42 protein-coding genes, 1 tRNA gene and 3 pseudogenes are annotated in these 40,744 nt (G+C 35.6%); 21 read left to right on the top strand and 25 right to left on the bottom strand.

Translation table 11 applies throughout. From position 1 onward, the window contains the following. Positions 1 to 74: 74 nt before the first annotated feature. The 13 genes from FD33_RS04165 to FD33_RS04105 form a co-directional block, all read right to left on the bottom strand. Positions 75 to 503: a F0F1 ATP synthase subunit epsilon gene (locus tag FD33_RS04165; RefSeq protein WP_025084784.1), complete on the bottom strand. Its 429-nt coding sequence runs from the start codon at positions 501 to 503 to the stop codon at positions 75 to 77. A gap of 17 nt (positions 504 to 520) precedes the next feature. Continuing rightward, positions 521 to 1,978 (bottom strand): F0F1 ATP synthase subunit beta, encoded by a 1,458-nt coding sequence (gene atpD, locus FD33_RS04160; RefSeq protein WP_025084785.1) that lies wholly within the window; start codon positions 1,976 to 1,978, stop codon positions 521 to 523. Between the two features lie 20 nt (positions 1,979 to 1,998). Beyond that, on the bottom strand, positions 1,999 to 2,916 hold the full coding sequence (locus FD33_RS04155; protein ID WP_025084786.1) for a F0F1 ATP synthase subunit gamma: 918 nt from the start codon (positions 2,914 to 2,916) through the stop codon (positions 1,999 to 2,001). A gap of 17 nt (positions 2,917 to 2,933) precedes the next feature. Further along, positions 2,934 to 4,469 carry a F0F1 ATP synthase subunit alpha gene (gene atpA, locus FD33_RS04150; RefSeq protein ID WP_025084787.1) on the bottom strand — a complete coding sequence of 512 codons (1,536 nt, stop codon included), beginning with the start codon at positions 4,467 to 4,469 and terminating at the stop codon, positions 2,934 to 2,936. Between the two features lie 15 nt (positions 4,470 to 4,484). Then, on the bottom strand, positions 4,485 to 5,033 hold the full coding sequence (gene atpH / locus FD33_RS04145; protein WP_056955781.1) for an ATP synthase F1 subunit delta: 549 nt from the start codon (positions 5,031 to 5,033) through the stop codon (positions 4,485 to 4,487). Continuing rightward, positions 5,020 to 5,541 carry a F0F1 ATP synthase subunit B gene (gene atpF / locus FD33_RS04140; RefSeq protein WP_025084788.1) on the bottom strand — a complete coding sequence of 174 codons (522 nt, stop codon included), beginning with the start codon at positions 5,539 to 5,541 and terminating at the stop codon, positions 5,020 to 5,022. The genes atpH and atpF overlap by 14 nt, the downstream gene beginning before the upstream one ends. Before the next feature lie 76 nt (positions 5,542 to 5,617). Continuing rightward, positions 5,618 to 5,830, bottom strand: coding sequence for a F0F1 ATP synthase subunit C (atpE, locus tag FD33_RS04135; protein WP_010020175.1), 213 nt, complete (start codon positions 5,828 to 5,830; stop codon positions 5,618 to 5,620). A gap of 24 nt (positions 5,831 to 5,854) precedes the next feature. After that, positions 5,855 to 6,565 (bottom strand): F0F1 ATP synthase subunit A, encoded by a 711-nt coding sequence (gene atpB, locus FD33_RS04130; protein WP_056955780.1) that lies wholly within the window; start codon positions 6,563 to 6,565, stop codon positions 5,855 to 5,857. An 87-nt stretch (positions 6,566 to 6,652) separates the two neighbouring features. Continuing rightward, positions 6,653 to 7,282 (bottom strand): uracil phosphoribosyltransferase, encoded by a 630-nt coding sequence (gene upp, locus FD33_RS04125; RefSeq protein WP_025084789.1) that lies wholly within the window; start codon positions 7,280 to 7,282, stop codon positions 6,653 to 6,655. 11 nt (positions 7,283 to 7,293) lie between these two features. Then, positions 7,294 to 8,304 carry an L-threonylcarbamoyladenylate synthase gene (locus FD33_RS04120; protein ID WP_056955779.1) on the bottom strand — a complete coding sequence of 337 codons (1,011 nt, stop codon included), beginning with the start codon at positions 8,302 to 8,304 and terminating at the stop codon, positions 7,294 to 7,296. 2 nt (positions 8,305 to 8,306) lie between these two features. Then, entirely contained in the window at positions 8,307 to 9,155 is an 849-nt protein-coding gene (gene prmC / locus FD33_RS04115) for a peptide chain release factor N(5)-glutamine methyltransferase (protein ID WP_025084790.1), read from the bottom strand. After that, positions 9,133 to 10,230 carry a peptide chain release factor 1 gene (gene prfA / locus FD33_RS04110; protein ID WP_025084791.1) on the bottom strand — a complete coding sequence of 366 codons (1,098 nt, stop codon included), beginning with the start codon at positions 10,228 to 10,230 and terminating at the stop codon, positions 9,133 to 9,135. The genes prmC and prfA overlap by 23 nt, the downstream gene beginning before the upstream one ends. 17 nt (positions 10,231 to 10,247) lie before the next feature. Further along, positions 10,248 to 10,829 (bottom strand): thymidine kinase, encoded by a 582-nt coding sequence (locus tag FD33_RS04105; RefSeq protein ID WP_025084792.1) that lies wholly within the window; start codon positions 10,827 to 10,829, stop codon positions 10,248 to 10,250. Positions 10,830 to 10,981: 152 nt separating this feature from the next. Between FD33_RS04105 and FD33_RS04100 the strand changes: the two genes are divergently transcribed. Next, positions 10,982 to 12,325, top strand: a complete 1,344-nt coding sequence (locus FD33_RS04100; protein WP_025084793.1) for a Mur ligase family protein — start codon at positions 10,982 to 10,984, stop codon at positions 12,323 to 12,325. Between the two features lie 58 nt (positions 12,326 to 12,383). Here FD33_RS04100 and FD33_RS04095 read toward each other — a convergent pair whose 3' ends face one another. The 6 genes and pseudogenes from FD33_RS04095 to FD33_RS04070 form a co-directional block, all read right to left on the bottom strand. After that, positions 12,384 to 13,319: a metal ABC transporter solute-binding protein, Zn/Mn family gene (locus FD33_RS04095; protein ID WP_025084794.1), complete on the bottom strand. Its 936-nt coding sequence runs from the start codon at positions 13,317 to 13,319 to the stop codon at positions 12,384 to 12,386. Beyond that, complete coding sequence (locus FD33_RS04090; protein WP_025084795.1) at positions 13,316 to 14,167, bottom strand: metal ABC transporter permease; 852 nt, start codon at positions 14,165 to 14,167, stop codon at positions 13,316 to 13,318. Before FD33_RS04090 ends, FD33_RS04095 begins: the two co-directional genes overlap by 4 nt. Beyond that, a pseudogene (locus FD33_RS04085) lies at positions 14,167 to 14,907 on the bottom strand (metal ABC transporter ATP-binding protein). Before FD33_RS04085 ends, FD33_RS04090 begins: the two are co-directional and overlap by 1 nt. Positions 14,908 to 15,141: 234 nt before the next feature. Beyond that, a complete protein-coding gene (locus FD33_RS04080) occupies positions 15,142 to 16,110 on the bottom strand; it encodes a serine hydrolase domain-containing protein (RefSeq protein ID WP_025084796.1) in 969 nt (322 codons plus the stop codon). Between the two features lie 77 nt (positions 16,111 to 16,187). Continuing rightward, positions 16,188 to 18,056 (bottom strand): annotated as a pseudogene (locus FD33_RS04075) (ABC transporter ATP-binding protein). Further along, the gene (locus FD33_RS04070) at positions 18,056 to 19,777 is read right to left on the bottom strand and encodes an ABC transporter ATP-binding protein (RefSeq protein ID WP_025084797.1); all 1,722 of its coding nucleotides are present in this window, start codon (positions 19,775 to 19,777) and stop codon (positions 18,056 to 18,058) included. The pseudogene FD33_RS04075 and the gene FD33_RS04070 overlap by 1 nt, the downstream one beginning before the upstream one ends. A 97-nt stretch (positions 19,778 to 19,874) precedes the next feature. Here FD33_RS04070 and FD33_RS04065 point away from each other — a divergent pair, with 97 nt between their 5' ends. From FD33_RS04065 to nfsA, 8 genes are all read left to right on the top strand, one after another. Further along, positions 19,875 to 20,573 carry a CPBP family intramembrane glutamic endopeptidase gene (locus FD33_RS04065; protein ID WP_025084798.1) on the top strand — a complete coding sequence of 233 codons (699 nt, stop codon included), beginning with the start codon at positions 19,875 to 19,877 and terminating at the stop codon, positions 20,571 to 20,573. Beyond that, positions 20,570 to 20,788 carry a hypothetical protein gene (locus tag FD33_RS04060; protein ID WP_025084799.1) on the top strand — a complete coding sequence of 73 codons (219 nt, stop codon included), beginning with the start codon at positions 20,570 to 20,572 and terminating at the stop codon, positions 20,786 to 20,788. Before FD33_RS04065 ends, FD33_RS04060 begins: the two co-directional genes overlap by 4 nt. Before the next feature lie 56 nt (positions 20,789 to 20,844). Further along, positions 20,845 to 20,917: transfer RNA gene (locus FD33_RS04055), tRNA-Glu, on the top strand. A gap of 280 nt (positions 20,918 to 21,197) precedes the next feature. Next, positions 21,198 to 22,484, top strand: coding sequence for a replication-associated recombination protein A (locus FD33_RS04050; protein ID WP_025084800.1), 1,287 nt, complete (start codon positions 21,198 to 21,200; stop codon positions 22,482 to 22,484). Further along, positions 22,484 to 22,840 carry an MmcQ/YjbR family DNA-binding protein gene (locus FD33_RS04045; RefSeq protein WP_025084801.1) on the top strand — a complete coding sequence of 119 codons (357 nt, stop codon included), beginning with the start codon at positions 22,484 to 22,486 and terminating at the stop codon, positions 22,838 to 22,840. The genes FD33_RS04050 and FD33_RS04045 overlap by 1 nt, the downstream gene beginning before the upstream one ends. Positions 22,841 to 23,045: 205 nt before the next feature. After that, the gene (locus FD33_RS04040) at positions 23,046 to 24,494 is read left to right on the top strand and encodes a catalase (RefSeq protein WP_056955778.1); all 1,449 of its coding nucleotides are present in this window, start codon (positions 23,046 to 23,048) and stop codon (positions 24,492 to 24,494) included. Between the two features lie 175 nt (positions 24,495 to 24,669). Further along, positions 24,670 to 25,062 (top strand): nuclear transport factor 2 family protein, encoded by a 393-nt coding sequence (locus tag FD33_RS04035; RefSeq protein ID WP_025084802.1) that lies wholly within the window; start codon positions 24,670 to 24,672, stop codon positions 25,060 to 25,062. Next, positions 25,046 to 25,783, top strand: coding sequence for an oxygen-insensitive NADPH nitroreductase (nfsA, locus tag FD33_RS04030; RefSeq protein ID WP_025084803.1), 738 nt, complete (start codon positions 25,046 to 25,048; stop codon positions 25,781 to 25,783). The genes FD33_RS04035 and nfsA overlap by 17 nt, the downstream gene beginning before the upstream one ends. On the opposite strand, the pseudogene FD33_RS04025 reads toward nfsA, so the two are convergent. Continuing rightward, positions 25,780 to 26,410, bottom strand: a pseudogene (locus FD33_RS04025) (SAP domain-containing protein). The gene nfsA and the pseudogene FD33_RS04025 overlap by 4 nt on opposite strands. Before the next feature lie 41 nt (positions 26,411 to 26,451). Continuing rightward, entirely contained in the window at positions 26,452 to 26,847 is a 396-nt protein-coding gene (locus FD33_RS04020) for a MerR family transcriptional regulator (protein WP_025084804.1), read from the bottom strand. Positions 26,848 to 26,935: 88 nt separating this feature from the next. Between FD33_RS04020 and FD33_RS13150 the strand changes: the two genes are divergently transcribed. The 5 genes from FD33_RS13150 (at position 26,936) to FD33_RS04010 (ending at position 29,474) form a co-directional block, all read left to right on the top strand. Next, positions 26,936 to 27,283 carry a DUF2568 domain-containing protein gene (locus tag FD33_RS13150; protein WP_081784492.1) on the top strand — a complete coding sequence of 116 codons (348 nt, stop codon included), beginning with the start codon at positions 26,936 to 26,938 and terminating at the stop codon, positions 27,281 to 27,283. Further along, entirely contained in the window at positions 27,265 to 27,600 is a 336-nt protein-coding gene (locus FD33_RS13145; protein WP_081784493.1) for a DUF4260 family protein, read from the top strand. Before FD33_RS13150 ends, FD33_RS13145 begins: the two co-directional genes overlap by 19 nt. 82 nt (positions 27,601 to 27,682) lie before the next feature. After that, positions 27,683 to 27,859 (top strand): hypothetical protein, encoded by a 177-nt coding sequence (locus FD33_RS12620; RefSeq protein ID WP_156407822.1) that lies wholly within the window; start codon positions 27,683 to 27,685, stop codon positions 27,857 to 27,859. Between the two features lie 109 nt (positions 27,860 to 27,968). Then, on the top strand, positions 27,969 to 28,796 hold the full coding sequence (locus FD33_RS04015; protein WP_025084805.1) for a helix-turn-helix domain-containing protein: 828 nt from the start codon (positions 27,969 to 27,971) through the stop codon (positions 28,794 to 28,796). 48 nt (positions 28,797 to 28,844) lie between these two features. Beyond that, a complete protein-coding gene (locus tag FD33_RS04010; protein WP_025084806.1) occupies positions 28,845 to 29,474 on the top strand; it encodes an NUDIX hydrolase N-terminal domain-containing protein in 630 nt (209 codons plus the stop codon). Positions 29,475 to 29,521: 47 nt separating this feature from the next. Here the strand turns inward: FD33_RS04010 and FD33_RS04005 are convergent, their stop codons facing one another. From FD33_RS04005 to FD33_RS03995, 3 genes are all read right to left on the bottom strand, one after another. Then, positions 29,522 to 31,294: an oleate hydratase gene (locus FD33_RS04005; RefSeq protein WP_025084807.1), complete on the bottom strand. Its 1,773-nt coding sequence runs from the start codon at positions 31,292 to 31,294 to the stop codon at positions 29,522 to 29,524. 188 nt (positions 31,295 to 31,482) lie between these two features. After that, entirely contained in the window at positions 31,483 to 32,313 is an 831-nt protein-coding gene (locus FD33_RS04000; RefSeq protein WP_025084808.1) for an aldo/keto reductase, read from the bottom strand. A gap of 200 nt (positions 32,314 to 32,513) precedes the next feature. Beyond that, positions 32,514 to 33,590, bottom strand: a complete 1,077-nt coding sequence (locus FD33_RS03995; RefSeq protein WP_025084809.1) for a serine hydrolase domain-containing protein — start codon at positions 33,588 to 33,590, stop codon at positions 32,514 to 32,516. A 160-nt stretch (positions 33,591 to 33,750) separates the two neighbouring features. On the opposite strand from FD33_RS03995, the gene FD33_RS03990 reads away from it, so the two are divergent. Together FD33_RS03990 and htpX are read left to right on the top strand one after the other, a co-directional pair. Next, positions 33,751 to 34,299: a LemA family protein gene (locus FD33_RS03990; protein ID WP_025084810.1), complete on the top strand. Its 549-nt coding sequence runs from the start codon at positions 33,751 to 33,753 to the stop codon at positions 34,297 to 34,299. A gap of 12 nt (positions 34,300 to 34,311) precedes the next feature. Then, positions 34,312 to 35,220 carry a zinc metalloprotease HtpX gene (gene htpX / locus FD33_RS03985; RefSeq protein ID WP_025084811.1) on the top strand — a complete coding sequence of 303 codons (909 nt, stop codon included), beginning with the start codon at positions 34,312 to 34,314 and terminating at the stop codon, positions 35,218 to 35,220. A gap of 47 nt (positions 35,221 to 35,267) precedes the next feature. Here htpX and FD33_RS03980 read toward each other — a convergent pair whose 3' ends face one another. Next, positions 35,268 to 35,864, bottom strand: coding sequence for a sugar O-acetyltransferase (locus tag FD33_RS03980; protein ID WP_025084812.1), 597 nt, complete (start codon positions 35,862 to 35,864; stop codon positions 35,268 to 35,270). Positions 35,865 to 36,059: 195 nt separating this feature from the next. Between FD33_RS03980 and FD33_RS03975 the strand changes: the two genes are divergently transcribed. The 5 genes from FD33_RS03975 (at position 36,060) to FD33_RS03955 (ending at position 40,484) form a co-directional block, all read left to right on the top strand. Continuing rightward, on the top strand, positions 36,060 to 36,872 hold the full coding sequence (locus FD33_RS03975; protein ID WP_025084813.1) for a DNA/RNA non-specific endonuclease: 813 nt from the start codon (positions 36,060 to 36,062) through the stop codon (positions 36,870 to 36,872). A gap of 4 nt (positions 36,873 to 36,876) precedes the next feature. Continuing rightward, positions 36,877 to 38,115, top strand: a complete 1,239-nt coding sequence (gene glyA / locus FD33_RS03970) for a serine hydroxymethyltransferase (RefSeq protein ID WP_034543912.1) — start codon at positions 36,877 to 36,879, stop codon at positions 38,113 to 38,115. Between the two features lie 106 nt (positions 38,116 to 38,221). After that, positions 38,222 to 38,530 carry an ArsR/SmtB family transcription factor gene (locus tag FD33_RS03965; RefSeq protein WP_025084815.1) on the top strand — a complete coding sequence of 103 codons (309 nt, stop codon included), beginning with the start codon at positions 38,222 to 38,224 and terminating at the stop codon, positions 38,528 to 38,530. A 61-nt stretch (positions 38,531 to 38,591) separates the two neighbouring features. After that, a complete protein-coding gene (locus FD33_RS03960; RefSeq protein ID WP_025084816.1) occupies positions 38,592 to 39,806 on the top strand; it encodes an NADH:flavin oxidoreductase/NADH oxidase family protein in 1,215 nt (404 codons plus the stop codon). Positions 39,807 to 39,809: 3 nt separating this feature from the next. After that, complete coding sequence (locus FD33_RS03955) at positions 39,810 to 40,484, top strand: type 1 glutamine amidotransferase domain-containing protein (RefSeq protein WP_056955777.1); 675 nt, start codon at positions 39,810 to 39,812, stop codon at positions 40,482 to 40,484. Positions 40,485 to 40,744 lie beyond the last annotated feature (260 nt).

The raw sequence follows: 40,744 nt of genomic DNA, 5'->3' as shown, positions 1-40,744 counted from the left end.
CATGAGGTTGCCTTCTATACAAAAACTATTCATCAATACGATTTGACAAAGAGCCAGTCTTTATTAATTACATATTAATTACGATGTGAACTTACGTTAATTCTATTAATAGCCTTACGTAAGGATACTTGTGCACGAGCCAACTCATCAATATTGTGTTTTTCTTCAGCAACTTTGATAGTACTTTCAGCTCTTTGCTTAGCATATTTGGCACGTCTTAAATCAATATCTCTAGCTCTTTCGGCACTATTAGCCACGATCGATACTAGATCATTACTAAACTCCAAGAACCCGCCATTTACAGCAATTGAGTCTTCATGGTGAGGCTTGTCGACACGACGGACACGAACTTCATCAATGACCAATGGGGCAATAATTGGGGCATGGTGTGCCATGACACCAATTTCACCATCAATGGTACTCAAGACAACGAGTTTTGCATGATGGTCGTAAACAACACCATCAGGAGTAACAATATTGACCTTCATAATATTACCAGCCATATCATTTCCTCCTTCTGTTAATTGGCAACTGCTTCAGTAGAGTTGTCATCGTTGTTTTCTTCATCAGCTGGTGTCCAGCCCATCTTCTTAGCCTTAGCAAGAACATCATCAATTCCACCAACACCATTGAAGGCATCTTCAGGAACATCGTCATACTTACCATCTAAGATAGCACGGAAATCTTTAACAGTTTCTTCAACAGGAACATAAGATCCGGGTACACCAGTAAATTGTTCAGCAACACTGAAGTTTTGTGACAAGAAGAATTGAATACGTCTTGCACGAGCAACAACAGTCTTTTCTTCATCAGATAATTCATCCATACCCAAGATAGAAATAATATCTTGTAGTTCATGATATCTTTGAAGAACTTCTTGAACCTCAGTAGCAACATCATAATGTTCTTGTCCAACAACATCGGGGTCAAGAGCAGATGATGATGATGCCAAAGGATCAACGGCTGGGTAAATACCCTGTTGTGTCAATCTACGTTCCAAGTTGGTTGTAGCATCCAAATGGGCGAAGGTTGTAGCAGGAGCAGGGTCAGTATAATCATCGGCAGGAACATAAACGGCTTGAATTGAAGTAATTGAACCCTTCTTTGTAGAAGTGATTCTTTCTTGCAATTGACCCATTTCTGTAGCCAATGTTGGTTGATAACCAACGGCTGAAGGCATACGACCAAGCAAGGCAGAAACTTCTGAACCAGCTTGTGTAAATCTAAAGATGTTATCGATAAACAATAGAACATCTTGTCCTTCAACATCACGGAAGTACTCAGCAATTGTTAAGCCTGTTAGGGCTACACGCATACGAGCACCAGGTGATTCGTTCATTTGACCGTAAACCATGGCTGTTTTAGCAAGAACACCGGATTCCTTCATTTCATAATAAAGGTCATTACCTTCACGTGTTCTTTCACCAACACCAGTAAATACTGAAATACCACCATGCTCTTCGGCAATATTATGGATTAACTCTTGAATTAGAACGGTTTTACCAACACCGGCACCACCGAACAAACCAACTTTACCACCACGAACGTAAGGTTCAAGTAGATCGATAACTTTGATACCTGTTTCAAGAATTTCAGTTGATGTATTTAATTGATCATAAGCAGGTGCTGAACGGTGAATACTGTTTCTTGGGAAGTCAGCAGGAAATGCTTTACCTCCATCGATTGATTCACCTAAGACATTAAACACACGACCCAATGTTTCTTTACCAACTGGTACAGAAATAGGACCGGCAGTGTTAACAACTTCAGCACCTCTTTGAAGTCCGTCAGTAGAACTCATGGAAATAGCACGTAAGGCGCCATCACCTAGTTCTAGAGCAACTTCAAGGGTAATCTCTGATCTGTCGCTTTTCTTAACTTTCAAAGCGTCGTTGATTTCTGGCAAGTCTCCATCAATAGGAAACTCAACATCGACAACCGGACCGATTACCTGAATAACTTTACCTTTGCTACTCATTAATTTGGCTCCTTTCTAAACTATTCAAGTGCAGCAGCACCACCGATAATTTCAGTGATCTCTGTAGTAATTTGAGCCTGACGAGCACGGTTATAATGTAGTGACAAACCTGCAATAAGGTCATCAGCATTATCACTAGCACTCTTCATAGCTGTTACAGAAGCAGCATGCTCTGCTGTTTTTGCATCCATCATTGCTCCTAAAACTAAACACTCAATATATTGAGGCACAATTGCAGATAGAACTGCTTTAGGGTTTGGTTCTGTGATGTATTCACTAGCAACTTGTTGTTCTTCAGCAGTAACATCATCAGGTTCTGTTAATGGTAAAAGTTTCTGAGTTGTAAACTTCGAAACTAATGAATTAACGTGATGATTATGACAAATGTCAATTTCATCAAACAATTCAGCTTGATACATTTGCAAAATTGTTTTCATGATTGGTGTAATGTCTTCAACAGTTGGAATATCAGGTAATCCTGTATATTCATAGGCAACGTCAAAGCCACGTGCTTTGAAAAATTCAGTACCAGTTGCACCTAGGGAAATGATAGTAAATTTACTTTTATCACCATGATATTTCTTTTGGAAAAGATCCATCATCGCTTTTAAAATATTACTATTGTATCCACCAACAAGACCACGGTCACTTGTAATGACAACATATGCAGTCTTCTTGACTTCACGAACTTTTAGAAGACTGTTTAAACTCAACGGATCAGTGGAATCATCTGCAACAGATAATTCTTTAAACACATCAGCAGCTGTTAAATGTCTAACAATGTCTTCAACCTTTTTTTCATACAATTGATAAGCAATAGATTTCTTTTCAATACGAGAGAGTTTAGCACCAGAGACCATTTGCATGGCCTTTGTTATTTGACCGGTTTTCTTAGTAGAAGAAATTCTTCTTTTAATATCCATAAGGGACTCAGCCATTATTTAAACCTCCTGTATTATTTTTCTTGCTTACTATCTGAATCTGACTTAGAAGCCAAGAAGTTTTCTGTAAATTCACTTACAGCTGACTTGAAGGTATCTTCATCAGGTAATGTACCTTTTTCTTTGATTGTTTGTAAAAGATCTGAATGGTTTGCATCGAAATATTCAGAAAGCGAAGCTTCATATTCTTTGATATCGTCAACAGCGATTTTATCTAAGAATCCTCTTGTCAAAGCAAACAAAATCAAAACTTGTTTTTGAACAGCAACTGGAGAGTGTACAGGTTGTTTTAGAACTTCTTCTGTACGACGTCCACGGTCTAGTTTTGCCTTTGTAGCTTCATCAAGATCTGAACCGAATTGAGCGAATGATTCCAATTCATGATATGAAGAAAGATCTAGACGTAAAGTACCAGCAACCTTCTTCATAGCCTTAATTTGGGCATCTCCACCAACACGAGAAACAGATGTACCAGCATCGATAGCTGGACGTGTACCTGAGTGGAACATATCACTACTCAAGAAAATCTGTCCATCAGTGATAGAAATAACGTTAGTTGGAATATAGGCTGACACATCACCGGCTTGTGTTTCAACGATAGGCAAAGCGGTCATTGAACCACCACCTAAATCGTCACTCAACTTAGCAGCACGTTCTAGCAAACGTGAATGCAAGTAGAAAACATCACCAGGATATGCTTCACGCCCAGGTGGTCTACGAAGCAATAGCGAAATTTCACGGTAGGCATTAGCTTGCTTGCTTAAATCATCATAGACAATCAAAACATGCTTGCCATTGTACATGAAATATTCACCCATTGCAGCACCAGAATATGGTGCAAAGTAAAGCATAGGTGCTGGTTGACTAGGACCAGCTTCAACAACGATTGTGTAATCCATTGCCCCATGCTTTCTTAAGGTTTCAACTTGGGCTCTAATTGTTGATTCCTTTTGACCAATTGCGACATAGATACAAATCATATCTTGATCTTTTTGATTAAGAATAGTATCGATAGCAATTGATGTTTTACCAGTTTTACGGTCACCAATGATCAACTCACGTTGACCACGACCAATAGGAACAAGTGAGTCAACGGCCTTCAAACCTGTTTGAAGAGGTTCGAAAACTGACTTACGTTGCATAACACCGGGTGCAGGTGACTCAATAGGTCTAGTTTTGTCAGTCTTGATTTCTCCAAGACCATCAACAGGTTGACCCAAAGAATTAACGACACGTCCAACCATCGCATCACCGACGGGAACTTCCATGATACGACCTGTTCTCTTAACAGTATCGCCTTCACGGATTTTATCGTAATTACCTAAAATAATGATACCAACATCATCACTTTCAAGGTTTTGAGCCACACCAAAAGTACCGTCTTGGAATTCAAGTAATTCACTAGCCATAGCATTTTCAAGGCCATTAGCACGAGCAATACCATCACCGACGTATGTAACTGTACCTACTTCATCAACTGAGAGTTCATTTTTATAGTTCTTTAACTGTTCTTTGATCAGCGAACTAATCTCTTCAGTTTTGATGCTCATTCTTTTCACCTCGAATTAATTATTAACTAATAGCATGTTCTTAATGTCATTAAATCTCTTAACAACACTACCATCGACAACTTGGTCTCCAACACGGATTATAACGCCACCAATGATATTTGAATCAACTATTTTCGTTAAATTTACTTCATTTACTGAAAATCTCTTTTTAATCACGGATTCAAGATTCTCGGTTTGTGCTTGATCCAATTCAATTGCTGTTGTAACTGTTGCTTCAACAATTCCATTAACTTCATCGTACTTTTCGATGAAAGCATCAGCAATATCAATAACACAATCCATACGATTGTTATCAAACACTAAACCTAAGAAATCCTGCATTAAAGAACCAAATTGACTCTTTAATGTATCCAAGATCTTAAGCTTTTCAGTGCGAGAAATAGAACGGCCTGCTAGAGCAAAACCTAAACCAGGATTTTCCTCATAAACTTGCTTCAAAGCTTTTAAATCTTCGAGCATTTCTTCTACAGACTTTTGTTCTTCGGCAACTTCGAAAAGTGCCTTAGTATAGCGTTTTCCCACTTGCTTATTACTTAGTTTCATTAACCGTCAACTCCTTAATATAAGAGTCGATTAGTGACTTTTGATCGTCAGCATTAAGCTCTTTAGAAATAACTTTAGAAGCAATTTCCAAAGATAAGTTTGCTATGTCTTTTTGTGCTCCAGCCATAGCATCTTGTTTAGCTTTATCAGCATCAGATTTAGCTCTTTGTCTCACTTCTTCAGCTTCGCCGTGGGCTTCAGTTAAGATAGACTTCTTTTGAGTCTCTCCACTTTCCTTAGCCTTATTAACGATTCCAACTGCTTCAGCACGTGAATTTTTAAGTGCATCTTCACGTTCCTGAGCCAACTTTTTAGCACGAGCACGTTCTTGATCCGCATAATCAAGGTCACCAGTGATTTTTTCAGATCTGGCGTCCATCATTTTTGTGATTGGACCCCAAGCAAAATGCTTAACCGCAAGTGCCAAAATGATGAAAGAAACAAGAACGAAAAGCATGTCTCCCAAAGCTACTTGATTGGCTCCGAGAACTAATAAACCTGCCAATATTCTTCACTCCTTCCTATCAAATAAATACACACATAAAAAAGGCGATTTTTTATTGATCGCCAACTCATCATATGTATTAGACAAAAAGAATAACGAACGCAATAGCAATAGCAATGATAGGAACAGCTTCGATAAGACCAACACCAATGAACATTGTTCCTCTTAGTTTATCAGCTACTTCTGGTTGACGGGCCATACCTTCAAGAGTTTTTGAAATAACAAGTCCGTTACCGATTGATGCTCCAAGAGCAGCGATACCAGCTGCAAGAGCTGCCGCAATATCTTTCATAATTAAAAATTCCTCCAATAAAAGTTATTCTTGTTCCAGTTTACGTGAAATATAGACCATAGACAATGTGGTAAATACATACGCTTGGATGGCTCCAATAAATACAGAAAAGCCTTGCCATACCATGGCTAATGGTATTGCTGCGACGAATGTAACAGCGCCAACGCTTTTTGCAACAGTTCCAATAAGTGCAAGAAGTACTTCACCGGCAAATATATTACCGTAAAGACGTAGTGACAATGTTAGGAAGTTTGTAAACTCTTCCAGAAGGTTAATTGGTAGTAAGAACTTTACCGGTCTCGCATAATTGGATAAGTAACCACCAAATCCAAATTTCTTCACAGCATAGTAATGTGAAAGCAACAATGAAATCGTAGCGAGTCCCATTGTAATTAGTGGATTGGTTGTTGGTGACTTAACGTATGTGAAACCTCCAACCTTTACTTGAATAATTAATCCTAATTGGTTTGAAACAAAGATAAATAGGAATAATACAAACGCATAAAGGTTAAAGCGTCTACCAGACCCATCAGGCATTGCCGATTTTACAATACTATTAGTAAAATCAATCATCCATTCAAGTACATTCTGTGCCTTACCTGGCCTCATTGTGATCTTACGAGATAATGCAAAGACCAAAATGAAAACAAGGATCGCAGAGATAAGAACTGATAAGTCATTTGCAACATTGAATCTTAACCCTAAGAAATCAATAAACTTATACTTATCATCCAATAATAACCCTCCTTTCTTCGCTTATTGAAAACAATTGATACCACAAAATAATAACACTAAATTTTATATATTCAAACAATGAAATTGTTATTTTGTCCCAAATAATCTGTCACCAGCATCGCCTAATCCAGGGAAAATATAACCACTGTCTGTAATTTTTTCATCTAGTGAAGCTGCATAGATATCAACGTCCGGATGTGCCTCTTGAACAGCTTTAACACCTTCAGGAGCAGCAACTAAAACAACTAAACGCATATGTTTAGCACCACGCTTCTTCAATGCATCGATAGCCATGTTAGCAGAACCACCTGTAGCAAGCATTGGATCAACAATGAATAATTCACGTTGATCAATATCACTAGGAAGTTTTACAAAGTATTCATGTGGTTTCAAAGTTTCTTCATCACGATACATACCGATATGACCAACTTTAGCAGCTGGGATCAATTCAAGAACACCATCAACCATACCTAAACCAGCACGCAAAATAGGAATAACGGCAAGTTTCTTACCTGCAAGAACTTTTTGTGTTGATTTGCCCATTGGTGTTTCAACAACAACATCTTTTAAAGGTAAGTCTCTTGTAATTTCATAAACCATCAATTCACCAATTTCATTAGCAACTTCACGGAATACTTTTGTACCAGTATTCTTATTTCTGATAATTGTTAATTTGTGTTGAATTAAAGGGTGGTTCAATACTGTAAATTTAGACATTTTCTGTCTCCTTAGTTTTTATAATGTGCGTTACCCGCTGATTTATTCAAACGATTGCTGTAAGCCTCACCGTGATCTGCATCGGGAAATCCTTGAGCAAGAATGAATTTTACATGATCAGCATCTAATTGGCGTAAGCCAGCAAATAGATCCCTGGAAGCACTAATGACATCATTTCCTAGTGAAAAGGTCTTGATTCCAGCTGGTACTTCTTGCAAAATTTCATCCACTGCCATGACACCCATTGGAACATTTTTGGCCTGGTATTGTGCGATTGCTTGTTTAAAGTCACTCTTATTATCAACAATAATAACTTGAGCACTTGGTGCATAATGCTTATATTTCATCCCTGGTGCCTTTGGAACCTCGCCGGCTTTGACCTTATGGTGATCACTATTAACGTTGTCAATGACCTTCAAAAGGTCCTTATCCGTTATCATCCCTGGTCTCAAAATAGTTGGTACATCAACAGACAAATCAATTACTGTTGACTCAACACCGATCTTGGTTGGTCCATCATCCAAAACAGCTGCAATCTTACCATGTAAATCATGATAAACATGTTTAGCCAAAGTTGGACTTGGTTTACCACTGGTATTAGCAGAAGGACCAACAATTGGTTTGCCAAAAGTCTTGATAAGGTTCAATGTTGCTGCATTATTAGGCATACGAAAGGCAGCAGTTGTTAAACCACCTGTGACAGTTTTTGAAAGTTTACCCGGTTGAATTGGCATAATAATTGTCAAAGGACCTGGCCAGAATGCTTTCATTAGTTTTTCCGCCAATGGTTTGTAACTGTTGTCTGCATATTCCCAAACCATCTCTGGTCCAGAAACATGAACTATCAAAGGATTATCACTTGGACGTCCTTTAGCAGCATAAACCTCTTTGACTACATCAGGTCTTGTTGCGTCAGCTCCTAAGCCGTAAACAGTTTCCGTGGGAAAAGCCACTAACTGTCCATCGGTTAAGAAATCTGCAGCTTCTTGAATCTGTGTACTCTCGAGTATCTCAGTTTCCAATACTACATCTCCTTTTTAGCTTTTAGATATCGATAATTACCACTCATATCTTTATGAAATTCTACAACATAATTGGGTAGATTATCACAAAAAATTTGATTTATTGCATTTTTTTGTTTAAATCCAAATTCCATATAGAGAGTTCCCTGATCCGAAAGATAATTATCGACTACCTTTACAATGTTCTCATAGAATTCTAAACCATTATCTCTTCCATATAAAGCTAAATCAGGTTCATATTTAATAACACTTGGATCCATGTCTTTTTTTTCGTCTTCAGCAATATATGGTGGATTGGAAACAATCACGTCAAATTGTTGTGATTTGATTTCTTTGAATAGGTCACTCTGTTGAAAATAAACATTATTAGCTTGATAGTTGTCAGCATTCAATTGAGCCACTTTAAGTGCTTCTGCCGATATATCTGTCGCTAAAATATCATCATCAGGAAAAGCTATTCCCAAACTGATAGCAATTATCCCTGACCCTGTTCCAATATCACAAATAGATTCATTCTTAGCACTATGATCATCGATAATCTTTTGAACCATTTCCTCAGTATCTTGTCTCGGTATCAAAACATTCTCATTAACAGTGAAATTGCGGTTCAAGAAATATGCGTATCCTAAAATATATTGAACTGGTACGTCCATCCCTAACTTCACAACACCATCACGAAATTTATGCATAATATCATTGGGCACGATCTCATTACGATGTAATTGCAATTGCGTATAGTTAAAGCCACTCAACTCTTCCATTAAGTACTGCGCATCTTCTGGGAATTTATTTTGCTCTTTTAACAATAAAAAAGCCCTTTTCAGGGCGTTAGAATAACTTAGCTTCTCCACTTTGAATTTGCTCCAACTTCTTGGTTTGATCGTCAACAATCAAGGCATCGATAATTTCTTCAAGATCGCCATTCATGATTCTATCTAATTTGTTCAAAGATAAACCAATACGATGATCAGTCACACGGTTTTGAGGATAATTGTAAGTTCTGATACGTTCAGAACGATCACCTGTACCAACAGCCGACTTACGTTTTTCATCATATTCACTTTGATTTTGTGATTCATAGTAATCATAAACACGAGACTTCAAAATTTGCATAGCCTTTTGACGGTTTTGTTGTTGTGAACGTTGATCTTGCATAGCAACAACAATACCTGTTGGTAAATGGGTCATACGAACAGCTGATGAAGTCTTGTTAATATGCTGACCACCGGCACCAGATGAACGATAAACATCGGTACGAATGTCTTTAGGATCAATATCAATATCAACTTCATCATATTCAGGCATAACTGCAACAGTAGCAGTTGAAGTATGAACACGTCCTTGTGACTCTGTAGAAGGAATTCTTTGAACACGGTGAGCACCGTTCTCATACTTCAATTTCGAATAAACACTGTCACCCGTGATCATGACAGCAACATCTTTATAACCGCCAACCTCAGTATCAGTTTCATCGATGATATCAAAATTCCAGCCTTGTTTTTCAGCATATTTACTATACATACTCAATAAATCAGCTGCAAACAAACTAGCTTCATCACCACCGGCGGCACCACGAATTTCCATGATAATATTCTTATCATCATTAGGATCCTTAGGAAGCATCAATAGAGTAATGTTGTGTTCAACCTCATCTAGTTCCTTCTTAGAAGAATCCATTTCTTCTTTAGCCATTGCAGTCATTTCTGGGTCATCAGTTTCACGTAAAATTTCATCGCTATCACTGATACTCTTCTTTAATTCTTTGTAACGCTTGAAAGCAGCAACAACATCACGCATATCAGCTTCTTCTTTTGAGTAAGCCATATAGCGCTTAGTATCGTTGATAACTTCAGGGTCACTCATTAGTTCTTGGAGCTCCTGATATCTTTCAAGCAACGTTTCTAGTTGTTCAAATATTTTATCCAACTTAACAATCCTTTCTCTTATTTATTATCTAGCATTGGAGGATGGTTGTAATGACGACGACAAACTGGATAGTACATTTCATTGCCACCAATTGAAACTTGTTCTCCCTCAAAAACCGGCTTGCCATTTGACATACGCATATTCATTGTAGCTTTTTTTGTACAGAACCAACAGATAGTCTTCATTTCTTCCAATTTATCCGCATAAAGCAATAAATATTTTGTACCTTCGAATAATTCATTACGAAAATCATTTTTCAAACCAAAAGCCATAACAGGAATTCCTAGATCATCAACGACTCTCGTTGCCTGTAAAACCTGATCCTTTGTCATAAATTCGCATTCATCAATCAATATACAAGATGCATCAGGATTTTTTTCCTTTACGATCTCAAAAACGTCAGAATCTTTCTTGAGAGCAATAGCTGGACGAGTTAATCCCATACGACTCTGTATCTTTCCAGCACCTGAACGAGTATCCATAATACTTGTCATCAAAATAACTGACTTACCCTGTTCTTCATAATTATGCGCCACTTTTAAAATCTCAATCGATTTTCCACTATTCATAGCACCGTATTTAAAAAATAATTGAGCCAATTTTACGCCTCCAAAATAATATCCTTCAAAATTATAACGAAAAAACTGCCGCTTGAACACATTAAACATTTTTCAATTTCAAACAAAATCGCATAAAATACTTGTGAGGTATGATAATATTGTTTTAATTAATTCAATTTGGGGTTTTCATAATGACATTTAAATCAGGTATTGCAACATTAACGGGAAAAACATCTTATTTTATTTTAAACAAATTTTTCAATGGCGGTTCCTCATATCCTGGAAAAATTGCTTACAAGATTGATCCTGACATTTTAAAGAGTCTTGGTAAAGATTACGAATTGATTGTCGTGACCGGTACCAATGGTAAAACTTTGACAACATCATTGATCAATAAGATGTTGATTCAAAAATACGATGATGTTTTAACAAATCCAACTGGTTCTAACATGATCCAAGGTATTGTAACTAGTTTTGTTACTCATCATAAAAAGAGCAAGAAACCTTTGGCTGTTTTAGAGGTTGATGAGGCCAATGTTCCTATCATTTGTAAATATATTAAACCTAAGTACTTTGTTTTAACTAATATTTTCCGTGATCAAATGGATCGTTACGGTGAAATTTACACTACTTATCAAAAAATTCTTGATGGTATTAAATTAGCACCAGATGCCACAATCATTGCCAATGGTGACGCTGCTATCTTTGCATCCAAAGAATTGCCTAACAAAGTTATCAACTATGGTTTTTCTGACAAAGGACATGAAAATGAAGATTTCAAGGCACCTACTAATACTGATGGTGTTCTCTGCCCTAGATGTAATCATATCATGCACTATCATATGATATCTTACGCTAACTTGGGTAGTTACTTCTGTCCTAACTGTAATTTCAAACGTGGACAATTAAAGTATCAAGTAACCGGTATTTCAACATTACTTCCTAACAAAACTGAATTTGAAATTGATGGCAACAAATTTACCATGAATATTGGTGGTAAATATAATGTCTATAACGCGCTAGCTGCTTATGCCATTGCTTCAGAAATGGGCATCGGCGTTGAACAGATCCGTAAAGCCTTTGCTTATGATGAGAAAGTCTTTGGTCGTCAAGAAACTATTACCGTTGATGACAAAGATGTTAATATCATTCTAGTTAAGAACCCAGTCGGCTTGAATCAAGTTATCGAAACTGTTTTGAGTGATGAAGAGCCTTACTCATTAGCCTTTCTATTGAATGCTAATTATGCTGATGGTATTGATACTAGTTGGATCTGGGACGCTAACTTTGAAGACTTTGACTATGACAAATTACCATTAGTTATCACTGGTGGTAAACGTGTCAAAGATGTAACTTATCGCTTTAAAATTGCCGGTCTCAACATGAACAAGAATATTGAAACAGTTGAAATCGAAGATTTTGTTAAACAAATCCCTAAGATTCCAACTAAAAAAATCTACGTCCTCGCAACTTATACAGCTATGTTAGGACTACGCAAAGTTCTCAGCGATCAAGGATATATCAAACAAAAATAATTTAGAAATAAAAAGGATCCAGTGCAGTAACCATCAATGGTTGCTACACTGGATCTTTTTATTTCAATCCTGTATAAATCTGATCAATGTTCCATTTCATCATTGAGTAATATGTATCCCCAGTGGTTCCCTTTTTGGCTAAGGAATCCGTAAATATTTTAGAATGGATCTTCAGACCAGATTCACTGGCTACCTTATCCATCGATTTGGGTGATACGGATGATTCGACAAATAAACTTTTTACTTCTGATTTATTTATTTGCTTTAAAATTCGCTCCATCTGTTCTGGAGTACCCTGTGATTCAGTATTGATTTCCCAAATATAAGCTGGTGTGACATGATAGGCAGCACCAAAATATTTGAAGGCTCCTTCAGATGTCACTAATAAACGCTGCTGTTCAGGAATTTGCAAATATTTCGACTGTACTGTTTGGTGCAATCGTTCTAATTTAGCAATATATTCATCAGCATTATCCTGATAAAAACTAGCATTACGTGGATCCTTTTCTTTCAAAACATTGGTTATCGTTCTAACGTACTTAATTCCATTTGCCCAGTCCAACCAGGCATGAGGATCGACTTCACTTTTGTTAGTAGTCAAATGTCTAGGTTCAATATCTTCACTCGTGGCAAAGACTTCTTTATTAAAATCTTTGTGAGTTGTTTCAATTAATTTATTAAACCAACCATTGCCACCCGTCTCTAAATTCAAGCCATTGTGAAAAATAACATCTGCATCATTAGCTTTCGAAATATCACTCGGTTGTGGTTCATACTCATGAGGATCGACTCCGCGTTTGACAATACTGTAGAGTTCAATTCGATCACGACCAACATTCTTAACCATATCTTCTAAAATAGAATTAGTTGTCACAACATGCAATTTCTCATTGTTTGGTAAATTAGAGTTACTGTGAGCTCGATGCTGTAAGAACCAGTAGACACCACTAACCATCGTTACTACTGAAAGAAACGTAATAATTATTTTTTTCATTGTACAACACTCCTTTTCAGTTTAAAGAAGTTTTGTTTCGGTGAAAAAATAAACGATAGTGTAAACAACATTGCGGCTACGATTACAATTGCCGGCCCTGACGCCCAATTGAAGGTATAGCTGAAGTAAAGACCTACGGTTGATGAAATCACTCCCAAAATGGCCGATAAAATTAACATCCAATTTAATTTATCGGTCCATAAAAAGGCTGTTGCAGCTGGTGTGATCAACATTGCTACCACTAGAATAATTCCAACCGTTTGTAGAGCAGAAACTGTTACTAAAGTTAAAACTAGCATCAAGGCATAATGAATAATCTGAACCTTTAAACCATAAGTTTTAGCATAGGTTTCATCAAATGAAGTTACCAGCAACTCTTTATAAAAAGCAACCACGAATAGAATCACGACTCCCAAAACAATTGCTGTAGTCATAATATCGTTATCACTCACTGCCAGAATATTTTCAAACAAGATGTGATGTAAGTTGGTTGAACTTTCTGCCATTGAAATTAGGATGAAGCCCAAAGCATAAAAAGCACTAAAGATAACTCCGATGGAAGTATCAGTTTTAATTTTGCTCCGAGATGCCACAAAGCCAATCAATACTGCAGCCAAAATACCAAAAAGTGAGGCTCCAATCAAAATATTGAATCCAAACATATAAGCCACTGCCACTCCTGGTAAAACAGCATGTGAAATGGCATCTCCCATTAACGACATTCCACGTAAAATAATAAAACTGCCCACAATCCCTGACATGATACCAACCATAATCGCGGTTAGTAATGCACTTTGTAGGAAATCATACTTTCCTAAGGCATTTATAAAATCTATAACTGATGTCATCACTGCACACCTTCCTTCCCTTGAAACAGCACTGAAGAAAGATCTGCACTAAAGGCACTTTCCATATTAATGGAATTATAAACTTCTCGAGTTGGTCCAAAATCGACTATTCCGTGATTTAAAATAACCAAATCATCAAAATATTTTGTTACTTTATTCAAATCGTGATGAATAACGATAATTGTTTTACCCTGATTTTGCCATTGTTTGAGAATCTCCATAATGGCAGTTTCACTCTGTAAATCAATTCCTACAAACGGTTCATCTAAAACAATAACTTCTGCTTCTTGAACAATTGCTCGAGCTATAAAAACTCGCTGCAGTTGACCACCGGATAAGTTACCAATCTGACGTTTAGCAAATTCTTCCAGAGAAACTTTTTTTAAAGCATCATAGCTAATCTGTTTTTCTTATTTACCAGGACTTTTAAACAATCCCAATTGACCATAAGTTCCAGTCACAACTAGATCAAAGACACTGATGGGAAAAGTTAGATCCAAATCTTTTCTTTGTTCAACGTAAGCAATTCGTTTGCGAATCCTTTCGATCGATTGACCGTCATAGTCAATAGTACCCTTTTGAGGTTTTATCAAATTCAAAATAGCTTTGACTAAGGTCGATTTACCTGCACCATTCGGTCCAATGATTCCAGTGATTTTTCCTGCGTTGAAATTAACGGCAACATCAGAAAATACTGGTGTGTCATCGTAAGCGACAGTGAGGTTCTTAACATTAAGCATAATGAGCCTCCTTATATTAGCGATTAAATCCGCTCTAAATTCAGAATATCATATACTTCATGGTGTTTCAATAATTTTATTAGGCTGGCTTAACTTTATTTTTAAATATAGATTAATCATTCTCAAAAAATAGAAATCAAAAACAGCATCTATCTAGAAACGTATAAACGTTTATCCTAAATAGATGCTGCTTCTTTTAATTAAACCTAATAGAATCTTAAATAGATTGCCATTTTATTTACTCTTATTCAAAAATGACTCCAAGATTGTCTCACGACGTCTCAAGAAGATTTGGTTATATTGATTAGGATGAACTCGATTAGTCATTACAACCATTGCATTCTGATGTTGATAATCAACCGCTAAAAATTCACCCGTATAACCTGTGTGGAAAAGAACATGTCCTGAACCATCTGGTTTCACATCCCAACCTAGCGAACGTCCAGGATTCAATTCAGTGTAATTATGATATAAAAATTCTTTATCCGGTTTCAACATATCACCGGCAAATTGCATAACATCATCCAAAGTTGCAAACATACCAGCTGATCCACAATGCTTACCCAATTGACGAGCCTTAGGATCATTAGGAATTCCGTAAAGCATCTTGCCATCAACTGGATAAGTTGGTACACATCTAACCGGATCAGGTTCAAATGTAGCATCCTTTAGTCCTTCCGGTTCAATTACATATTTCATAATAGCATCTTGAACTGGCATCTTATAAAACTTCTCTGCAATCAATCCGAGGAAAATCAAACCAGTATCCGTGTAAACAACTTTTTTATTAAAAGTATCAGTAACAGGCAATGCCAATAATGCTTGAATCAACTGATCACAGTTTAAGGCATCACGGTTAGGGATAAAGCCCTTGATGCCAGAAGTATGTGTAATCAAATGAAACAGTTCTACTCTATCATCTTTAAATTCTGGTAAATATTTGCTGACAGGATCATGTAAATCAATCAATTTATCATCTAACATCTTCAAAACTAATGGTACAGTTCCCATCACCTTAGTTAATGACGCTAAATCGTGTAATTCATCACCTTTGAGAGGAGTTATCTCTGGAACCCATGACTTATTGCCATAAGTATATTTCTGCGTCTGTGACGAGTTTATGAAGCCAAAACTGACTCCTGGAACAACTTGCTTATTCACCAAATCAATTATTTGTGCTTTTGTCTCTTCAAAACTTGCCATAAAATCCTGCCTCTCGTAATAAAAAGTATAAAAAAAGAACGTGCTATAAACACGTTCCAATTATATATCTATCTTTTTTACAAAGCGACATTTCCAGCAAATTGTGAATTATAAAGATCAGCATAGAAGCCGTTCTTGGCCATAAGCTCATCGTGATTACCTGTTTCCACGATTGAACCATGATTCATCACAATAATTTTATCGGCATTTTGAATTGTTGAAAGTCTGTGAGCTACAACGAAACTTGTTCTGTTCTTCAACAAACGTTCCATCGCATGTTGAATATGTAACTCTGTTCTAGTATCAACCGAACTTGTTGCTTCATCCAAAATCAAAATCTCAGGATCAGCTACAAAGGCACGAGCAATGGTAATTAACTGTCTTTGTCCTTGTGAAATATTCGAAGCTTCCTCATTCAATACCGTGTCATAACCCTTTGGCAATTGACGAACAAAGTTGTCTACATGGGCTGCTTTGGCAGCTTCAATAATTTCATCCTTAGTAGCGTCTTCACGACTGTATTTCAAATTATCATAGATAGAACCAGTAAAGAGCCAAGTATCCTGAAGGACCATCGCATAATGACTTCTGACTTGTTCACGTGTCATATTACGAATATCTTTACCATCTAGTTTAATGGAACCACCTTTAACATCATAAAAACGTTCCAACAAATTAATGATAGTTGTCTTACCAGCACCCGTTGGACCAACAATAGCTATCATTTGACCTGGTTTGACATCTAAATTGTAATCTTCCAAAAGAATTGGCTTGTGTTCATAACCAAATTTAACATGATCAAGCGTAACCTTATTATCAGTTTCAACATCGGGTACATCAACTGTATCATTTTCCATTTCAGGTTCATCCAAAATTTCAAAGACACGTTCCGCTGAAGCCACGGTAGCCTGAATTGTATTGGTTAAATTAGCTAATTGTGAGATTGGTTGTGAAAATTGATTCATATATTGTAAGAAAGCTTGAATGTTACCTAATGAGACATTACCATTGGCAACTTGAATTCCACCATAAATGGCTACTAAAACATAACCTAAGTTATTGATGAAAGTCATCAAAGGCATGACAATACCAGAAATCATTTGAGCTTTCCAGGAAGCCTTATAAAGTTTAGTATTTTCCTTTTCAAATTCTTCAATTGATTCATCTTCATGATTAAAACTCTTAACAACAACATGTCCCGTATAGTTCTCTTCAACTTGGTTGTTCAAAAGACCTAGTGAAGCTTGTTGACGTTTGAAGAATTTTTGTGATTATGGGGCAATAATTCCAACAACAATCAAACTTAAAGGAACAGTGGCTAAAGCAATCAAACTCATTTGCCAACTAATTGTGAACATCATCCAAATAACACCAATAAAAGTTACAGTACTAGTTACCAACTGAGTCAAACTTTGTTGCAAGGTTCCGGCAATGTTATCCATATCATTGATAGCACGTGACATAATATCACCATTAGAATGAGAATCGTAATAAACGATTGGTAAACGTGCCATCTTTGACTTCAAATCACGTCTTAGTTTATAAACTGTCCGTTGTGAAATACGAGTCATAACGAATTGTTGAATAAAGTTGAAAACAGCTGAAGCCAAATACATCAAGATAACGATTAAAATAATATGTTCGATCTTACTAAAATCAATTGGCAGACCATTAATCTTTAATCCGGCTTTTTGTTGAGCTACACCAGTCATTAATCCCTTATAGATCTCAGTTGTAGCTTCACCTAAAATCTTAGGAGTCTTAATTTGGAAGACAGCCGAAGCAATCGCTAAGATCAAGACAAAAATTATTCCGACCATATAACCGGACATGTACTTAGCTAAACGACCAGTTGTTTTCCAGAAGTTCTTAGGTTTAACAACAACCGCTGGCCCAGGTCCAGGACCATGTCCTACTGAGGGTGATTGATTATTTTTCTCAGCCATTACTTACCCTCCTTTAATTGAGACTCAATTATTTCTTGATAAGTCTTATTATTTGCTTTCAATTCAGCATGCGTTCCTAATCCGACCATCTTACCATCATCTAAGACAACAATTTGATCAGCATCAGCAACTGTTGAAATACGTTGACCGACAATAACAACAACGCTCTGACTGATTTTTTCATCATTTCTCAATGCTGTTCTTAAATTCAAATCAGTTTTGAAATCAAGAGCTGAGAATGAATCATCAAAGACATAAATTGAAGCATCTTTGACTAAAGCTCTGGCAATTGCTAAACGTTGCTTTTGACCACCAGAGAAGTTCTCTCCGCCTTGTTCAACTTCTGAATCGAGCTTGTCATCCAATTCACTAACAAAGTCCGCTGCTTGAGCAACCTCTAGTGCATGCCAAATTTCATCATCAGTAGCATCTGGTTTACCATAGAGCATATTGTCACGAATTGTCCCTCTAAATAAGTAGGCCTTTTGGGGAACCATTGAGACTTTACTATTGATATCCTCAGTACTCAAAGCCTTAACATCGGTTCCATTAATACTTACAACACCCGTTTCGGCATCATAAAATCTAGGAATCAAATTGATTAGAGTACTTTTACCTGAACCAGTACCACCGATAATTGCTAAGGTTTGACCCTTAGTCATGTTAAAATTCAAATTAGCTAAAGCCAACTTTTCGGCTCCAGCATAACGGAAGTTAACATCATTAAAACTAAGAGCAGGTTCATTCTTAAGTTTAGCTGGTTTAGCTACAACATCAATTTTACTTTTTGTTTCAAAAACTTCTTGAATACGGGCAGTTGAAGCTGAAGCACGGGGAACAAATACAAAGACCATTGATAAGATCATAAAACTCATTAAAATTTGCATAGCATAAGTCATAAAGGCAATCATATTACCAATTTCCATTGACTGATTAGCAATATAATGAGCACCCAGCCAAGTGATACCAACATTAGTACCACTCATAATCAAAGTAACAATTGGGAACATCAATGCAACGATACTAAATACTTTAACCGCATTGTTAGTATAATCTTGGTTAGCATCATTAAATCTATCTTGTTCAAATTTATCTTGTCTGAAGGCACGAATAACACGTACCCCTGTCAAACCTTCACGGAAGACCAAGTTCAAACAATCAGTTTTCTTTTGCATTGCCTTAAACAAAGGAACAGCAAAAAACATCACAGCTCCCACTAGAACAAGCAAAATAGGAATCGAGATCAAAAAGATCTTCGTCATTTCTGCGTTCTTTTGATAGGCCATGAAACTTGCACCAATCAGCATAATCGGTGCCATAATCATCATTCTCAACATCATGATCATTACATTTTGAATTTGGACAACATCATTCGTTGTTCTAGTTGTTAGAGATGAAGTCTCAAATTTGTCGAACTCATCATGTGTAAAGTATAATATTTTCTTGAATAAATCGGATCTTAACTTTCGACCTAATCCTTGTGACGCTTGTGACGCCATCAAGACATTACCAAACGCTGCTATAACGGTGATAAATGATACAACAATCATTTTAATACCAGCGCTGACAATGAAGTCAGTATCACCAGTAATAACACCTTTATTAACAATGTCTGATGTTAGATTAGGGATATATAACGTTGCAATAACTTGGAAAATCATAAAAATAATTGCCGCAAGCACTTGCCAAACATTGATCCTTCCTCGAGCAATCTTGAACATTTATTCACTCCCTTTAAAAAACTCACATAGCATTATAGTATTAAAGCACTAATTATCAAATAATTCTAATAATTATCTTAAATAAGGTGGCTTTTTAATGAATAATTCTAAAAATAATTATCAACCTATAAAAACTATATTCCATATTATAGCCTTTTTGGCTCTATTTTTATTAGAGCAACTTCCATTAAGTATTCTGACATTGACCAAAAAGCAACTCGGATCAAGTTACCAATCTTATCTGAAAATTGCACCAATTATAACCATTATATTGCTAATTGTCGCTGCTATCATAATTATTTTTGTGTTTAAACGCGTACAAAAGTTCCCTACTCAAAAATTTACTAAAAAGACCTGGCTAATTATCTTAATCGCAACTGTTTTAATCGGCTTCATTAATTTTGCCACTGTTCCTTTTATGAAGAGTAGTAATGCCAATGTCGAAGCTTTACAATTGATTGGTAAAAATAATATAGCTATTCTAGTTATTTTTAGCGTGATTGTTGCACCAATTTTGGAAGAAATAATTTTCCGCGGTATTTTTATGAATTGGTTCTTTGTTAATAGTCCATTAATATCGGTTTTGTTGAGTGGTATATTCTTTGGCTACGTCCATGCACCCTTTGGAACTGGAACCGATTGGATTTATGCTCTTTCAAAAGTGTTGCTAGGTATCGTTCTAGCAGGCGTTTATTATCGAACTAAGAATATTAAGGCTGACATTACTGTTCACTTTCTCAACAATTTTCTTGCTATCTTCAGTGGTTTAGCTATTTCAGGAGTTATCTTACTATGAGAAATAATCAGAAAAAGTTCAATGAAATTTATCAAAGCCTTTTAAGAAAAATTGTTATGTTCGGCGTACTGTCAATGTTACTAATGGCCAGTGCTAGAATTACTGGTTGGATCATTATGGAATATGCTGGCTTTGCCAGTGCTATTTATACTATCGTCTTGATTGGAATGCTGATTTATATATTGATAATTAAAACAAAAGATAAAAATAATTAACAATTATTATTGACACCGTCCCTACTTTATAGGTAAAATAATGATTGTTGTTTAATTGCCCGTTGGTCAAATGGTTTAAGACGCCACCCTCTCAAGGTGGAGTTATGGGTTCGATTCCCATACGGGTGATAATGTATCAAATTCCATTATATTTTATAATTATAAAAGTGTCGTAAACGTTGAGTTTACGGCATTTTTATTTTCTAAAAACTCTGAATAAATTTAAGATTTTATATATAGTCACAAGATGAAGATTCTTTAATTCTAATCTGAAATATGTTGAAAAAAATTTAATTGCAAATAAATGTATTATAATTAGTTCTTTCTAATACAAAATATTTATTTTCTGAACTTTATCTGTGATAATAGGAATAACTATTTCCTAATCAATTAAGAAAGGAATAAAATATTGTCATTCAAAACACCACTAGCCGATTTAATGAGGCCACAAACCCTTGATCAAATGGTTGGTCAACAAGAATTATTAAAAACTGGACAACCTTTAAGACAAATTATCGATCAACACGTTAACATCCCTCTATTATTGTGGGGACCACCTGGCACGGGCAAAACTACCCTAGCCAAAATTATTGCTAAGGCTAACAATTATCCTTTCGACTCGTTCAATGCTTCTACTGATAACAAAGCCAAATTGACTAAACAAATTGATCAATATCCTGACGATTCATTTGTCTTACTGATAGACGAAATCCATCGTATGACCAAGACCTTGCAAGATTTTCTACTACCTTATTTGGAAAACGGTCATATTATGCTAATCGGATCTACGACTGAGAATCCAATTATGTCAATCGTTCCCGCTATTCGTTCTCGAAGTCAGATTTTTGAATTCAAATCACTTAGTGACACGGATATCGAGACTATGTTGAAACGTGCTGTGACTGAAATCTATAAATTAACTGACGAACAAGTCGAAACTGACTCTTTGAAACTAATCGCTATTTCTGCTGATGGTGACTTGAGAATTGCTTTGAATACTTTAGAAACAATTCACGCAATTAATCCCGATAAAATCACTGTCGAAAACGTGAAAAAATTTGCCCAGCAGCAACATTTCAATTACGATAAAAAGGCCACTAAACACTATGACTATCTTTCCGCCTATTCTGATTCCATGGCCGGTTCTGATACAGATGCAGCGTTATATTATTTAGCAGTATTATTGAAAAATAACGATTTACCATCAGTCGTACGCAGATTACGTGAAATTCCATACACTTATATTGGATTGGCTAACCCTCAACAAGTTACTCAAATCGTTGTGGCCGCTAATCAAGCCGAAAAAATTGGAATGCCAAAGGCCAAATATCCACTAATGTCTGCCACAATGCTTATGTGTATCTCCCCTAAATCAGTATCATTTGATGAGACTTGGGAAAAATTAGATCAAGATACTGAGCATCCCAACGAACACCCCATGCCTAAAGGTTTGCGAGATATGCATTATAAACATTCCGAAGAAATTACTGGTGGAGGCTTAATAGATTCTCCCTTTGCATCACCGCACCAACTTGCTCAACAAAACTATATGCCAAAGGGTTTAAAAGGGCGTCGTTATTATTATCCTAAGGACAACAACAACGAGAAAAAATTGGGAGAACAATATTTGAAACTACATCGCTATATTTATCAGGAAGATTACAAAGACTCCGATTCAAATAAGGGACAACAATAATGGAACTTACAGATCAATTAATTGAATATGTTAACAAATCAGAGGACACATACATAGACAAGCCATTCAAGAAATTCCCCGATTATCAAGTACTCCGCCACAAAGACAGTGGCAAATGGTTTGGTTTAATCATGCCTGTTGAAAAAAATAAATTAGGTTTGGATGGTACGGGGAGCATTGACTTACTTGATGTGAAAATTAATCCTGAAATAAATTCTATTTTAAGAAATGCCTCTGGTTATTTGTCTGCTTATCACATGAATAAAGAACATTGGATTTCCATTATTTTAGATGGCACAGTTGAATGGAAACAAATAATCAATTTATTAAAAGAAAGTTATTCTTTAACTAATTAATTTATTTGAACAAATAAGGATGATTATTCTTTTCAATCGTCATATATCAATATATAGCCTTTAAAAACTCATATTTTTCAATAAAAATACATAATAATTGACTATTATGTACTTTTTTCTTAGTATAAAATCACAATTTGAATCAATCCAAATTGTAATGAGACATTTAATAGCCTCTTGCTTGAAAAATAATGGAGATAAGAATATGACCGAAAAACTTACCACTGAATCAGGTCAACCTTGGGCTGACAATCAACATTCCTTAACCGCTGGTACTAGAGGACCAGTTTTAATTCAAGATTATGCTCTTCTTGAAAAGCTCGCACATTTTAACCGCGAGCGAATCCCTGAAAGAGTCGTCCACGCTAAAGGTGCCGGTGCCAAGGGTTATTTTGAATTGACTAAAGATATGAGTCAGTATACTAAGGCTGACTTATTCAACGGTGTTAATAAGAAAACACCAATTTTTATCAGGTTTTCTCAAGTTGCCGGGGAAAAAGGTTATCCCGATACCGTTCGAGATGTTCGTGGCTTTGCCCTGAGATTTTACACTCAAGAAGGAAATTACGATATTGTTGGTAACAACACACCAGTATTTTTTGTTAATGATCCTTTAAAGTTTCCTGATTTCATACATTCACAAAAACGTGATCCTCGTACTAATCGAAGAAATCAGAAAATGCAGTGGGATTTTTGGGCTCATTCGCCTGAATCTCTTCATCAAGTAACTATCCTAATGTCAGACCGTGGAATCCCCGCATCTTATCGAACGATGGAAGGCTATGGTTCTCATACATTTAAATGGGTTAACGAAAAAGGTGAACAATTCTGGGTCAAATACCATTTCAAAACGGATCAGGGTGTTAAGAACTTATCCAATGATTTAGCTGAAAAGTTATCTGGTGAAAATACAGATTACTTACAAGATGAGCTGTTCGACGCCATTGAGAAAAAAGACTATCCTTCTTGGACCGTCTACGTACAATTAATTCCCTATGAAGAAGGATTAAATTATAAATGGGATATTTTTGATGTTACTAAAGTTGTATCTCAAAAAGACTACCCTCTAATTAAAATTGGTAAATTTACGCTAAATGAAAATCCTGATAACTATTTTCAAGATGTCGAAGAATCTGCTTTCTCACCTGCCAATTTTGTACCCGGAATTGAAGCTTCCCCTGATAAACTTTTGCAGGGTAGATTGTTCGGCTACAAAGATGCCGAAAGATACCGTTTAGGAGCTAACTATGAACAGTTACCTGTAAATAAGCCCGTAGTTCCCGTACACAATTATGCTCGTGACGGATTTATGCAAACGCAAAATCCCGATGGCAATGTTAATTACGAACCCAACTCAGAAAATGGTCCTAAGGAACAAATCAATAAAAGTATCGCTAAATTTGATGTAGAAGGTAAAGCTGCTAATACTCCTTATGAATACAAGGTCGACTACACGACCCAAGCAGGTGATCTTTATCGTCTATTGACATCCGATGAAAAAGATAGACTAATTGAAAATATTGTTTCTGGACTCGGAAGCTTTGATGACAAAGAAATTCAAATTTTAGAAACTAAACAATTTTATGCCGCTGATAAAGAATATGGTTTAAGAGTAGCTCACGAATTAAATTTATCAGAAAATGATATAAAATAAACTTTTACGAAAATAAGCACTAGCAATGATCCCTAAAAAGATTATTACTAGTGCTTATTTGAATATCCTCAATTACATTGATCAATCACTTGATAATACTGTTATTTGTACTAGAAAAGGTTACTAAAGATTCCTATAATTAAAGTTAACTTGTAAAAAATCAATGGAGAATCTTATGGATAATACAGCTATCATCAAAAAATATTTTCAATCCTGGCTTACACGGGACTTTTCAGATCTAGACACCTACATCGACGAAAAAATCATTTATCGCGAATGTTACGGTCCTATATATATTGGTCTGGATGAACTACATCAATTTATCGACAATATGATGAATCGCCAAAAAGTTTTAAACTGGCGAATTGATAAAATCCTCCCAACAGACAAAAACACTTATACAGTGTTATGGTATTTTCATGCTGTTGAGCATACTGAATACGACTTCGACGGTGCCTCAATAATTCAATTTAAAGATAATAAAATTATTGACGTCGCTGAATATCAATCTAAACATGAGACTTTTCGTCCATTCAAAAAAGAGGGTAAAAATGAATTCAACAATTAAGAATATGACTGAACACGTTTCTGTACGTGAATTTAAAGATCAAGCCATCACCGCTGATCAAAAGCAATCACTATTAGCTGCAGCTCAAAGTGGTTCCACATCTGAGTTTGTTCAAGCTTTTTCTATCATCGAAATAACTGATCAGAAACTTAGAAATGAGTTAGCTGATATTACCATTAGCTCCCCACATGTTAAAAAAGCCGATACATTTTATGTTTTTGTAGCCGATTTAAACCGTCAGGCTAGTATTTTAAAAGCACATAATCAAAGCTTAGATAGTTTAAAGAATATGGAATCATTGATTGTCAGTGTCGTTGATACGACTATTGCTGCTCAAAATATGGCAGTTGCCGCTGAATCAATGGATTTGGGTATCTGCTATATTGGTAGTCTTCGTAACAATATCAAACGAGTGGCTGAATTACTGAATCTACCAAAATTCACTGTTCCCGTCTTTGGTATGACGGTTGGTATTCCTGCAACGAAAAATCAGCATAAACCACGCCTACCACAGGCTAATCAAGTCGCTACTAACACATATGACAATCAGAAATTCACTGATTTAAAAGCATATGATCAAGATGTCCACGAATATTATGCTAATCGTAAAACTAATGCTTCCGACACCAATTGGTCTGAAAAGAACTTAACAATTTTCAAACAAATTAGACGTCCAGAGGTAGCCAGTTTTCTTAAAGAACAGGGCTTTACGTTAGCTTAATTTTTTCGATACTTTTCAATTTCACTTTGATACTGATCAATTAGTTGTGAACGATAAGTCTTATCAGTTTGACCATCACGAACTTTAGACCAAATAATAGCCGCAACCTTCATTTTTGCGAATATTTTTTTGAACGCTCATCATGGTTAAAATCTTTTACAAAATTATTCCATTGGTAAGTGTGTTCTTCCTCATTGTCAGTCAAAGTTTTATTCTGATAGGCATCAATTAAATCCTGTACCGTGGCTGAAGTGTCCTGATCACTTTGAACTTGGCGCATTTTAATTGCCATGGACTTTTTAAAACTGAATTTACTCATTTGAAAATAATCAGCGAAAAACTTTCTAGCTTCTGCATTCAATTTGAATCCCGTGGCTAATAATTTAGTCTGCGGATTGATTTGTTCCGTCTTCAATGATGAAATGTGAGTATTAGTCCGCCAGTTTTTATTTGTGATTGTGGTATGCCACTCAAATACTGAATAATATATTGATTCAATTCAGCCTTAGTTCCATAACTAGGCAACTGATTATCTTTACAAATCTGTACTAATTCTGTTTTATACCAATAGAACTTCTGAAAATCTTCCACCGATAATTTTTTAGAAAAATATGGTCTATCAGCCATCATAATCTCCCACTAAATATCACGAACTTCGTGATATTTTTTTATTCTATTTCGCCAAATTTTTCAATAAACTGTTCCATATCAGTTTGTGAATCATCCAAGGCACTACTCATCTCATCAGTCACAACTAACAGTTGTTCATAAAAATCACGTTTCTTTTGAAATTCATTTCTCTTATTCTTAATAAATTCCTGAGTATCCGTATGACAATCTTCCGTGATTGGTTTATTTCGTAATTCCAAAACTATTTTTATTTCTTCCAAAGTTAGGCTAGCTTTCTGCAAATTACGGATAATCGCAAAAGTTTTTTGATCCTCAATACTAAAATTTCGATAATTATTCTGATTTCTCTTGGGTTTCAATAAACCCATTTGATCATACAATCTCAATGTATCTCTAGTGGTATCAACCTTTTTACAAAATTCTGCAACATTCATCTCAGATCCTCCAAACGTGCTAATTGACTCGGGGGTTAGGCCCCATGATACTATCTGATTAATCTATAAAGAAATCAGGTAACATCAAATGAATTTATTTACACTCAACGCTCCAATTAGATTTCTAATCGAAATAACAACTACAATCCTTATCATTACTATCGGCTTAACAAAATATTCATTACCATTAAATATTTTGATTGGAATACTTCTACCAATAATTTTCATATCATTATGGGGATTTTTCATAGCACCCCATTCTCCAAAACAAGGTCCTGCAATCTTAAGAATTTTTATTGAACTCATAATTTTTGGAACTTGTACTTATTTACTAATATCCAAAGAATCCACATTAATCGGATTAATCTATTTAACAATTACTTTAGTTAATACCGTAATGATTCATATGGGAAGTACATTATCACGAAAAAAATAATTTATTACCGTTTAGAAAATGTAACATTCGTTTTATTACTATTAACAATTTACCCTTCTTACGGATCATGGCTTAACCTATTAATATTTTATCTGTTACCTGATATTTCTGCATTAGGTTTCATTTTTTCAAAAAAAATTGGTGAGTTTTCATATAATTTAACACATACTCTAATTCTTCCAACAATTATCTTAATATTCAGTATTAACAGTCATTACCTAATAAGTCTAATTATCATCTGGTATCTGCACATTTACATTGATCGTATACTTGGTTGGAATCTATTTCCTCGCAACAAAAATAGACAATTAAACTAGTCAAAGCAAATTATTACTCCTCTCAATCTTTACAGTTTTACAATATATTATTCTAAAGATAAGAGACTGGAGGTAACTAATCATGGCACCTATTGAAGATAAAACTTTTCGTGATTACGAATTATTTGTTATGAAAAACACTATTATCAATATTTTAACGACAGACTCAGTTAATATGATTATCAATTACCAAGTTGATTCTGATAAAAATCAACGACCCATTCAACCTGATTTAATTAATAAACATAATTTTTCCTGAAAATTTACATACACATTTACAAAACTTTACAATAATTGAACAGAAAATACACACTACTTTTATATCATTTACTTATAAATTATTAATTAAAACAAGTAGGTGTTAACATATGGACAACTTAGGGGACATATTAAAAGAAACTCGTCAGCGTCGACAACTTTCGCAACTGGAAACAGCTGAAAATATTTGTTCTCAATCCACCCTTTCTGAAATTGAACACAATAAATACATCCCTAACACACAACTCTTAATCAACTTGTGTCAAAGGCTGTCGATCAATTTTGACGATTTACTTCTAGCACAGGATTTTAATATCTGTAAAGATCGTTATTTCAATCAAAAAGTTCGTTCACTATATAATAGTAGAAACTATCAGCTACTCAAGACTTATCTGAATCGTCCCACTGTTATCGAATCAGTTCAAACAGGAAAACAGACGCAAGCCTATTATTTCTATCTGGCTGTATGTGATTTACATTTAGAACATAATTTCGATAGTTCTAAAGAGCTTCTAAAATTGTCCTTAGCTAGTGCTGGACACAGTCGTAAACAAACTACCTTAACTCGTATTTGCAATATCACTTTGGCCTATGTTTATGCTAAGCAAGGACTACGTAGATCCGCTAACAGACAAATTGAATTAGCTCAAAGAGATCTCAATAAAATCACTTACGATGAAAATCTCAATATAATCTATTTTGTTGCCGCTCTCTCCTATCTTGCGCTTAACAAGTACAACCAAGCCATTGAAATGGTTGAAAAAGGTATCAATTTTACCCGTCAGAATAATTCCCATTTTATGTTATTGGACAGTATCTACTTGATGGCTCATATTACAGAAAAAATCCAAACTAAATATCACAAACTAGAAAGTATTAAAAAGTACGATATATTTAACGATTTCATTCATGAACGTCCCTACGCTAAGGTCAATTAAAAAAATACTTATAAATGTTATACTTTCTTAAAAGGAAGGTATAAAAAGATGGATGATGATATTGAATTATTACTTGAAAAACTTCAAGCAATCGCTCAATCTGGTAAACATTATAGCAAGGACGTTTTTGACTTAGAACGTTATCAACAATTAGAGGATGTCGCTAAGAAATTGACAGCACAATTGACGAATAATGCGACACCTGAGAATCTGAATATCTTTTTCGATGCAGATACTGGTTATGTTACTCCTAAGGTTGATGTCCGTGCTACTGCTTTTAAAGATGATAAGATTCTTTTAGTTCAGGAAAAGAGTAATGGTAAGTGGTCTATTCCTGGAGGTTGGGCTGATATTGGTTACTCTGCCAGTGAAATTGCCACTAAGGAAACTTTCGAGGAGGCTGGTATTCACACCAAACCCCTACGTCTAATTGCCATCAAGGATATGCAAAAGAACCATTATCCTAAGAAAAATCTCAGTTACATTTACAAGCTTTTCTTCGAATGTACTCCAACTGAAGATGATATTCATAGCGGCGTTGAGACCTCTAATGTTAAATACTTTACACTCGATGAAGCCTTGAATTTGAATCTTTCACTGGAACGTAACCTCCCCGAAGATTTCAAAATGGCCTTTAAATGCCATAATTCTAAAGATTGGCAAACTTATTTCGACTAAAAAACACCTCAATTCTTCATTTACGAATTGAGGTGTTTTTCTTTATATTACAAGAGATGTGCATCTTTCAATAGTTCTTCAATATAAGTTCCATGGATCTTCTCCATAACTTTCTTCTCTACCAAACGTTCCTTAAATGGCAATTTAATATCTTCAAGCTTCTTCTTACCATCTAGATAGTAGATAGCACGCATCAATGTACGTACATCATAAGCTGAACCAAAGACTTCAGGAACTCCACGATCAACATTCAACAAAGTATAAACGGCTTCCATAGCTGTTCTAACTGAATATTCTGTTGTGAAGACTGTATCACGGTCTGTTTCAGCAAAATTACCAATGAAGGCTAAGTTCTTTGATCCTTCTGGAACAACTAATGGACGATCTCCAAGTTTTCTTGGCATAAAGTATGAAGTGATGTATGGCATATGTGCTGGAATAGTACTTGCATGATTTTCAGCAATATCCTTGATCTTATCAGTTGGAACACCAATATGATAAAGCCACTCTTCACATAATTCATCACCAGTACACTCAGTGATCTTCTTATTTACGAAATTACCTGGTTTATCTGAGAATAGTCCATAAACCCAGACAACCAATTCGTTATCCTTTTGTCTCTTAAAGTGTTTTTGACGACTGATGGAATATCCATATAACCAGTTAGAATCTTTGATACTTACTGGACCACTGGTTACGATTGAACCGCTATGTAGATCTTTCTTACTGATCTTCTCGATATATGGTGTTACTTCATCATCAGTTAAAGTAACTGTTCCAGAAATAGTCCAGTTTGCTTCAGGGATATTCTTACAGAATTTGTCTGGATGACCAAAAGCCTCATCTTGTTTAGCTAAGTTTTCCCATAATTGCCAACTGCTACCCAATTCATGTTCGGTTGGTGCTGGATGAGTCTTGTCACCATAAGTTGTGCTCTCAGTAATTGAACCATTTGTTACAAAGACTAAATCATTTTCTGTCAAACTGATTGTGTTATCTTTGCCATCAGTTGTAAGGTCGATTTCTTTAGCCACTTTAGAACCATTTGATGTATCAACCTTAATATTATTTACATGAGTATTATATGTGAATTGAACACCTTTACTCTCCAAGAATTTAATCAAAGGTTGAATCAAGGATTCATATTGATTGTATTTGGTGAATCTCAATGATGAAAGATTTGACAATGAATCAATATGATGACAGAAACGCATCAAATAACGTCTCATTTCCATAGCACTAGCCCAAGGTTCGAAAGCAAACATTGTTGACCAGTAGAGCCAGAAGTTAGAATTCAAAAAGTCCTCTGAGAAGACTTCATTGATCTTCTTATCACCCAAATCCTTTTCAGGTGTCATAACCAAATCCAATAGTTCTTGAACTGCCTTTGGTGTTAATGTTAAATCTCCTTCAGTTGGCAATTCTTTTCCTTGCTCTTGGATAACTCTGCCATGTGAGAAACTAGGATCTTCTTTATTCAACCAATAAAATTCATCCAAAACAGATGCATCAGGATTTTCCAATGATGGAATTGATCTAAACAAATCCCAAAGTGTTTCGAAATGAGGTTCCATCTCTCTACCACCACGGATGATATAACCCTTTTGTTCATTCCAAATACCATCCATACTACCACCAGGTAGAGCTAATTCTTCTAGGACATGAATCTTGTCGCCTTTCATTTGACCATCACGTACGAGAAATGACGCAGCTGCCAAACCAGCTAATCCAGAACCAACAATGTATGCTGACTTATCATCAACGCCAACTGGTTTCATTGGTCTAGCAAATGCCTCATAATTTCCGTTACTTCTATACATAAGAACCACCTCTTGAATTATTAGCTTTCTTAGTTGAAATCGTTTACAGCTAGAATATAGTTCTTATATTTCTAAATTTCAATAGATATTCCAAAATAATATTATTTTTTAAATTCTATATTCTCTAAAAAATGAGACAATATAAAAAAAGAGTGGTATTTGAGATAGTCTCAAATATCACTCTCATTTTAGAATTCCTCATAAACAGCAGGATCTTGGTCCTTGTTACGTCCATCTGATTTAGTCAATGAATTAATTTTATCCATATCAGTATTTGATATTTCAAAATCAAAAATACTCAGATTCTCTACTTGTCTAATTGGCGACGATGACTTAGGAATTGGTACGGTTCCCAATTGATGTTCCCATCTCAAAATAATCTGACCAACTGACTTATTATATTTCTTACTTAATTCAATCAAAACTGGATTCTTTAATACAGAACTGGCGCGCCCAAGCGGACTCCAATCCATCGTGATAATTCCATTATCCTTATCAAATTTACGCATATCAGCCTGATTAAAATATGGATGCAATTCAATTTGGTTAATAGTCGGTAAAATACCAGTCTCTTGCTTTAATTTATTTAAATGTTCTGGCAAGAAGTTACATACACCAATTGATTTAACCAGACCAAATTTTTGCGCATCAATCAAAGCTTGCCAAGCTTCGACATACATTCCACGTTTGGGATTAGGCCAATGTAACAAATAAAGGTCAAAATAATCTAAATGTGCTCGATAAAGTGATTCTTGCAAAGCAGCAATCGCATCATCAGAAGCATAGTATCTACCAGGTAATTTAGAGGTCACAACTAATTTATCACGATCAATGCCACTTTCAGAAATAGCACGACCTACAGCACCCTCATTTTCATAATTATAGGCCGTATCTAGCATTCGATACCCATTGTTAATTGCAGAAACTATACTTTGAACACCTTTACGTCCATTTAATTTGTAAGTCCCAAAACCTATTTCAGGTATTACTTGTCCATCATTTAATTTGTACATCAACATTCACTCCTTTATAAGTCAATATTAACGTAACTCTTTTTAATCAATCAAACAATTAATTTATCACATAAAAAAAGGCCCTACATCAAAGATGCAGGACCAGAAACCATTCCATAGAAATCTTTGGAATGTATGAAACAGTTTTGTGCGGATAGGCTATACCCGCATCTATTATAATAGCACACTATTCCTAAACTACAAAGCTAATCATTAGCCATTTGATAAATTTGTTTAACAAATGGCTTAACATCCGCTGCTTTTCTAGAGTAATTCTCTAAAGCTACAACTGCCGTTTTACCATCATCAGAAATATGAACTACTCCCTGGAAACCATATCCCCAACCGTTAGCATAATTATCATCCTTACCATGATACATACCACCGCCATAAGTACTGATACTTCCGGGAACAAACAATTCATCGCGTGACTTCTTCGTCAACATGGAACCATTCATGATATATTCTTCAGCTTTATACAAATCATTGGCACTCATGAAGACTTGTCCAGTACCTAATTCATCGTACTCATAATATCTCTTAGTATAGAAGATATTTTGATAATCCATCTTGATCGACAAAGGATTAGGGTTGTTATATCCAATTGCTTTAACAACGTCTGGAGAATAGTCATAAGCAAAGATAGTATGTTTGAGATTTAGTTTATTAGTATATGTCTCCGTGAATAATTGTTGATAAGTTTTACCAGTTACTTTTTCCAAAATACCACAAAGTAGATTGAAATTAATAGCTTGATAATTCCACTTATCATGTAATAGACTGATATATTTTGTATTCTTAATATCAGCATTGATAATTTCTGAATCTGACATGACTCTGTATGGTCCAACGTCCCCCTTCAGCATTAAGCCTGACGTCATAGCCATCATTTGTCTGAGTGTTATGTTATTACTACCTGGAACTTCGGGATAAAATTGTGACAATTTGTCATTCAAGCTCAATTTGTTTTCTTGAACTAATTTCATAACCATTGCCGCTGTTAAATTCTTCTGAATCGAATCTATTTCATACGATGTTTCATCATTATTATAAAGACTAGTACCGTAATTAGAATATCCTCGACTAGTTTCAAATATCGGCTTACCATTCTTTACAACCAATAAACTGCCGGAAAAGCCTTTTTGATCAAGAATCTTATTGGCCTTTTGAGCAAACTCATCAGTGTAATTTGTATCAACCAAACTATCTACACATGCAGTCGATGGTGCAATACCAAGCAAGGCAGATGAAAGCATTAAAATGGGTAAAAACATTTTTTTCATAATATTCACCTTAAAACCTGTTTGAATACCTTCCTTAATTGTTAAGTATAGATTATTTTTCAAAAAATTAGTAACATTTTAGTCAAAATTTTCTGTCTACTTTCACTAGAATCATTGCAATATGGTAGAATATAGCCAATAAGAAATGAAGGAGATTTAAATGAAAACAATAATAATAATTGCCATTATTTTAGTGATAATTGTCGCCTATGCGGGCATGTACAATAGTTTGGTAAAATATCGCAATCGTGCTCGTGAGTTCAGTTCTCAAATCGATGTTCAGCTAAAACGTCGTACTGACTTGATTCCTAACTTAGTCGAAACTGTCAAAGGTTACGCTACACATGAAAAGGAAACACTAGCAAATGTTGTTGCTATGAGAAACAATGTTACTAACGCTGACAGTCTCCAAGATAAGGTTGAGGCCGACAACGCTTTGACTGGTGCTTTAAGACAGGTTTTTGCTTTAGCTGAAAGTTATCCAGATTTGAAAGCTAATCAACAGTTTTCACAATTAATGGAAGAACTTTCAAATACTGAAAATAAAGTATCTTATGCACGTCAAGCTTACAATAGTCAGGTTCAGGCTTATGATACCGCTATTGAAACATTCCCTCGTAATCTTATTGCTGGTATCCATGGATTCAAGGAAATGGACTTTCTTCAAATTCCTGACGCTGAAAAAGCCGCACCTAAGGTTAAATTTTAATCAGGTCTTCCTATGATTTATGAACAAATTGACCGTAATAAACGTAAAACTTACTTTATTTTCTTTTTCTTCTTTTTGTTACTAGCGGCTTTAGGTAGTTTTATCGGTGCTTATTTCTTTGACAATATCTATTCAGGTATCGTTATTGCATTGGTAATCGCTATTGTCTATACACTGATAACTTATTTTCAATCAACTAGTATCGTCATGCAGATGAATGGTGCTAAAAAATTGGAATCGGCCAAGGATGCTCCTGATCTCTGGCATATTGTAGAAGATCTCTCAATGGTTGCTGATATACCTTTACCAGATATTTATATTATTGATGATCCCAGTCCCAATGCTTTTGCTACCGGACGTGATCCCCAACATGCCGCTGTGGCTGTTACCACTGGTCTTTATCAAATGATGAATCGTGAAGAACTCGAAGGCGTTTTGGCTCATGAGATCTCTCATGTTAAAAATTACGATATTCGAGTATCAACAATTTCTGTAGCCTTATCTTCAGCCATCATTTTGATTTGCTCAATTATCGGTAATGCCTATCGTTGGTGGATTCCTATGGATCGTGACGATCGTGATAACAACAATTCTGGAGCTATCCGAGTCGTTCTTTGGCTAGTAGGTTTAGTCTTCGCTATTTTGGGACCATTGATTGCTAGTTTAGTTCAAATGGCTATTTCTAGAAATCGTGAATACTTAGCCGATGTATCCGGTGCTGAATTGACTCGTAATCCTCAAGGATTGATCAATGCTCTGGAGAAATTAAAGGAAAGCACTAAACCAATGCGCCGAGTTGACGACGCAAGTGCATCCTTGTATATCGATGATCCAACAAAAAAGAAACACTTCTCAGGACTTTTCGATACTCATCCACCTTTGGATGATCGTATTGCTGCTTTGAAAAAAACTTTTGAATAGTATAAAAATAGCTCACTCAACTTTTATGGTTAAATGAGCTATTTATTTTAAATAAAATCATGACCAACAAAACCGGTCTTATCATCATCAGTAATAGGACGAATAACCTTACAAGGATTACCAGCGGCGATAACTTTATCAGGAATATCATGTGTTACAACACTACCTGCGCCTATAATCACATCATTTCCAATTATCACTCCTGGCAAAACCGTTACATTAGCAGCCAACCAAGTGCGGTTACCTATCGAAATTGGTTTGGCAATACACCCACCAATTTCACGCTCTTTAGCATCAAACAGATGATTACTAGTATACAAACCAACTTTAGGTCCGAACAATACTTTATTTCCTATCGTTACTTTCGCTCCATCCAGAATGACACAATCATAGTTTGCGTAAAAATCATCACCGACAAAAATATTACGTCCAAATTCACAACGAAAATTAGGATTAACAAATGGTGCCTTACCCGCTTCACCAAATAATTGACGAACTAATTTTTCTTTCTTTGCTTCATTACTTTCGTTATTAATTTTAGTGGTTAATTCCGTTGATTTTGCTCTAGCATCAACCAATAATTGATCCAAATCATCATATGGACGTCCGGTTGACATATATTGAAACTTTTCATCTAAATTCATCTTTCTTTCCCCCATTTTGCACATTAATACTTATTAAGTGAATTTTATCATGAATTAATATAATTTTTCTAATTAGTCAAGGTAATTCCGAATTAATTTTTGTAATTTGGGAAATAATGTTCTAGATTTCTGAAAATATATGATAAAATCATACATGGAGATTTCCAAAATCTTCATAGTAAGGGGAACGATTTTATGTATATGTTATTACTTGTTTTATTAGGTGCCATCGTGTTGTTTACAACATTCATGGTCAAGCCCAAAAAACGCCTGCACCGCAAGCTGGTATCTTTAGGATTACTACTGATTGTGGTTGGTGGTTCAGGCGTTTACGAATCCTACCAAAATAATGGGATTGGAACTGGTGATAATCCGAAGCAAGTTGAAAAGAGCAAAACTTATTCGAGTTCTAGTCTGGCCAATCTGAATTACAATGGTAGCCAAGAAATAGAAGTTAATAACAATACGCCTACTTTTACAAAATCCGAACTAAATGTCTCAAATGGTCCCTGGCAAGAATTCGCCGATTTAGATAACCTAAACCGTGCAATTCAAGCTGATGCACTATTAAGCAAGAGCTTAATGCCTACTCAAAAGCGTGAAGCACTTTATGTTAATCCAACTGGTTGGCACAATAAGCGTATCAAGGGTGGCTGGCTATATAATCGTTCACACCTTATTGGTTATCAATTAACAGGACAGAATAATAATCCTAAGAACTTGATGACCGGTACTCGTTCTCTGAATTCACCAGAAATGCTCAAACACGAAAACGATATTGCCTACTACCTAAAGCAAAATCCTAGCAACTATATCAGATATCGGGTTAAACCGATATATCGTAATGATGAATTGGTTGCACGTGGTGTTCAAATGATGGCTGAATCAATGACTTCATCAGGTCAATCAGATAAAGCAGTATCTTTCAATGTGTATATTTTTAACGTTGAAAAGGGTGTTAAGATTAACTATAGCGATGGTACAAGTGTAGTTAATAATAATTATTAAGGAGATGGTCGTAGTGCAATATAGTACAGGAGATAAAGAAGTTTTCGATCTAATCAAAAAGGAAGAAGAACGACAAAATAGAAATATTGAGTTGATTGCTTCCGAGAACCTTGTTTCTGACAATGTTAGAAAAGCTCAAGGATCAGTTTTAACAAACAAATATGCTGAAGGTTATCCAGGGCATCGTTACTATGGTGGTTGTGAATACATCGATCAAATTGAACAAATTGCTATTGATCGTGCTAAGAAATTATTCAATGCTGAATATGCTAATGTTCAACCACATTCAGGTTCACAAGCTAATGCCGCAGCTTACCAAGCAGTTCTAAAACCTGGTGATTCTGTTTTAGGTATGGATCTTAACGCTGGTGGTCACTTGACACACGGCTCAAAAGTTAACTTCTCTGGTAAAATGTATAACTTCCATTCATATGGTGTTAACGCTGAAGGTTTCATCGATTATGATGACGTTCAAAGAATTGCTGAAGAAGTAAAGCCAAAACTTATCGTTGCTGGTGCTTCTGCATATAGTCGTATCATTGACTTTAACAAATTCCGTGAAATTGCTGACTCCGTTGGTGCTTACCTAATGGTTGATATGGCCCACATCGCTGGACTAGTTGCTGTTGGTTTACATCCAAATCCAGTTGGCGTTGCTGATATCGTTACAACAACTACTCACAAAACTCTTAGAGGTCCTCGTGGTGGTATGATCCTTGCCAAAGCTGAATTAGGCAAAAAGATCAACTCTGCTATTTTCCCAGGAACTCAAGGTGGTCCACTAGAACATGTTATTGCTGGTAAGGCCGTTGCTTTCGGTGAAGATCTTCAACCTCAATTCAAGGATTATATGGAACAAGTTGTGAAAAATGCTGCAGCTATGGCCAAAGTTATCAATGATGCTGACAACCTATCAGTTCTAACTGGTGGTACAGACAATCACTTGCTAAACGTGGTTCTAACTGAAACAGATATGAATGGTATGGAAGTTCAAAACCTTCTTGATACAATTCACATCACAACTAACAAGGAGGCTATTCCTAATGATCCATTACCTCCTAAGTACACATCTGGACTACGTCTAGGTACTCCTGCTATCACATCAAGAGGCTTTAACGAAGAAGATTGTGAAGAAGTAGCACGTATTATTGTTGACGCTATTAAGTATCACAATGATCCTGAAGAATTAAAGAAATTAGATGCTCGTACAAAAGCACTAACAGACAAGCATCCTATCAAATAGTAATTACTAAAACAGAGCTGAGGCTCTGTTTTTTTTGTTGACATTTTAATTTGTAATAGTTATTATAAGTTTAAACATTTAAACCTATAAAATTAAGGAGATCAATATGGCTGAAGAAACAATGAACCTTTTTCGAAAAGGTATGCCCATCTTTGGTATCTTTCAAGATGAGAATCGTCAGAAAATAATTTTGCTACTATGTAAAAATAAAGAATTAACTGTCAATCAAATTACTGAACAAATTAACTTATCACGTCCGGCCGTCTCCCACCACCTCAAATTAATGCTAGATGCTGGTGTTATTGCTGTAAACAAAGTCGGTAAAGAACGTCTATATCGTGTTTCACTAGATGACACAGTTCAACTTCTCAAAGATTTAACTGTTTCACTTGAGAATAGTATTTCATCCAAGTAGGATGAAATTTATTTTTTGCTCAATAGGTTCAAATGTTTAAACTTATTATTAGGAGAATATTATGACAACTATCTTTACACCCTTAACTTTAAAAAATGGTACTACAATTAAAAACAGATTTGCTAAGGCCGCTTTAAGCGAAACCTTAGGTGACAAAAACTATCAACCAACGAAAGAACTCATCTCCCTTTATCAAAAGTGGGCTCTAGGCGGTACTGGTCTTCTTATTACTGGAAATGTTATGGTCGACCGCAATGCCCGTGGTGAATATGGCAATATTGTTGTTGATCGTCAGCAGGATTTGAATTTATTAAAGAAGTGGGCTCTAGCCGGAACCACGAATGATACCAAAATTTTCATGCAATTAAATCATCCCGGTAAACAGTCCCCTAAAACCATCAGTAAACAACCAGTTGCTCCTAGTGCCGTTCCCATGACTGGTTCTAACGGATTTGCCTTCAATACGCCTAGAGCTTTAAGTATTGAAGAAATTAAACAAATCATTAACAAGTTCACCGAAGCCGCAGCTATGGCACAACAAGCTGGTTTTTCAGGAGTCGAAATCCATGCAGCTCACGGATACCTTTTGAACCAATTCCTTTCACCACACGATAATCAACGAAATGATGAATACAGTGGCACATTGAAAAATAGAATGCGTATCTTAACCGAAATTTACACTGGTATTCGCGAAAAAGTTGGCCATGATTTCCCAATTGCTTTAAAAATCAATTCATCCGATTTCCGTTCAGATGGATTCTCTGAAGAAGATTCACTTCAAGTAATTCAAAAAATGGACCAATTAGGTATCGATTTGATTGAAATTTCTGGTGGTAATTACGAAAATCCTAAAATGCAAGGAATCGGTAAAGGTGCTTTCTTCATTGACTACGCTCAAAAAGTAAAACAGATTATTTCAACTCCAATAGTTGTTACAGGTGGTTTCAACACGGCCATCGGTATGGAGAATGCTATTCAAAATAACGAAACTGACTTTATCGGATTAGCCCGCCCTCTAGTCATGGTGCCTGACTTGCCTAACCAATTAAAATGGGGTAACTTTACTTCTGTAAAACTACATCATTTAACTACTGGTTCAAAAAAATTGGATAAAAAAGTGGGTTCATTGATTGGTTTAAGTTTCTATCAACAACAAATGTTGCGCATTGCTGAAGGTAAAGCAATTCAACATACAACCAATGCTTGGGGAGCTTTGCTGTTCTCCCTCAAACATCAAGGATTATCCGCTTTAATGCCACAACGAGATAAGGAGTAACTCATGAAAAAGATTCTAGTTGTTTTAACAAATACAATTGAATATAAAGGCACTGACCAAGCTACCGGACTCTGGTTAGGTGAAGCCACCGAATTCGTTGATGAAGTGACTAAAGCTGGATTTGAAGTCGACTACGTTAGCCCCAAAGGCGGTTTCGTTCCTCTTGATCCTCGCAGTTTCAAATATACCGACAAATCTACCATGGCAATTTACAGTAGTTCTGATTTTCAACAACGAGCCTTAACTAATTCATTGAAACCAGCACAAATTCAACCCGAAGATTATCAGGCCATTTATTATACTGGCGGACACGGAGTTATGTGGGACTTCCCTACCAATCCCGAATTGCAAAGTATTACTAAGAAAATTTATCAACAAGGCGGCTTCGTAACCTCCGTCTGTTATGGCATTGCCGGTTTACTCAACGTTAAAGATGATGACGGCAATTACTTGATTGCTGACAAAAAAATCACTGGCTTTACGACTGCTGAAGAAATTTTAGCTGGTAAAAGAAAAGTTGTTCCCTTCCTCAATGAAGAAGTTGCTAAAATGCACGGTGCCAATTTTCAAAAGAAACGTGCCTACAAAGAATTTGCTATTCAAGATGGTCAACTTATCACCGGACAAAATCCATTCTCCGCTAGAGCTGTTGCTAGAATATTAATTGAGAATAATTAAAAACAGTACAAAAAGTCCAGAAGCAAACGCTTCTGGACTTTTCGTTTAGCTACGGATAAAGGGGTTTATCACGTACTCATAAATAAATATGGGAAAAATATTCGAAATCATCTGATTCCACTTAACAGTATATGACTTGCCAGTGTCACTATATGTCAAAATCCCACCTTATACGAAAATAATTGTATAAAGTGGAATTTTTCTAACGGCGAATTTTATAATCAAGTTAGCCACTTTAGAAAAATGACAAAATAAAAACA

This window comes from Companilactobacillus paralimentarius DSM 13238 = JCM 10415, from assembly GCF_001434985.1.
Lineage (GTDB): Bacteria > Bacillota > Bacilli > Lactobacillales > Lactobacillaceae > Companilactobacillus > Companilactobacillus paralimentarius.
Note: the sequence above shows the minus strand (reverse complement) of the source record. Positions and strands in the feature narration are given on the sequence as shown.

What these genes read in the sequence shown, in the direction of transcription:
- FD33_RS04165 (WP_025084784.1), bottom strand. Translation starts at nt 503, where the DNA reads ATGGCTGGTAATATTATGAAGGTCAATATTGTTACTCCTGATGGTGTT.
- atpD (WP_025084785.1), bottom strand. Translation starts at nt 1,978, where the DNA reads ATGAGTAGCAAAGGTAAAGTTATTCAGGTAATCGGTCCGGTTGTCGAT.
- FD33_RS04155 (WP_025084786.1), bottom strand. Translation starts at nt 2,916, where the DNA reads ATGGCTGAGTCCCTTATGGATATTAAAAGAAGAATTTCTTCTACTAAG.
- atpA (WP_025084787.1), bottom strand. Translation starts at nt 4,469, where the DNA reads ATGAGCATCAAAACTGAAGAGATTAGTTCGCTGATCAAAGAACAGTTA.
- atpH (WP_056955781.1), bottom strand. Translation starts at nt 5,033, where the DNA reads ATGAAACTAAGTAATAAGCAAGTGGGAAAACGCTATACTAAGGCACTT.
- atpE (WP_010020175.1), bottom strand. Translation starts at nt 5,830, where the DNA reads ATGAAAGATATTGCGGCAGCTCTTGCAGCTGGTATCGCTGCTCTTGGA.
- upp (WP_025084789.1), bottom strand. Translation starts at nt 7,282, where the DNA reads ATGTCTAAATTTACAGTATTGAACCACCCTTTAATTCAACACAAATTA.
- FD33_RS04100 (WP_025084793.1), top strand. Translation starts at nt 10,982, where the DNA reads ATGACATTTAAATCAGGTATTGCAACATTAACGGGAAAAACATCTTAT.
- FD33_RS04095 (WP_025084794.1), bottom strand. Translation starts at nt 13,319, where the DNA reads ATGAAAAAAATAATTATTACGTTTCTTTCAGTAGTAACGATGGTTAGT.
- FD33_RS04090 (WP_025084795.1), bottom strand. Translation starts at nt 14,167, where the DNA reads ATGACATCAGTTATAGATTTTATAAATGCCTTAGGAAAGTATGATTTC.
- FD33_RS04080 (WP_025084796.1), bottom strand. Translation starts at nt 16,110, where the DNA reads ATGGCAAGTTTTGAAGAGACAAAAGCACAAATAATTGATTTGGTGAAT.
- FD33_RS04070 (WP_025084797.1), bottom strand. Translation starts at nt 19,777, where the DNA reads ATGTTCAAGATTGCTCGAGGAAGGATCAATGTTTGGCAAGTGCTTGCG.
- FD33_RS04065 (WP_025084798.1), top strand. Translation starts at nt 19,875, where the DNA reads ATGAATAATTCTAAAAATAATTATCAACCTATAAAAACTATATTCCAT.
- FD33_RS04060 (WP_025084799.1), top strand. Translation starts at nt 20,570, where the DNA reads ATGAGAAATAATCAGAAAAAGTTCAATGAAATTTATCAAAGCCTTTTA.
- FD33_RS04045 (WP_025084801.1), top strand. Translation starts at nt 22,484, where the DNA reads ATGGAACTTACAGATCAATTAATTGAATATGTTAACAAATCAGAGGAC.
- FD33_RS04040 (WP_056955778.1), top strand. Translation starts at nt 23,046, where the DNA reads ATGACCGAAAAACTTACCACTGAATCAGGTCAACCTTGGGCTGACAAT.
- FD33_RS04035 (WP_025084802.1), top strand. Translation starts at nt 24,670, where the DNA reads ATGGATAATACAGCTATCATCAAAAAATATTTTCAATCCTGGCTTACA.
- nfsA (WP_025084803.1), top strand. Translation starts at nt 25,046, where the DNA reads ATGAATTCAACAATTAAGAATATGACTGAACACGTTTCTGTACGTGAA.
- FD33_RS04020 (WP_025084804.1), bottom strand. Translation starts at nt 26,847, where the DNA reads ATGAATGTTGCAGAATTTTGTAAAAAGGTTGATACCACTAGAGATACA.
- FD33_RS13150 (WP_081784492.1), top strand. Translation starts at nt 26,936, where the DNA reads ATGAATTTATTTACACTCAACGCTCCAATTAGATTTCTAATCGAAATA.
- FD33_RS12620 (WP_156407822.1), top strand. Translation starts at nt 27,683, where the DNA reads ATGGCACCTATTGAAGATAAAACTTTTCGTGATTACGAATTATTTGTT.
- FD33_RS04015 (WP_025084805.1), top strand. Translation starts at nt 27,969, where the DNA reads ATGGACAACTTAGGGGACATATTAAAAGAAACTCGTCAGCGTCGACAA.
- FD33_RS04010 (WP_025084806.1), top strand. Translation starts at nt 28,845, where the DNA reads ATGGATGATGATATTGAATTATTACTTGAAAAACTTCAAGCAATCGCT.
- FD33_RS04005 (WP_025084807.1), bottom strand. Translation starts at nt 31,294, where the DNA reads ATGTATAGAAGTAACGGAAATTATGAGGCATTTGCTAGACCAATGAAA.
- FD33_RS04000 (WP_025084808.1), bottom strand. Translation starts at nt 32,313, where the DNA reads ATGTTGATGTACAAATTAAATGATGGACAAGTAATACCTGAAATAGGT.
- FD33_RS03995 (WP_025084809.1), bottom strand. Translation starts at nt 33,590, where the DNA reads ATGAAAAAAATGTTTTTACCCATTTTAATGCTTTCATCTGCCTTGCTT.
- FD33_RS03990 (WP_025084810.1), top strand. Translation starts at nt 33,751, where the DNA reads ATGAAAACAATAATAATAATTGCCATTATTTTAGTGATAATTGTCGCC.
- htpX (WP_025084811.1), top strand. Translation starts at nt 34,312, where the DNA reads ATGATTTATGAACAAATTGACCGTAATAAACGTAAAACTTACTTTATT.
- FD33_RS03980 (WP_025084812.1), bottom strand. Translation starts at nt 35,864, where the DNA reads ATGAATTTAGATGAAAAGTTTCAATATATGTCAACCGGACGTCCATAT.
- FD33_RS03975 (WP_025084813.1), top strand. Translation starts at nt 36,060, where the DNA reads ATGTATATGTTATTACTTGTTTTATTAGGTGCCATCGTGTTGTTTACA.
- glyA (WP_034543912.1), top strand. Translation starts at nt 36,877, where the DNA reads ATGGTCGTAGTGCAATATAGTACAGGAGATAAAGAAGTTTTCGATCTA.
- FD33_RS03965 (WP_025084815.1), top strand. Translation starts at nt 38,222, where the DNA reads ATGGCTGAAGAAACAATGAACCTTTTTCGAAAAGGTATGCCCATCTTT.
- FD33_RS03960 (WP_025084816.1), top strand. Translation starts at nt 38,592, where the DNA reads ATGACAACTATCTTTACACCCTTAACTTTAAAAAATGGTACTACAATT.
- FD33_RS03955 (WP_056955777.1), top strand. Translation starts at nt 39,810, where the DNA reads ATGAAAAAGATTCTAGTTGTTTTAACAAATACAATTGAATATAAAGGC.